Below are 57,671 nucleotides of genomic sequence, written 5' to 3' on the forward strand. Positions count from 1 at the left end.
GGCAAAGTTACCAATAGCCAGGATCCGCTCGTCTCGAACCGCCAGAGCACCGTCGGGGTAGCACACCGCATCCTGTTGCGGTGAATCTGTTTGCTGCGGGAAATGCAGTATCTTCGCACGGAATAGTTGAATCGTATTACTCACTAACTACCCCGGTAACTGCTGAAGCCGAAGGGTGAAATGAGCAGAGGTACATGATAATGACCGCCACTTTCCTGCATGGTAAAAGCAATATCGACAAACGGGTAAAAGCTTTCGCCGTGTTGTTCCGTCAGGTAATCCCGGCAGTGAAACCGTAGTGAGTAAGTCCCCTGAGAGAAATCTGCGTCACCCCAGCTTTTACAGCGACCGTCGCTGTCAGTCATGCCATTAACCTGTTTTCCGTCGGGAAAAGTCAGTGTCAGTGGTAACTGGCTTACGGGTTTACCTGATGTGGTGTCCAGAACATGACTGGATAAAGAAATCATAACCGTTCCTTAACTGTTAATCGCTTTGCTGATACGCAGGCAGGTAATTTTAATCTGCTCTGCTGCGGCATTTTTAAGCTCTTCTTCCGTGCTGTTGTTCAGCCTGTTTTCCAGCGCCTCCAGCATAGTTGTTGCCGGCAGACCTGAGGCACAAATAATAAAAATAAAGCCGTGCCTGGCCAGATACGCTTCGTTTTTTTCTTTCAGTGCAAAAAGTGTGGCATCGTCAGCGTCAGCCGTGCCGCTTTGTTCTCCGGCAGCTAAAGCGCGGGTGCTGGCATATTTGCTGCGTAATGAATTAATGTCACCAATCATGGGGTGGGCGGCAAATGCCTGCAACAAATCGTCCTTTTCCATGGTTTCCCAGACTGCCTTCCCGTGATTTTGTATATCGGCCACATCACAATAAGGGCGTTTGTCCGTCATCATGGATGCCCATTTTTCTGCTGCACAGGTTTGTGAAAACCAGCGCATGGCGTCCTGCCAGGGCAGGGCGTTTAGCGTGTTTACGTTCATGCTGATACGTTATCCTTGTTATCGTTTTCCAGCGTACGGCTTTGTGTGAGGTCAGGTGCAACGGGCGCCGGCCGGCTGTGCAGGCGTTCAATAATCTGAGCGCTGACCGACACAGCAACTTCTATGGGCGTTTTGCCGGGAATAGTCAGGTTACCTACCGGTGACACAAAATGGTTATCTGCAGCTTCGCCAAGTCCGCGATGGGCGAGTTTGGTACGAAAGCGTCTGGCTTTTGTGTCAGAGCCAATCATGCCCACATAAGGAAATTGATTTATCTTTAGCGCTGTTTCTGCCAGTAAATAATCCAACTGATGATCGTGAGTAAGAATAAGCAGCCAGCTTTGGGCCGGAAGAAGGGGGATTTCACCTTCTGGCTGGGGATCGCAGACTATTGTCACGTTTGGCGGCACATCCAGTTCTGCAAAGGCATCCGGGCGGCTGTCTATCCACTTAATATTCAGAGGCAGTTGTGCCAGAACAGGGATCAGCGCCTGAGCGACATGTCCGGCACCGAAAATGGCCAGTGTCTGACAATGGCTGACGTTGATTTCAAACAGCACCTTAACGGCTCCGCCGCAGCATTGCCCTAATTTACTTGAAAGCGGGTAGGATTCGATATGTTGCTGTGACTGGCCGGTGGCTAAAAAAGTACGGGCTTTTTTTACCGCATCAAATTCCAGATGACCACCGCCGATGGTATCGAACTGACGGTCGCCGGTAACCACCATTTTCGCGCCTTGTTCTCTTGGCACAGAACCCGCCACCGTGAGTACAGTGATCAGTACATAGCCCTGCGCATGCCGGTGGCACCAGCTTACGGCATCATACCAGTTACGGGGATGTCTCATGATAATGTCTCCGCTTCAGCCTGCTGCAAAGCAGTAATGGCATTGAGCACATTTTCCGGGGTAGCAGGCACCGGCAGAACAGGGTCAACGGTGTAATCACTGAGTGATGAAATGGCATCTTTCAACGCACACCACACCGATATTGCCAACATAAAGGGGGGCTCGCCCACCGCTTTTGAATGATAAATACTGTCTTCGTCGTTAGGACGGTCGAATAAATCCACGTTCATCACCGGCGGTGTATCACCAATGGCAGGGATTTTGTAGTTCGCCATATTATTCGACAGCAATCTACCTTTTTTATCCCATTTCAGGTCTTCCGATGTCAGCCAGCCCATGCCCTGAATAAAGCCGCCTTCGATCTGGCCTTTGTCGATAGCCGGATTCAGACTGGCGCCCACATCATGAAGAATATCTACGCGGTCCACTTTGTATTCTCCGGTGAGGGTATCAACGGAGACTTCTGATGCGGCAACACCATAAGCAAAATAAAAGAAAGGACGACCGGAACCTGTGGCGCGGTCGTAGAAAATTTTAGGGGTTTTGTAATAGCCCGTTGAAGACAGAGAAACCCGGCCAATGTAAGCCGCCTGAATGAGCTCTGAAAATGCAATACGCTCATCACCCAGTATCAGGTGCCCGTCGGCGAACACTGCCTCTTCTGCTGGCAGGCCCTTTTGTTTTGCCCAAAAGGAAACCAGTCTGGCTTTTAACTCAAGACAAGCGTTTTGTACGGCTTTACCGTTCAAATCGGTGCCCGATGATGCGGCAGTAGGTGAGGTATTCGGCACCTTATCAGTGCGTGTAGCGGTAACTTCAATATCAGCGAGATCGATACCAAATTCATGGGCTGCAATCTGGGCAATTTTGGTGTGAAGTCCCTGGCCCATTTCCGTACCGCCATGATTGACCTGGACGCTGCCATCGGTATAAATATGCACCAGCGCACCGGCCTGATTCAGGTGTTTGGCTGTAAACGAAATACCAAATTTCACCGGCGTCAGAGCCAGTCCTTTTTTTATTACCGGACTGGACTGATTAAAACCGGTGATCGCTTCTCTGCGCTGCCAGTATTCACAAGATGTTTCCAGTTGGCCAATCATTTCCGGTAGCAGATTATCGCCAATATCCATGCCGTAAGGGGTGATATTACCCGACGCTTTGGCATAGAGGTTACGCTTGCGGATAGTGAGCGGGTCTTCTTTTAGGGTTCTGGCGATACCATCTATCATGGCTTCGGCCACAATCATGCCCTGAGGACCGCCAAATCCCCGGTAAGCGGTATGGGATACATAAGAAGTTTTCAGGCGGTGACCAACAACATGACTGTCACCTAAAAAATAGCCGTTATCCACATGAAACATGGCGCGGTCGACAATGGCATCAGACAAATCAGCACTGTAACCGCAGTTGCCGTTAACAGTGATATCTGCGCCCTGAATAATGCCGGCTTCATCAAAACCGGTCTGCCAGCGGTTTTCAAAGGGGTGGCGTTTGCCGGTGACACTCATGTCCTGTGAACGGGGCAGGCGGCATTTCACTGCGCGCTGATTGCGCTGCGCAAGAATAGCGGCGATGCACGCCCATTGTGCGGCCTGGCTTTCTTTACCACCAAAACCGCCACCCATTCTGCGCATATCAACCGTCACCCGGTGAAGCTTTACACCCAGCACTTCTGCCACCAGTTTTTGCACTTCGCTTGGATGCTGGCTGGAGGTGTAAATCATCATGCGATCTTCTTCTTCCGGCACAGCCAGTGAGACCTGACCTTCCAGATACATGTGTTCCTGACCACCAATGTTCAGGCTGCCGGACACTTTGTAAGGTGAAGCGTTGACCGTATGGATGGCGTCCGGGTTACCGAAAGCATGGGTAGGGCGCACAAAGGACTGTTTCTCAAGGGCTTCATCCACTGACAGCACAGCAGATCCCGGCTTCACAGTAATGGTGCCCTTAAGTGCTGCACGCCGGGCAAGCTCTGTGGTTGTGGCTAATACTGCAAAAACAGGCTGGCCGTGAAACAGGATTTGCTTGTCTGCAAGCACAGGGTCGCCGTCAAATACCGGCGCGATATCAGTATGTCCGGGTACATCGCTGACGGTAATGACATCAATAACACCTTCGCTGTCACGGACGGCCTGTAAATCAATATGTTCAATTTCACCGGCAGCGCAGTTGCTTACGCCGATGGCTGCGTACGCGGTATTGGCCGGTTCGGGCATATCGTCCACATACCTTGCCTGACCGCTTACCTGACGTTCTGCACTTTCATGTGCTTTGTTTTTACCTAACGGACTGGATGCCGGTGCCTGACGGGCGTCTGCAACAGCCGGGGTTTGAATGAGTTTACGCATGATGTACCACCCGCGTCGGAATAAGGTTGTCCTGCTGATTCTCCAGCCAGAACCGGTGCCATAAATTGCCCAAGACCTGCTTTCTGTATGCTGCCGTAGCGCGTATATCATCAATAGGATTAAAAGCGTGCGTCAAAAGATTTTTCCCCTCTGACAGTGTTTGTGCGTCGCGCCAGGGCTTACCCACCAGAGACGCCGCTAAAGCGGTACACTCCACAGGTGTGGCTGCCACACCACCGAATCCGCTGGTAACAGAGGTGATCACACCATCGCTGATCCCCACGTTAAATACGGCAAGCACGGCGGAAATATCATCTTCCATCCGCTTCGAGATTTTATACGCAGCCAGATGCTGGTCCGGCTGAGGTAAGGGGATATGAATGGCGCTGATCCATTCATTGCTTTGCAGTGCAGTTTGGCGGTAGCCGGTAAAAAAAGCGTTTGCCGGAATGCTGCGGGTTTCGCTGCCATTATCCGCTACAATATCAGCGTTCAGCGCCAGCAGCAGTGGCGGTGTATCGCCGATGGGGGAAGCGTTAGCAACGTTTCCGCCCATGGTTGCCTGATTACGCACAGGCAGAGAAGCAAAACGGGTGAATAATTCCTCTAATGCCGGATAGTGGCTCACCAGCGTTTTCATTGCCCGGGACAAAGGCACAGCCGCGCCGATAATGATATGCGATTCGGTAACGTCAACCTCCTGCAGGCAACGCATCTGACTTAAACTGATGAGTGTTTTGAAAGACTGATGCTTTTGCGTGATCTCAAGGGCCAGGTCGGTACTGCCGGCAACCAGCGTTGCATCCGGGTTGCCGGCAATGGCTTTTTTCAATGCTTCGCGGCTGTCAGGCATAAGTAACTGACTGTCCTCTGTGACGTCTTCCCGGCTAAGCGCATTTAACCTGGCAAGGGTTGTTGCCTGTTGTGCATCGAACTTGTCTGCGGTTTTATTTGAACAGGCATCAATGGTGGCATCAATAATGGGACGGTAACCTGTACACCGGCAAAGATTTCCGGATAAGGCGTCTATCACATTTTCCCGTTCGGGAGCATTATCAGAATGGTAAAAAGCAAAGGCCGACATCACAAAACCCGGCGTGCAGAAGCCGCACTGGGAACCATTATGTTTCACCATCGCAGTCTGAACAGGATGCTGTGCTTGCAAAGAGGCCAAATCTTCTACGGTGATAAGCTGTTTTCCGTGCAGCGAAGACATCAGCGCTATACAGCTGTTGATGGTGGTGTAGTTAAGGCTGTTACCATCGTCTGAAGGACTGGCAACCACTACCGTACAGGCGCCGCAGTCGCCGGCTGCACAGCCTTCTTTTGTCCCCGTTTTTCGTTGCTGTTCCCTAAGGTAATTCAGCACCGTCATATTCGGGTTGCTCACCTGCAATTCGACAGGTTCATTGTTCAACAGAAAACGGACCATACCGAACTCCATGTAGATTTCAAAATGCTTGAATGCATTACTATATCTGTATTCTAAATTAAAAAGTAGACCATATGGTCAGATTTTTGTGTTAAAAAAAGGCCATTGCGAGTGGCGTGTATTTTTGCGGTGCAATTTGCACGATTTTGTGCACTTTTATGGTGCGCACCAACAAAGTTGGTTGTTCTTTAGTCAGCGTATCGCCAGCGGCTAAAAATCAGGTTCTGTTAACAAACTGCTGTTCAGAAGCTGTTTAAAAAATGAGTACGCAGCATTTAACTCACCCTTACAAAGCCCGTCTGACCTTTGTTTAAAAAATCGCTGCAAGATGTATGCGCAATGTTTTATACGCGCAAGAATATTCTATAAATGAAAAATTTATCACTGATTTAAGCAACTGTGGCACTATGACTGAATAGTCAGGTTTGACCATTTCAAAAGGAACAAAAAGGCGTCATGACTCAAGCATCAAAAGTGGATGCCAGTGTGGGAGCCCGTAACAGGGCGATCATTCTGGCAGCAGCAGAGAAAGCATTTGCTGCTCAGGGATTCAGAGGGACATCTGTTCAGCAGGTAGCAGATAAAGCAGGACTCCCTAAAACCAATGTTTTGTATTACTTCAAGTCCAAGCAGGAACTTTATCTGGCAGTCCTCAAGGAAACCATGTCGTTATGGAATTCCAGTTTCGATAAAGCCACTGCAGATGATGATCCTGCGCAAATGCTGGCAGATTACATTGCCGAAAAAATGGAGTTATCGAGAACACACCCGCTGGCTTCGAAGATTTTTGCCATGGAAATTATCAATGGTGCGCCAAACCTGAATCACTATTTTGATGATGAACACAGCGACTGGATGGCCGGTCGTGTGGCTATTTTGAAAGCCTGGACAGAGCAGGGGAAAATGCAGGCCATTGACCCCCATTATCTGCTTTTCAATATCTGGGCAAGCACCCAGCACTACGCTGACTTTTCAACGCAAATTACCCGTCTTCGCGGCGCGAAAATGAAAAAAGCAGATTTTGAAGAAGCCACCAGACATCTGGTAACCGTTACGTTAACCGGTTGTGGTTTAACGGTACCGGAAAAATACAGGATTGTGACAGCATGAGTGATGTTAGCAACAGTTATCCCCGTGATCTGAAAGGCTATGGTGCCAATCCTCCTGATCCACAGTGGCCGGGTAAAGCCAGAATTGCAGTACAGTTTGTCCTGAATTACGAAGAAGGTGGTGAAAACTGCGTGCTTCACGGTGATGCCCATTCAGAAATTTTTCTGTCAGAAATTGTCGGTGCGCAGCCGTATGCTGACCGCCACATGAGCATGGAATCGCTTTACGAATACGGCAGCCGGGCGGGTTTCTGGCGTTTGCACCGGTTGCTGACAGAAAAAGCGGTACCGGTCACTGTATTTGGCGTAACGATGGCAATGGAGCGTCACCCGGAAGCGGTTGAGGCAATGCTGAATGCCGGCTGGGAAATCGCCAGTCATGCCATGCGCTGGATTCATTTTCAGGATATGGATATCGACACCGAGCGGGCGCAAATTGAAGAAGCGGTAAACCTGCATGAAAAACTCACCGGCAAAAAACCTGCAGGCTGGTATACAGGCCGCACCAGCCCCAACACGTTAAAGCTGATTGCAGAGCGGGATGATATTCTCTACTGCGCAGATTCTTATGCGGATGATTTGCCCTACTACGATACCCAAAACGATGCGCCGCTGCTGATGGTGCCTTACACGCTGGATACCAACGATATGCGGTTTGCCACGCCGCAGGGATTTAACAGGGGTCAGCAGTTCTTTGAATATTTGAAAGATGCTTTTGATGTTCTCTACGAAGAAGGCGCCAGCCAGCCTAAAATGCTGTCCATCGGCTTGCATTGCCGTATCGTGGGTCGTCCGGCCCGTATGGCAGCTTTGAAGCGGTTTATTGAATACGTGCAAAGTCACGACAAGGTATGGCTGGCAACGCGGGAAGAGATTGCAAAACACTGGCAAACACACTTCCCGTATAGCGGAGATTAAAGTGTTTTGACTGCATAACGGCGTCTTACCGGTTCAGCCTGTGACGCCGTTATCTGTTTGATTCAGTCTGACCGGAAAACAAATCACAAATTTGGCTCCCATACCCGGAGAGCTTTCCACTTTTATTGTCCCCTGAAGAGCATTGGTGACAAGATTATAAATAATATGGGCGCCAAGCCCGCTGCCGCCAGCACCCAGTTTGGTGGTGAAGAAAGGCTCAAAGATGCGCTTTAACTGCTCTCCATTCATACCACAGCCGTTATCACAGTAAATCAGCTCAATGGTGCTTCCAATTTGTCTCGCATGCAGTGTAATCATGCCCTTTTCATTGGATGAAAAGGCGTGGGTGAGGGAGTTCATAATGAGATTTGTCAGAATTTGTGCGATGGCACCGGGTCTGGTCTCACTGACAATATTTTCTGCGCAACCGGACACGATTTCATGACCAGACTTTTTGATCTGCGGCTGTAACGAGGTGAGGACTTCATTGAGATACTGGTCAAGTTCAATGGTTCTCACTGAATCCTGATTGTGGTCCATAGAGATGTTTTTGAAGCTTTTTACCAGGTTTGCTGCACGGGATAGATTCAGTGACGTGGCAAGGCTGCCTTCCTGCGCTTCTTTGATAAACCGTTGCATGAAGGTTTTGGTCACCTTGTTGCTGTCAAAACGCTGTTCAAGTTCTGCGAGGAGGTGTTCAACATGACTGATTGCCGTTACCGATATGCCAAGGGGCGTATTAATTTCATGAGATACGCCGGCGACCAGGCTGCCTAACGATGCCATTTTCTCCTGTTCAAGCATCTGTTTTTGTGAAAATTTCAGTTCTGACAGTGTGTCTTCAAGAGACTGATTCGTATTCTCCAGCTCTTTTGTTCTGGCAGATATCTGGGCTTTAGCCTGGCTCAGCCTTCGGTTCGACAAATAGATGTAAAAGATGACAGAGCAGGCCAGTAGAGTGGCAGGCAGCGCCCACATAACAATGGTCAGGGTATCGGTGCCGATCTCAACGTTCACACGCAGCCATTTATTCTTTATCGCTTCCCGTTCCTGCATATCCATGGCGGCAATGGCTTTATTCAGCATGCTGACAAATTCAGGCCAGTCACTTCTTACGCCAATGACTATTTCGTCTGCATAACCAGTGGCTCCAGTTATTGCAAAGCTTTGATTTTCGCTGTCAGCCGCTGCTGCACTGATCACCGCAAGATTGCCCAGTACAGCATCAATCTTACCGGCTGAGAGCGCAGAGAACGCCTGACCAGTTGTTTTAAAGCGTCTGAATGTGAGGTCTGCGTGCTCTTTTTCCAGCTTCTCTGCGAGATGGTTATTCGTAATGCCTACTTCTTTTCCGGCAAGTTGCCACAGATTGTTTACCGGCGGTTGACTGGTGCTGGTGGCTATGACCACAGGAAAAAGCAAGTACGGATCGGTATAAAGGATATCTGTGGCAGGCTGCAGAGGTTTAATCAGAGCCGGCATGATGTCCAGAGACTTTTCTTTCAGACGCTGCTCTGCCGGCACACCGGTTTTAGTTATGGTCAGTTCTGCCGGTATTCCTAATTGGCGGGTAAAATGTCGGATGAAATCTGCACTTAAACCACTGAAGTCTCCGGTTTTGTTAAGGAAGCTTAACGGTCGGGTTTTAAAGTCATCGCCTAACCTTATGGTGTCTTTGGTTTTTAACCAGTCACGCTCTTCTCTTGTCAGGCTGATTTGCTCTACGGCATAAAATGAATCGTTGGAGTTTTCTCTCAGCCATTTATAAATCAGCGCACTGCGCGTACTGGCTGGCATTGTGGCGAGGGCTTTATTCACAACCTGCATAAACGGTGCGGCCTCAGGACCGGCAGCCATATGAAGTTCCGCATGGCCATTTTCAGTCAGAAGACCATTCACTTTAATATTGGAGATAAAATGTTTGTCCAGATACCATGCGACAGATGCATAATTGCTGACTAGCAGATCCGCTTGTCCTGAGGAAACAGCCATAATGGCTGCCTCTAAATCCGGCACTTCGATAATGCGAAGTTCAGGGAACAGGGATACACGGGCCGCAAGGACTTCATCGTCTTCAGGTACTGCCAGTGTGCGGTTTCCGGTATCCTGCAGACGACTTATTTGCGCTGTATTTGGTCTTGAAAAAAAATACTGCGATAAAGACAAATAACTGTCGGACAGCAGCAGACTATCGGGCCGGGTATCTTTTGGATTTATCACCGGCATCACATGGATTTGCCCCTTAGCGGTAGCCTCTTTGAGGTATTCGGCGCTGTCACTGCGGATTATATTAATTTGCGAACCTGTCTGGCTGGCCACATAGCGCAGCAACTCAATGGCAAAACCTGTGCTGTTGTTGCTTTCATCTGTATAATTGAATGGCACATTGTTGGTTTCACCTGCAACGTTTATCACCGGATTTGCCGTTAACCATGCTTTTTCCTGGTCAGTCAGCCGGAGCGGTTCTGAAACGGCATCTGTGTTCAGGATCTCGCTGATGGTAAAATCGTGGCTGATCAGGCGCGGGTTTCTGATCAGTGAGCGACTGTCAAAATGAATACCGTCCGGTTGCAGTTGAAAAAAGGGCAGGTAACGGGTGAGATCATCCGGTGTCGCTGTAATCATTAAAGAATCAAATTCAATTCTCTGGCTGTCAAAATCCACTCCATTAAGATAATCATGCAACATCACCACTGCCCAGGCGCCATCCATAAAGTGACCACCTATACTGACCACTATCTGGCCTGATTCGAGATAGTCAGCCGTTGGTGTATCCCAGTCGACACCGCCGACTGCCGGCGGGTCAGCGATCCCCATTTCAGCTATTTTATCCGCCACGCCTTTTGCCATAAGATCACTGGCACACCAAACTTCCGTAATATTAGGGTCATTCAGCCACGCTTCTTCAAATATCCGGCCTGCTTCTTCGTCACTCCAGTAAGCATATTCTTTTTGGACGCGGGTGATTTCTGAATGTCTGGCAACGTATGCATCTAATCCACTCAGGCGGCGGGAGGACGATGCATCAACAGGGTCACCACCAATGGCGAGTATCCGGTGGGTATCGCGTTTGCGATGGAGGTGTGTATGCCGGGTAAGAGCACTTGTTAATCGCTCGCCAATGGAATAGTCGTCGGCCGTAATACTGCCAATCCAATACCGGAACTGCTTGCGGGGCTTAAGGGTTGTATCCTGCATGCGGTTATTAATTAAAATTGAAGGTACTTTGTGTGCTTCAGCCAGAGTTAACACGTCTTTTTCGGCACCAGTCCACACTTGAAATATCAGACCGTCTACATTGCTGTTGAGGGCTTTCTCAGCTTGCTCACGCATTTTATCAGCCGACAGAGCGTAGGGATAAATGGCAAGCTCAATTCCCAGATCAGTAGCGGCCCGCCTGCTTATACTGGCAACTCTGTTCCAGAACGGGGTGCTGTCAGGGATGAGTAAAGCGATTCTCAGAGGGGCGAGGTCGATGTTGTTTGCAGAAGGCGCAATCTTTGCATCCTGTGCCGGTGCAAAGAATGGTAAACAGATCAGAAATAATAAAAAAGACGGAATAAAAAACGGTATGTATTCACATTTGATGAATGTACCTGCTCCCGGATTTTTGCACTGCACGATTAATCCTGTCTGTTTGACTTGTATCCCTGTTGTTAACTTTTAAACATAGTTCTACTTATCAAAAATTAAAAGTTTATTTAGATAAGGTTTAATTAAAAGCTGACAGTACTTCTATTTCATCAAGGACAAATGTATGTTTAAAACTCGCAGTCTGGTCACCTTACTTCTCACTCTTCCTCTGGTAACCAGTTCCATGGCAGCGGGTATTACCCGTTTTGCCTCTGCATCGCCGGATGCGCCTTTCTCTGTTGCCACTCAGGTGGGCAACACCGTGTATCTGTCCGGTCAGCTCCCTTTGGATAAACAAGGAAAAATGGCCGATAACATGACGGCGCAGGCCCACCAGGTCATGGATAATGTTAAGTCGGCGGCAGCGGTTGCCGGCCTGACGATGAATGATATTTTTAAATGCACGGTAATGATTGACGACATCAATCAATGGGGAGACTTTAACAAGGTATACGTCACCTACTTTGAAAAAGGCAAGTTACCTGCGCGCAGCGCTTTCGGCGCTGACGGTCTGGCGATGGGAGCTATGCTGGAAGTGGAATGTATGGGCTACAAGCACATGGAATAAACGCGTTGCCCGCTACGGTGGGCTGAGAACACAAAGGAGTCCGCAGAGGGACTCCTTTTTCTTTTATTTCAAATCAAAGATGTATCTGAGCAGGAAAACCAGCGCGAGAATATAGGTTATTTTACTCACTTCTTTGTATCTGCCACTGCCGGCCATGGTGACCACATAGGTAATGAATCCCAATGCAATACCTTCTGAAATACTGAATGTTAGCGGCATTGCCAGCAAGGCTACGGAAGCGGTTGCCAAAGCGCCGAGATCATCGAAATCAAGCTGGCGGATGGAATCCATCATCAGGATCCCCACCATGATGAGTGCCGGTGTCGTTGCCATGAGAGGGATGACTTTCATCAGCGGAGTCAGGAATAACGCTAACAGAAAACACAGTGCAGTAACGATGGCAGTTAAACCTGTCCGGCCTCCTGCGGAAACACCCGCAGCCGACTCCACATAACTGGTGACCGGTGATGTACCCAGTGCTGCACCGGCTACACTGGCGGTCGCATCAGCGGTCATCGCACTGCCAATTTTAGGCAATTTGCCTTTTTCATCCAGCAGATTTGCACGTCGGGACACGCCGATGAGGGTGCCGATAGTGTCGAACATGTTTACAAACATTAATGCAAAAATCAGGTCCCAGGTTTCACCAAAATGTTCGATGGGATACCAGATATCCATAGCAAAGAAAGTATCGTCAATAGGATCCGGCATGCCAAAGAAAGCATCGGGATGGTTGGTGAGATAACCGTCACCGGACGGGATGAACGCACCGGCAACGGAAAGAATAATGATAGAGAGCAGAATGCCCCCTGTAACATTACGCATTACTACCACGATGGTCAGAAGAATACCGGCAAAAGCAAGCAGTACAGCAGGATCGGATAAATCTCCTAAGCTGACGAACGTCGCAGGATTATCCACCACCAGACCGGCATTTTTTAATCCGATAAAAGCGATAAACAGACCGATACCGCACTGCACGCCGACTTTCAGTGAGGGCGGCACAGCCTCTGCAACCTTCGTCCGGACGCCGGTCAAGGTGAGCAGAAGGAACAAGATGCCGTTCCAGAATACGATACCCAACGCCGCTTCCCAGGGGACATCACGACCCATACAAATGGTAAAAGTAAAAAACGCATTCAAGCCCATGCCGGGAGCCAGTGCCACCGGGTAATTTGTCATGGCAGCCATCAGCAAACTACCCACGCACGCGGCGAGGGCGGTAACAGTAATAAGGCCTTCTACGGGCATACCGCTCAGCCCCAGAATGCCCGGGTTTACGACCAGAATATAAGACATCGCAGCAAAGGTTGTTAAACCGGCGATGACTTCGGTTTTAACATTTGTACCATGTGCCTGCAGCTTAAACAGGCGTTCTAATAAAGCGTGTGACATGGGGTCTCCCCGGATTATTCTATTTATGCGTATTATCTGAAGCCGGATAAAGCAAAATCCTGACCACTTAGTCAGAAATGGTTCGTTTTGTGCTTGCTTTTCAGCTTGATACAGTAGTGCAGTCCGGCCAGTGATTGATTTGCCGGAAGTTTATGGAAGGCGGTGCCGGAAAGGAGCAGGCATTTCATAAACTTAAGGGGCGGGATTGTAGCAAATTTTCAGTTGTTACAGATACAATACTGTCACGACAAAAGGTGAAGTTGCACCACGAGTGCAATAGTGTGTTATTTTGGTGCAAACCGCTAAGAAAAAATACTCCGTGCATTGCCGTTATGCCAACGGAGAGGAAAATCCATTATGTCGCTAAAAACGTTAATCCGTGCACTGCCTAAAGCAGAACTGCATTTACATATCGAAGGTACATTGTCACCGTCTCTGATGTGGGAGCTGGCACAATGCCATGGCGTAGAATTGCCGTATCAGTCTGTTGCGGATATCGAAGCTGCTTATCAGTTTTCAGACTTACAGAGCTTTCTTGACTTGTATTACGCCGGTGCGGATGTGCTGCGTACTGAGGACGATTTCTATCAACTGATGATGGCATACCTGCTGAAATGTAAGGAAGAAAACATTGTTCACGCTGAGATCATGTTTGATCCGCAAACTCACACGGAACGTCATGTATCTTACCGGACATTTATGACGGGTTTCCTGAAAGCCATCAGGGAGGCGCAGGAAGGCTGGGGAATGAGTGTGAAACTTATCCTCTCATTTTTACGCCATCTGAGTGAAGAGTCGGCCATTCAGACATTGCAGGATGCCGAGCCCTGGTACGACAATATTGATGCTGTGGGTCTGGACAGTTCGGAACTGGGACATCCTCCTGAAAAATTTGAACGGGTTTTCAGTCAGGCCCGCTCCCTTGGTTTTAAAGTCGTTGCCCACGCCGGTGAAGAAGGGCCGCCTGAGTATATCTGGCAAGCTATCAATCTGCTCAATATCGACAGGATTGATCACGGTGTGCGGTGCAGCGAAGATGACGAGCTGCTGGCGCTCATCAAACACAGGCAAATCCCCCTGACAGTTTGTCCGCTGAGTAACCTGAAACTGTGTGTCATAGATGATATGGCGAAGCACAATATTCTGTCGTTACTGGAAGAAGGACTGCTGGTAACAGTGAATTCTGATGACCCTACGTATTTCGGTGGTTTCATGAATGAGAACTTTGATGCACTGGAATCTGCACTGGGGATGAATGAAGAGCAGTTACGTAAGCTGGTGAAAAACAGTTTTACGGCCAGTTTCCTGTCTGAGGAAGAAAAACTTCACTGGCATAATGCAGTGGATGCAGTGCAGTAGCACGACAGCGGGATCAACAATCAAAAACGGCGCAGTAATGACTGCGCCGTTTTTCATTTTATTGCCTGACGTTCAGGTTTAGCGGGCCGTTTATTCTCCCGGGATGTGTTTCTGATATTTATCCCAGTTTTCAACCAACTCATTTATCACTGTACTGCCAGCAAGATAGGCCGCTTCCAGCGACGGTACCATTGCCGCATAGCCGCCGTTTTCACGTTCCATCGCCAGGTTCTCTGCGGCGGTCAGTCCTTCCGGCTGCATAGTGAAGTTACTTGCCGTGCGCAACACCATAAAACGGTTCTTGTCGGCTTTACCCGCACGGTCCAGATAAATCATCGACTGGTAACTGCCAGTATCTTCCATACCGGAAGTCATGAAGTTGCCTTCACCACGGGTCCATAATGATACCCAGTCGTTAGCCCAGTCATTCAGCAGTTTACCATGCCAGAAAGTGGAAGCCGCCAGATGATCACCGATCATGACTTTTGGCGTGGTCCGCGCGTTGGGATAGTTTTTATAACGTGCACGCAATTCAGCCATGGCTTCAGTGTCCATGAGTTTCAACGATTTCGTCATATTGAATGCCCATTCACTTAAACCGGTATTCAGCTTGTGCATTTCGCCGTTAACAGCCGGGCGGCCTGCATCGGTTTGCGGGCCGTTAGCGAATAAGGGAAAATAGCCTGAAGGCCAGTCAGCAGATATTTCTCTGGCATCAATTTCATGGGCAAGATCACCATCCACCAGATGGCGTGTCCAGACTGCGGATCCGATTGTACCGTCCTGCGGATCCATACCGGCAATACCGGCAACCAGCCAGTAGGCTTCGGTTAAGTCAAAACGGGGGTCCAGCCCCAGTGCCATAATGGCTGCAGAAGCACGTGCTGTGCCCATACCTGTTACGATGGCAAGCACACCTTTATCTTCATTGGCGTAGATGTCGTGGAAAGACTGGGGGAAAGGAAAACGGGTATCCAGGCCATAACGTTCTTTCCACATTTGAAATTCACCGGCTTTGTCACCTTCGTCTTCACCGATTTCAAACATCGTAACGACCACGGCTTTTACCTTTAGCGGGGCAGCAGCGTGGCTGAGGGTGGTAAGACTGAGCAGGCAGAAACCAAGGATGGCTGACACAGTATTTTTCACAAATAACTCCTTGTTGATGCAGCAATCGCCTCAGAATAAATTGAAGGTACTGCACATATTAAAACGGCATGCGAATGCATGCCGTTGCGGTACGTGTCAGTTTGATCAGAACTTATAACCAAACTTCACGTTGAAGTGACGAGGCAGTTCAGGCAAGACGATTTGGCTGCCGAACAGGTCAGGGAAGTTCGCGCGGAAGTAGCGCTCATCCGTTAAGTTTTTAACAGTGAAGTTAATATCCCACTGCTCTGTCTGGTATGACAGACCTGCGTTCACCAGCGTGTAGGCTGGCAACATCACTGAACCTGAGAAACCGGAAGGTGCTTCATCTGCATCAATGATGCTGACACTGCTGGCAAAACCATTCTGGAAGTCATAGGTGGCTGTCAGTGTGTAGATGTTATCCGGAATACCGGCTTTCTTGGCTTTCGGGTTGCTTGTACCTTCACCAACCAGGTTCAGGCCGATAACGTTACCACCCAGTACCAGTGAAGGATCTTCCAGACCGGTGAGATCTTCCAGGCCCAGGAAGCCAAACTGGCTGCCATTTTCACGGGCAGTCAGGTTGATAACTTCAACATTGGTGTAACCGGCAGAAACAACCAGGTTTTCATTGACTACCCAGCGTAGTTCTAACTCGACACCTTCGTTGTGAGTTGTCGCATTTGTTACGATGGCCTGGCTGTTGTAGTCAGTACGTTCCTGCTCATATACAGATAATGCAAAATACAGGCTGTCGTCCAGGAATGAACCTTTAATACCGTATTCGAACAGATCTGACGTGTCAAATGCACCACTGCCATCAGCATTGTTGAGCTGGCCCACGGTAATTTCAGCACCCTGACCGGCAACCAGTGTCGCCTGTTCAGCCACAGTAATGTACGGGATCAGGCCCCATGGGGTAGTGTATGAGATACTGGTGTTCCAGGATACGCCATCAACGGTTTCTTCCTCATACACCGGTGTGCCTTCGTTTCCTTCAAGGCGGGCGCCCGGCAGTAACAGATCCTGTCGTGAAGTAGATTCAATATCGATGGTATCGTAACGCAGACCCAATACGATGTTCAGACCGAAGTCCCAGGTCAGGTCTGTCATTGCTGCAAAACCTAAGTCCAGGTAGTTACCTTCGTCATAGTTGTCGTAGTTCATGCCACTGCGGGTTGCCAGTAAACGGCGGTCCAGTGCAGAAGACGGCATGGTCAGATCGCGACGGTTGAAATATTCATAAGTGAAATCATCACCGTGCAGGAAGTCGGTATAGCGGATTGAAGGCGATACCTGGAACTGTGCAAGCAGTGAGTTGGTTTCATATTCCGTAGAGAATACTACTTTGTCTTCAATTACCCAGCTGTCGTGGAATTGAGAGAAACCGTAGGCATTTTCGTTGATGTTGTCATAGCCGTCGTAGAAAAACTGGTTCTTAATTTCCCAGCTGTCAGCGTAATAGATAACATCGAAATAGAAGGTGTTGGCTTCATTGACCAGCTGGTCGTCAGGCGCTACCAGCGTTTGTGAACCACTTAGTGTGGTAGTACCCACGTTTTCCAGCGCCATCAACTCTGTGGCTTCTGAATCAGTGAAAGAAGCTGCCGGTACATAGAAGAAGCTGTTACCCGCCAGATTCACTGCGCCGTATTCTTCATGGGAGATAGAACCGTCACCGTCTGTATCCAGAGGTTGAGCAGTACCGGTAATATAAGTACCGTTGTCTACCAGTTCCTGAGTCAGGCGGTTCCAGCCTGCTACCTGGTTACCATCGTACTTATGGTACATGCCACCGAATTCAACACGCAGATTATCAGTTAAATCAATGTTGAATGAAGCCTGCAGGATAGATTGATCAGTGGCTGAATTTTCGTAATAACTTCCTGAATTCTCAACTTCACCATATACGTAATAACCCATTTCTTTGCCTGCGATAGAAGCCGGACCGCCAACTTCAGCAGTTACAATGCTTTTATCCCATGTTCCGTGGGTATACGACATAGCGCCGGTAGGTGCATCCAGATACTGACCGGATGATGCACGGGCTGATTTAGGGTTAAAGTTCAGGTAACCACCAATTTTAGACGGGCCGTAGATAGGAGAAGCAGGACCACGAACAATATCGATACGGCTTGATGCACCGATAGGAGTCGGATAGTTACCCGGGTTATCAAGACGCTTCATGCCACGGAAATAAGCTTCACCCGGGTTACCACGCACATCCAGTGAACCTGCAACACCGAAGAATGACTGGGTGAATGTACCCGGTGCGAAGGCCACAAGTTCATCAATGTCTGACACATTGAAACGCTCCATTTGCTCAGAGCTGATGGTTGAAGCCGAACGCGGTGTCTCTAAAATTGATTTACCGAAACCGAATACGGCTTCAACGTCCTGGCCAGGTAAGCTGCCCAGTGAACCGGTCACTTCAATTTTTTCAACTTCTTCATCGGAGGGGGTATTTGCTTCCTGAGCAAATACCGACGCCGGGGCTAAAACCAGGCCAAATGCAATGGCTTTAGCAAGCGGAGATACCGCAAAAAGAGTGTGTTTCATGTTTTTCCTCTGTTTTAGTAATCAGCCTCTACGGGCGGCTTAAACGTTGCCAGACCAGCAGAAGCACATTAAGTGCCAATAAGTTGTCCGATTGGTCAAGAAGATTTTTAAGTTTAAATTATTGATTTTTATATTTATTTTATGGTTATTATTATTTTGGCAGAAAATTTATCGTGCAAATTGATTTCAGATGCGCTAATTTGCACCCTCATGGTGCGAAAGGCGCGTATTTTGCACCAGATCGGGACCTAATTTCTTTTGTTCTTTTGGTGAATTGTCAAAAACGTGTTTTTTTGGTAAAGGTTTGCCAGTTTCCGGCAAAATCACATCTAGAAATACCGCAGTGATCCCCGCCATGGTGACCGGTGAGGCAACGATGTTTGCCAGCCATTCCGGAAAACCATTCGTCATCGCCGGTACCATCATCACTCCCATACCCATTCCCAGCGCCGACGCTGTTATCAAGCTGGTTCGTCTGTCCAGGGTTTGCTGCATCAGAATTTTCAGACCGCCCACTGCCACCATAGCGAACATGACCAGAGTGGCGCCGCCAAGCACGGCTTTAGGAATCGCCTGAAGAATACCGCCGATAACGGGAAAGATGCCGGACAGCAGATAGAAAATGCCGATAGCTATGCCGACGCGTCGGCTGGCAATTCCGGTTAACTGAATCACACCGTTATTCTGACCGAAAGTGGTATTAGGAAATGTGTTGAAGCAGGCTGCCAGCACTGAGTTTATGCCATCACCCAATATGCCGCCCTGAATACGTTTGATATAGACCGGGCCTTTAATAGGTTGGTTACAAAATACGCTGTTAGCCGTGAGATCGCCGGCGGTTTCCAGCGCACTGAACAGGTATATTAATGCAACGGGCAGGAACAGGCTGAAGTCGAAAGCAATACCGTATTGAAAGGGAGCCGGAAACGCCAGAACGGGCAGGTCTGACAAATGAGCAAATGAGACATTGCCAAAGCTCCACGCACACAAAGTGCCCAGCGCCATGCCGATAAAAATGGCACTTAGCCGCAGCCATAAGTTTGATGATGCATTAAGGAAAATGATGATGAACAGCACGGATAAACCAAGACCAACATGGTTGAGCTGACCGAAATCAGTTGCACCGAAACCGCCGGCAAGGTCTGTCATGCCTACTTTAATCAGCGACAAGCCGATAGATGTAATCACAATGCCGGTGATGACCGGGCTCAGCAGACGTTTAAGACGGTGTATAAAAAAGCTTAAGCCCACCTCTACCAGCGCGCCGGCCATAGAAATGCCCATCAGCATAGCCATTACATCATCGTCGCTGCCCCCGCGGCTGCGCACTGTTGTGCCGGCCAGTATAAGCGCACTGACAAAAGCAAAACTGGTGCCCTGAACGGCAACCAGTCCGCTGCCGATGCAGCCAATTCGTTTGGTCTGGATCACCGTTCCCAGGCCAGAGACAAACAACGCCATACTGACCAGAAACGGGAAGTGTGATTCTAAACCCAGTGCAGCGGCGATAATCAGTGTGGGCGTAATAACCCCTACAAAGCTCGCCAGCACATGCTGAAATGCTGCCGTGGAGGTTTTCAGCAGGTTAGGGCGGTCTTCAAGACCATACAACAATTCAGGGTTTGCTGACACTGTCCTCTCCTTGAGGTGACGTGCATATTTGTGGTTCAAATTTACAAATGAACTGGCGGGGGGCGGCATAGACGGGCAGAGCTTGCTGACTGATGACTTTTTTCTCAAATGCATCCAGATGCTCGTTTAGACGGCTAAGCAGAGGTGTCTTTTCTTCATCTGTCAGGAAACTGAACTGAACAGAGTTATTTACCAGAACACGCAGTTCCTGCCATGAAAGGTTAAACTGAGACACGGCGACATAGAATTCATCGGTGAGCGTTGAATCCCACATACCACGGTCATCCGTTGATAAGGCAACCGGAATACCGGTGCGGAGATATTCGGCGAAGGGGTGCTCGCTGTACTGGCTTACATATTCAAGTAAAAAATTCGAAATCAGATTAATTTCAATCAGGTAAGGACCGTGGCGCATCAATAGCAGGGTGTCCGGATCGGTAATGGTATTTAAACCGTGGCCAATTCTGTCAGCGCCCAGTAAGAGCGTATCGCGGACATGGCGGTTAGGTTCATCCACTTCACCGGCATGAATTGAGAGGGGGATAGCAGGATACTGTTGGCGCAGTGCCCGGAAGACAGTCAGGAAACGCAGGGGGTAGCCTTTGTCGTTGTCTTCACGGCCGACAAGGTTAATGCCTCTGTAGATATCCCGGTGAGCGTCGACAAATGCGTAAAGCGACTTCAGGGTGTCTTCAGCGTCGGGCAGAAAGCGCAGCAGCGCATACTGGAATTTCACTGTCACGCCGGTTTTGACAGCCCGTTCACTGCTAAGGGCTGCCTGCATAATGGCTAAAGCCTCTTCGGCAGAATAGCCGGTCCCGTCGGGTTTGAGCATGCCGTGCACGCCGGCCTGCGTTTCCAGATACTGCACATTTTCTCTGGCATAGGCTTCCATGTTCAGCAGCAATAATTCACTGATCAGAACAGGATTGCGGGTCAGATCATTTAACCGTTGCCAGTGGGTCTGAAAGAACTCATCACGGCCTTCACCATCTTTATCCAGTCGCAGGCTGTCGAGGAAAGCTTCTTTCTGACTGGCGGTTAATGCAGCAAGGGGCGTATAACCTTTCTTTTCGCATTCACTGAGGGATGCGAAAGTTGATGCCTGTATGGTTTTAAACAGCAGGTAAGGGGATGCCGGCGAAAAGGCATTGGCGTCGAAGCCATCACATAATGTCAGACGGGTGCGGGTGAAGTACTCATAGCCACCGTTACGCTCAGTATCAGTCGCCAGTTCCCACCACCACTCACTAAAAGCAGCGCCGGTGAGATGATGATGTAAATCGCCGCCCTTGGGCATGGCATGAAGAAAGCGGTAAAGTTCTGCGGGCGTAGCGGTTTGTTTAAAATTTCGGAACCAGTTGTTCATGTCCGCAGGGGACGATTGCGCAAAAGACAGGTTTGCCTGCAGAAGAATAATCAGACAAAAAACAATGTGATAAGAACGACGAAACACAGTAGCAAATTCTCGGGTAATTGAGCGTTAATTTGCATGACAGGATTGCAATAAACTGACCAAGTGGTCATGTTGTGGTGTAAGTTTTTATCTCATTGAAAAATATAAGTAAATTTTTTATTTAATAAGTCAATTCAGGTAAAGGGGGAAATGCATAGAAAACGTGTGCACTTGTTTGGTGAATTTGCTCTTCTTTGGGGAGTTTGCTCTACTTTGGACATGTAAAGGCGTTGCAGGGCGGAAATAATAAAGCCCCGGCTCGATTTCACTTCTTTGCGCGGGGCCCGGCGATTAATAATCCGTTGATCAGAATGTCACATGATCCGGCAGGGTGACAAAAATAGAATGGCGTACTTCGTTGTACATAGCGCGGCTGCAATGGCCTTCACCTTCTGTATCTTCCAGCAGCAGTACATCGCCTGCACCGAAAACATGCCGCTCACCGTTGGAGACTTTAAATTCTGCGCGACCTTTGATGATAAACAGCAGTTGCCGCGCAGGGGCAGGGTGCCATTTAAAATCGTAATCGGCGGGGGTTTCCCTGAAAATCACAGTACCGGCGTCAAAACGTTCAGATAAAAGGCCAATGGGGCCACCGTCTGACAATGGTATTTCCACTTCTCCAAAGTGACTTTTCCCTTCTTCATCATTATAGATACGTTTAATAATCATCGTCACTCCAACGTGGTTTACGGTCAAAAAATCTTAGTTTGCTAAATGCTTAATGGTTGCATGTAACGCTGCAAGCGCCACTGCCACATCCTCTGTTAAAATGGACTCCCCGGGATGATGGCTTATCCCTTTTTCGCAGCGTAAAAACATCATGGCAACAGGACACATAAGGGCCATTGCCATGGCATCGTGTCCGGCACCGGATGGCAGAGAAAAGGGGGGGATCCCGCATTCACCGATGGCCGTTTTTAAAATGGACTGCAACCGGTGATCGCAATGCACGGCGCCGGCACTATGGGTTTGCTCGACATGCAGAGTCAGTTTTCTGCGGGCAGCAATCTGATTAAATTGCTGCATGATTTGTTCCAGCACAGCATCACGGTGGCTGTCGTCTTCACTGCGGATATCCAGTGAAAAACGGGTATTCCCTGATATCACGTTTACGCCATTCGGGCGGTTTTCAATTTTTCCTACCGTCGCAACGACGCCGTGAATCCTGGCCTGATTTTCAACGGCCAGAATCATTTCACTGGTTGCTGCCAGCGCGTCCAGCCGCATGTTCATAGGCACGGTACCGGCATGTCCCGCCATACCGGCAACATCAATGTTGAATCTGCGGGCACCGGATATAGCGGTTACCACACCTACCGGCAGATTGGCACTTTCCAGCACCGGCCCCTGTTCAATGTGCAGCTCCAGATAACCCAGCGGACGGCTGGCCGTAATGTCTGCCTGCTTCACATTGTCGAAATCCAGTCCGAAAGACCGGAGAGCATCCGGCAGGCTCAGGCCATTTTCGTCTTTAAGTTTCGACCAGGAGTCCGGCCATTGTCCTGTGAGTGCCCTGCTACCCAGTAATGTAGAGCCGAAACGGGTGCCTTCCTCATCGCCGAAACCGACAATGTCGAGGTGAAACGGAAGCGGGAATTGTGTGCCCTGAAGCATTTGCACAATGGCAACAGGCGCAATGACGCCCAGCATGCCATCGTATTTGCCGCCATTTGGAACCGTATCCAGATGACTGCCGATAATAAACCGGGGTGCATCGGGGACTGAACTTTCCAGTCGTCCCCACAAATTGCCGGCGGCATCCTGCCAGGTAATCATGCCGGCTTCACTCATCCAGGTGGCAACAAGCCGGTTTGCCTGCTGGTGTTCGGCTGTCAGATAGCGTCTGTCCAGGTAGTCAGGTGACTGGCTGATTTGCCCGAGTTCGTCCAGTCTGGCCATCACAAGTTGTGCAAGACTCTGATATTCAGACATGTTGCTGACCTGCATAAACGTCCATGGCTGCGTCTACCGCGGCGCCCGGCTGCAGGGCAAATCCGGCACGGCGAAGTACGGTTTCTAAAGACTGAAGAGTGTGATAGACCGCATCTTCGCGGGCGTTATAGCCCATTGTACCGATACGCCATATTTTGCCTTTCAGAGGGCCGAAACTGGTGCCAATCTCAATATTAAAGGTGTTAAGCAACGTGTGTCTTATCCCTTCGCCATCCACGTTGTCAGGAATGGTCACGCCGACGACATTGGTCATTTTGTTTTTCAAATCACCAAAAGGCTTCAGAGACATTGCCAGTACGCCGGCCAGCATGGCGTTACCCGCCAGTTGATGGCGTTTAAGCACCTGATCCTGTCCTTCTTCCAGCAAATTCACAGCGCATTCGCGGGCACAAAAGAGCATTGATGCTGCTTCAGTATGGTGATTCAGGCGTTCTTCCCCCCAATAATCCATGATCATAGGCAGGTCGAAATAGTTAGAACGGATCCTGGAGCCGCTGGCCGCCTGGTGATGACTGTCCCGTATTCCGGCTTCAACGTGGTGACGCTTGCGCACGCAGGCTACGTATTTTTCACTCAGAGTCACAGGAGCACTGCCACTCGGGCCGCCTAAACATTTTTGCAGTCCCACTGATACCGCATCTAAGCCCCAGGCGTCAGTCTCGAAAGGGTTGCCGCCAATCGATGCTGTGGCGTCACTGTAGAACAGTACATCGTATTTCCGGCAAATTTCACCTAAATGCTCCAGAGGCTGTAACATCGTTGTGGATGTATCGCCTTGCACTATTGCCAGTACTTTCGGGCGGACTTCACGAATCGCTGCTTCAATTTGTTCAGGTTCAAACACCGTGCCCCAGGGCGTTTCGATAGTATGAACTTCCGCGCCGGCCCGCTCTGCAATTTCAGCCAGTAAGTGGCCGAAGCGGCCAAATACCGGCACCAGCACCTTATCACCGGGTTCGATACAGGACACCAGAACAGCCTCAATACCGGCCCGTGACGTACCGTCAACTAACAGCGTTTGTTTATTTCGGGTATCAAACACCTGCCGGTACAAGGCCATCACTTCGTTCATGTAGCCTGTCATCACAGGGTCATACTGACCCACCAGTTGGGTAGACATGGCCTGCAATACACGCGGATAGCAGTTTATTGGGCCCGGGCCCATGAGTAAGCGGGGAGGGAGAGACAACGGTTTCATAGGAATTCCTGGATGAGCGTCTGCGCGAGCATGCGCACGCCGGTGATGATAAGAACAAGGGCAAAGACTTTTTTAAGCATTGCAGGATTGAGTTTGTTCGCGATGCTTGCGCCAACAGGTGCAAACAGCACGGTAAGGGGAACAATACAGACGAAGCCCAGAAGGTTTACCAGCCCGAAAGTGGCAAACGGTGCGTCAGCAGGGCGTTCACCCACAATCAACATGGTTAACGCTGCGGGGAGAGAAATGATCAGTCCCACTGCTGCGGCTGTTCCTACCGCACGGTGGGCGGGATAGTTACAAAAGGTCAGAGTGGGAACAGTTAACGTGCCGCCCCCGATGCCAACCATGCTGCTGAAAAAGCCGATACAGGTAGCCATAATACTTTGACCGCCCTTACCGGGCAGCGATTGTGCGATGGCATTTTTCTTACCAATCAGCATGTTCAGCGCCGACAGGGTAGCGATGATACCGAACATCATGGCAAGCCATTTTCCGTCGGTTTTTGTCACCAGATAGCTGCCGGCCAGTACACCAAGTAATATGAAAATTGCCCAGTGTTTAAGTAACTCAAAGTCGACATTGCCTTTCCTGTTATGGGCCATAATTGAACTGACCGATGTAGGAACAATGGTGGCCAGTGATGTGGCCGTTGCCACAATCATGGCAGTATCAGCGCTTATTCCCAGGGCCTGATAAAGAAAAAACAACACCGGTACGATGACAATGCCCCCTCCGACACCCAGTAACCCGGCCAGTAGTCCGGCGAAAACACCGGTGCCCATCATGGCCAAAATAATGGTTAAATTTTCACTGATAAATGCCATTTTTATATTTCTCCCTGACCGGCGGATGCCGCTGAAACAGATGACGCCGTAGCAAAGGCTTTACCATCACTGCGGGGATCGGTGGCTGCTTGTGTACTGCCGTCAGGATGTCTGACTACTGCGCCGGCATGGCCCATCAGTTCGTTACAGGCTTCAACAACAACCATGTCATGTCCCCTGGACCGTAATGCTTCGCCCACATAGTCGTTGACGTCACGTTCAACTTTCAGATTATGGCTCACATCACCCCAGGTCCGGCCGAGCAGCCAGCGACCCAGTGCAATGGATTTATCCAGCGGTTGATTGTGATAAACGTGACGGGCAAACAGCGCTGCCTGGGTTTGTGGTTGCCCTTCGCCTCCCATGGTGCCGTAACTGATGCGCCGGCCATCGTTGAGCTCTGCATAGGCAGGGTTCAGCGTATGGAAAGGGGTCAGTCCCGGTTGCAGATACTGGTGACTGGAGGCATCCAGAGAAAATGACGTCCCGCGGTTATTCCACACTATTCCTGTCGACGGACTGACTACACCGCTTCCGAATTCCCAGTAAAGGGACTGAATGTAACTTACCATCCGGCCCTCGCTGTCACATGCGCCCATCCAGATTGTGTCGCCGGGAATGGCCGGATGTGGCCAGGCCTGTGCACTTTCCAGATGTATATGCTGTTGCATATCTTGCAATGATTCCGGCGAAAGCAAACTTTGCAAATCAACGCTGAGACGGCTTGGATCGGTGACATAGCGGTTTCGTTTGATGAAAGCTTGTTTGGTACATTCAATCAGTAAATGCACCATGTCGGCATCATCAGAACCTTGCTGCCAAACCCTGTCGTACAACGCCAGAATGAGTAACGAAGCAATACCCTGTGTAGGCGCTGGCAGGTTGTATAAAGTCCCTTTAGAGGTGGTGACACTCAGGGGCTCAACCAGCCTGGCTTCATAGCTGTGAAAGTCTTCAAGGGTGACCGGAGAACCTGCAGCCTGCAAATCGGCAGCCAGTTTTTCTGCGGTTTCACCCCGGTAGAAATCGTCGAGACCGGCTTCAGCCAGATGCTTTAAGGTTTCGGCCAGTTTAGGCAATTTAACTATCTTGCCTTTCTTAAGGGCCTTCCCCTTAATCAGAAACTGGTCGAAAGCCGGATCGCCGGCGAGTGTGTCAAAGGTTTTGAAGCTGGCATCACTCAGACTTTGAGTGACTTCAATGCCCCAGCTTGCCTGATTGACAGCTGTGTCTAACAGGGTGCCCAGTGGTAAAGGCGTTTGCCAGTGTGCGCTGATTTCAAGCGCTTTCTGCCAGCCTGATACAGCGCCTGCCATAGTCAGTGCCGCTTTTCCTCCACGTTCAGGGATGGCGTTCAGCCCTTTATAAAACGCCGGCGTTGCATGCTTTGCCGCAATGCCTGCTGCATCAATGCCTACCGGCGCTTTGCCGGGTTCGCTGATCAACCAGAAACCATCACCGCCTAAGCCGTTCATATGAGGGTATTCAACGGCAACAGAGGCGGCAGCCGCTACCATAGCTTCAATCGCTGTGCCTCCTTTTTCAAGGATGGCATTCCCCACCTGCGCTGCAGCATAGTGAGGGGCAGTGAATCCGCTCATTGTATTTTTAGTCATTATTGTTGTTTTCCTGATAATAGGGTACGGGCAATCTTAAGCAGTTGCCTGTCACTTCCCCGCGGGCCCAGAAGAGAAAGGCCACAGGGAGCATTGTGTAAACTGAACAGAGGCAGGTGTAACTGGGGACATCCGCTTAAACCTGCCAGGGATGTCAGTGAGAGTAGCTGGTTTCTGTATCCGGCTAATGATTCCGCCGGTGTAGATATTAGCGGACTGATGCCGGGGGTTGTCGGCATCACCAGAATGCGGTTTGAAACCACCTCTGAAAACCAGGCATTGAACGCCTCTCTGCGCTGTTTCGCTTCATCAACTTCATGGCTGGTTAACGCAGCACAACTATTCAGACGCAATTGAATGTCCGATGCGATGTCCGGCCGGTTATTACTCAGCCAGTGTCCGTGTTGTTGCCAGATTTCATGGCCCTGGATGACTCTGAATGTTTCACCGGTCTGCCAGACTTCTGTGGTCAGTTCGCACGGCGGCATAAACAATTCAGCATGCAGTGAAGCCTGTGTTTCATACCACTGCAGAATGGCTTCTTTATGCCCGCAACGGTCCGTCAGGTTGGTTACCAGACTTAGTGGTAGTGTCTCAGTGTCCTGGAGGTGGGGGAGCAACACCGCAACGGTGTTTTCAAGGGTTGTCAGATCCCTGGTCATCACACCTACGGTGTCAAAGGATGGCGCCAGCGCCACCATGTGGTCAGTGCTTATTTCACCGTGTGTAGGACGTAATCCAAATAAACCCTGATAGCTGGCCGGAACGCGAATGGAGCCGCCGGTGTCAGTACCGAGCCCGATATCTGCAAGATACAGGCTGACTGCTGTGGCTGAACCGGAACTGGAACCACCGGGCAGCCGGTCCGGAGCCGCCGGGTTCTCCGGTGTACCATAATGCTTATTTTGTCCGTTCAGACTGTAAGCCAGCTCGTCTGTAAGCGTTTTGCCCACAAACCTGGCACCATGCTGAATTAAGTCAGTTACCACCGGCGACGTTGCTAAAGGAAGAGGGTGGCTGCTCAGCCAGTCCGGATTGCCTGCAGATGTGGGAAGCCCTGCCATATGGAAAAGATCCTTAACGGCAAGTCGATAGCTGGCAAGAGGCACAGCGGTATTATTCTGTATGCACAGTGGTGCACCTGACTTTTGCGGTAAAGTCATAAACGGGTTTGTTGTGGTATGCATGACTGGAACGGTCGGATTGCGTTATTCTATGAAACAATCGTTTCACCAATCTGTCAATAGAAACAAATGCTTTTTTCCACATGTTTTCAAATTGATGGCGAATATTTTTGTTATGAATTTGTAAAATTATGCTGCGCTGCAGTATGTTTGACACTTATGTTCACACTGGAGTGGCATAGGAATTACAAATGATCCGTCCGTTTATACGGTTTCATTCAGGAGTGAAGCACATGGCATTAAAAAAAGGTTTTAAGTCGTTACTGGAAGACGCCTCAGCGCGCATCGGAACCATAAGCCCTGCGCAGGCAAATGAAACTGTGTACAAAGCGGACGTTGTACTGGTGGATATTCGTGACGTCAGAGAACTTGAGCGGGAAGGGCAGATCCCGGGAGCCATTCACGCTCCCCGCGGTATGCTGGAGTTTTGGGTCGACCCGGACAGTCCATATTACAAACCGGTATTCGGTGGTGGTAAGCGCTTTGTTTTGTATTGTCAGTCGGGATGGCGTTCTACACTGGCAACAGCAACTTTGATGGATATGGGGTTTGAAGATGTCGTCCACATTGAAGGCGGCTTCGATGCATGGAAAGTGGCCGGTTTACCGGTGGAACCTTATACCCGTTAAAGGGAAGCCGGATACAGCAGAATGAAATCTGTTGTATCCGGATTGCGTTACGTCAGGCTTCGATAAAGTGCTGGCTAAGAAATGCTTTTTCTTCTTTGGTCGATTTGCGCTTCAGCGCTTTATTGCGTTGCGGATAGCGGCCAAATTTCAGCAATAAATCCCGGTGTTCCTGCTCGTATTCAAATTCCAGCTCCAGACCGTCTATATTGAACAGTTCCATGGCCATGTCATGAATAGCCAGTGATTCGGAATGCATAAAGGGCATGAATAAAAAGGTTTTCTGAGCCACGGTAAGTGCTTTATCCGCTTCTACTCTCAACGCTTCCTGGGACAGGGCCAGCGCCATACTGTCGCAAGCGAAAGCGCGGGCATCGTTACGGTAGATGTTACGTGAGAACTGATCCAGTACAATAATTTCGGCCAGTCTGCCTGACGGTGTTGCACGCCAGGGCCATAATTCACTGTTTGCGGCTGCGTTGTGAACTTTCCCGAACCTGGACCGGATTAAATTATCTAAGCCTTCATCTGCACGGAACCACTGTTCTGATTCCAGCTCGTTGAACCAGAAAGCGAGAACACTGGAAGCTTCTTCCAAAGGGATAATTGATGTTTGCATGTTACTCCTGTTTATCACGTCCGTTGTGCGCAGGTAATTGCCAGTTGTCCTTACACTGTTCAAATGCGGCCGGCACCGCCTTATCAGACCAGTAATTTGTATACTGTCATAAAGGTCAAAAAATAATCAATTTAAAATGACGATTTTTTTACGTATTTAGTCGCATTTTAGTTCGACTACTGAAAACGCATTAAGGTTCAAGCTCGTCGAGATTATCGTACATACTGGCAATGCGGGCGGCGCGTTTTACAGCTTTATCACCCAACCTTTCAAATACTCTGTTAGCGAGAAATGAGATCAGGCTCATAGGTGCTGCATAGCTGTCGAAGGCATGTTGCTGGCCGGGATGGCAAACCAGCAGATGAGACACTTTCTGGTTATACACCTGGCCCGTGGGGTCGGTGATCAAAACGGTGGTGTGGGCATTCAGCGCGTCTACAATCCGGGAAAATAGTCGGGTGCGTCTGCGGAATCCTAACAAGATCACCACTTCATTTTCCGGAATATCAATAAGATCTTCACCCAGCGACTGGCCGGGTTGAGGCAAAAGCCTTACTGTGCTGCGTACCTGTTTCAGTTGCTGTCTGAAATGCAGCGCCAGCGGGTAAGCGTTCCTGTAACCTATCAGCGTGATTCGTTCAGAATCAGCCAGCAACGACACTACCTGATCCACCGTGTCCGGTTTCAGTCCGTCGAAGGTCATGGCTAAATTGCGGATTTCCTGTTGATAATGATCCGGCTGATTTTCGTCCAGCGGTAATGGCAGGCCTTTTTCACGCATCGACAGCATGGCGTCTTTCACGTCCTGGTGAGACTCAAACCCTAGCTGACGGAAAAAACGGCTGACGGTAGCTTTGGATGTGCCGCTGAGTCTGGCGATTTCAGCAGTACTTTTACTCACCAGTGCGATGGGATGTTGCTGAACGTAGGCAGCAATCTGCCTGGCTGAAGGCGACAGAGAAGGGTATTGCTGCTCAATCAGGCCTAATAAATCTTTTGGCGATGCCATTTAACCCGCTCTTTTCTAATCATTACCGGGACAAAGGTAATGCAAAATTGCTTCAGAGCCAACCTTTTAGCAATTCAATCCTTTTCAGCAAAGGGAGCTGCCGGCAATGATAGTGTGAATGCCACCAGGCCTCTTTCGCTTCTGCTGTCTTTTTTTATACCAATTATTGATAAATAAACGCTGATTTTTTCACCATGACGGGACGAATAGCATTATAATGTCACGGTATTGTCATATTAATTTGTTAAGGGCTTTTCAGATGCGTTTGTGGGCGGAAATGATTGCGCTGTTCTTTATGTTACCGCTGGCAATTGCCTATTGGGTTAATCAGGTCGCCGGATACCTTATGCCTTTGTTGGGGCTCACCGGTGTTGCCTGCCTTGCTGTTCTGCTCGCGGATAAACAGTTCAAGCGTTTCAGATTGTGGCACTGGCAGGATTTTTTCACTCACCTTCGTACTACATTAAAATTGTTCATTCCCTGGGCCTGCCTGCTGGGCGCACTGGTTTATCTGATAAAGCCGGAACTGTTTCTGCAATGGCCACTAAACGAACCTGAATTATGGATGCTGACATTACTGATCTATCCCATCGTTTCGGTGATCCCTCAGGAAATAATTTTCCGCACGTATTTTTTCCATCGTTATAAGACAATTTTGCCGTCAAAAATGATGCGTTGGGGGATCAGTACCTTCGTTTTCGGACTGGTGCATCTGGTTTATGGTAACTGGATTGCCATGATACTTTCGTGGTTCGGTGGTGCGCTGTTTGGTTACCGGTATATGCAGACGCGTTCTACACCGGTTGTCGTTGTTGAACATGCGATTTGGGGCAGCTTTATTTTCACTATCGGCCTGGGATCTTATCTGGTGATTTCGCCTCCCTGATGACGTGTAAAGAAGTCGCACTGTCGAGGGCATAAGCTGTTAAGATAGCTGGAAATTATTGTCTGGCAGTCTGTGATTTTGCTGCCGGCATCGTCAGATTATCCGGAAAACCCATGGCACTGAAAGCGACTATCTTCAAAGCAGAACTATCCATAACGGATATGGACCGCAATTATTATAACGACCACAACCTGACCATTGCCCGTCATCCCTCTGAGAATGATGAACGAATGATGCTGCGTATCATCACATTTATCGCCAATGCCCATGAACGGCTGCAATTTACCAAAGGCTTATCTGATGATGAACCTGATTTGTGGCAAAAAAGCCTGAGTGATGAAATTGAACTGTGGATTGAACTGGGCCAGCCCTCAGAACAACGGATTAAAAAAGGCTGTAATCAGAGCCGGCAAATGCTTATTTACGCCTGCGCCGATAACAGTTTCGAAGTGTGGTGGAAAAAAGAGCAAAACAAACTTCAGAGCCGGAAAAATTTATCTGTTTTCACCTTGCCTGAATCAGTGGTGACCAGGCTTGCAAACGCAGTTCAGCGTTCAATGCAAATTCAGGTTACCGTTCAGGATGGCCAGATGTGGCTTAATATTGAAGGTGGCGGTGTAACAGAAAGTGTTGAAGTATTAACAGAACAGCGGATGTAAAGGCAGGGCAGCCCCGTTTCTGCCATTAGTTTTTCGACGTTCAGGCTTGACTGATTTGGCTGACCCGATATGTTAGACGATACGCTTCGCCGTTTTATGGGCTTTTCATAAGGAAGTGCATTTGCAAATATTCAGGTCAATTTTCTTTACCATGTTACTCACGCCCTTTGCTGTGATGCCGGCAGAAGAAACTGCAGACAACGATGTGACGGCTTGCGGCTTCAGCCCGCAGGCCATTGCTCTGGCAAAACTCATACAGCAGGACCCGTTACAGCAGCGCGCTTCCATTCAATGTCATCCGCTGCTTGCCCAGGCCGCCGATGATAAAGCCCGGGTCATGGCTGAGGTTGGCATGGTCATGCACAATGTGGGAGGCAGTCCTAACAGCCGCTTACGGGAAATCGGTTTTCCGCTGCCACGCTATTATAGCGGTGTTATGGGTAATCAGGTGGAAGCTATTGCCGGCGGCTATACAACACCGGATTCAGTTTGGCGTGCTTTTAAAGACTCAAAGTCTCACCGCCAACACCTGCTCGGTGAGCTTGATTTTTATCGGGAGCAGCAGTTTATCGGCGTAGGATTTTATTCCGACCGTCATGCGCCTCACGTGGAATACTGGGTTGTTTATGTCACGAAGGCGGCGGACAATCTGCCGGTGCCTGACTTTGAATTTATACCCGACAAAGGCATTTTTGTTGTACAGCAGGTTAAGCCTGAAATTAACTTATCTTCGCCACAGTGACTGATGGACACTTATTCCCTGTAACATTACCCGGCCTGTGGCGATAAATTACAACGTCCCAGGAAGTGCTGCCACAATCCGATATGTTCTGCCATCACCTCACGGTATTGCCGGAACTCCAGTTCACGCTCAGTTAAATAGTCTTTGAATGCCTCAGACAAATAAGGGGATGTCTGAAGCGCATTCAGTGCCGGCTGCAGTTTATACATGTACTGATTCAACTGGCTGCCGGCAGGTTGTATGCGTTCAATGAAGAACAGATAAAAAACATTTCTGAGTATTTCTGCCTGTTCAGAGGCTTTACCGTTATCACAGTTAATGTCTGCCAGAAAAGCGGGGAGCAAGCGGTTCAGAGCAGATAAATGTGCCGAAAAGACTTTTTGAGATTTCCAGACTTTGGCCGGAATGCGGGATGATTCGAGAATTTTAAGTTGCCCGTTAATTTGTTCTGATGTGACGCTGCCGGTATCAGGCAGGGTTGTTAACCAGGCCAGAGCATTAATACCGCTTTCGGCATCGCGGTTATTACCGGCGGTTATCAATTCCTTGCTCTGAGAGAACGCCTGGCGGGTTTCGGTACTGGTTTGGATCAGGTTCGCCCACACTTTCTGCAGTTGTGTTGCTTTCATTGCCCGAAGTTCATCCAGCCGGTTGGCAAGTGACGGGTTTTCATCAGTTTGTTTTAGTTTTCTGACACAATTTTCCAGCGCCGTTACCAGCGTAGATTCATATACCCAGCTCGCAGCGGCATCCTGTTGTTTTCCAAGCGTGGTGTTCCTTTCTGCTACCAGCGTACCTAATTCACAGGACTGAATAGAATAAAAATCGGGTAAGGTTATCTCAGTCTCTTCAAGGGGATTAAACAACGTTTGCCGTGAAGGATAGGGTAGCATTGTGTCAGATCCCACATCAGGGAAGCTGCTATCGAGCACCCGTGCCAGGCGTGAGGCGTATTCTTCAAGGTCTTTCGTCAGCGGGGGCGCCAGTCCGCAGCCATTCAAAATCAGGATGACGATAACAGACAGCTGTATTTTCAGGAATGTCAGGAGTATCTTTGGCATTACTCAACAGGTTGCCGGATAGCGGAAATTTGTTCTTTGCACGATTGTATATAGTGTCCGCCAAAAAGTAACGCATGATTGAGCAAATGATAGAGATTATAGATGTGCTTTCTGTTCCGGTAACCTTTATCCAGTGGCCATGTCTGGTTATATCCGGCGTAAAATTCCTGTGGAAACGCGCCGAAAAGCTCTGTCATGGCAATATCTGCTTCACGGTCGCCATAGTAAACCGCCGGATCGTAAATGACCGGGCCGAACTTACAAAAACCGGCATTGCCACTCCATAAATCGCCGTGCAGTAAAGACGCACGTGGATAATGCTCTTTTAACAGCGTATGGATTTGTGTCACCAGTACATCAATATTGGTGAGGCGAATCCCGTGACGGGCACAATCTTCCATCATCAGGCCAATCCGGGTTTCGGCAAAAAAGCGAGACCAGCTTTTGTTGAGCGTATTGTGTTGCCGGGTCTGACCAATGTAATTGTCTTCGTGCCAGCCAAACTGTTGGGCGAGGGCTGTACGGTGGAGCGTGGCCAGCCGCTCGCCGAACACAGACCATTCGCCTTTGCCGGGCTGGCGCAACTTGAGATGTTGCAGCACCAGATATTCAAAATGCTGGTCATCTTCGTCGATTTGTCCGTGACACACTGCGGCGGGTACATACAGCGCGCCGGACCGGGATAAAGCCTTCAGTCCGTCCATTTCGTAACGCAGCTTATGGCCATTCAACAGCGGGTTGATTTTTACAAAGTACCGGTGGGTTTCATCATTGATAACAAAGGCAGAGTGGGTATCACCGCCGCTGATCGTTGCACGTTTTGTGTAACTGAAAAATGTCTGTGTTGCATCGCTTATATGTTCGCAGATGAAATGCCACATAGGAATAAACGTCATTGATCGCCAGGTGAACCATGGAGAAATTATGGCAAACATTACTGTGAATGCCAGCAACGAAAACTGCTGTATTCACAATTAAAGTAATGTGTCATTGCGCACAGCATTTAAGCCGTTATAATTCGGTCTCTTTTGTCAGATGCAGGTAGGCATCTGAATACTTTTTCATTGCGTTATTTTGACGCTGTACACCACAAATTAATGCAAGTGGCGCAGAGTAGGCGTCACCACTGTAAAGGATATAACATGCCTGTAATTACACTTCCTGACGGAAGCCAGCGCGCTTTCGATTCTGCTGTTTCGGTAATGGATGTTGCTGCTGACATCGGCCCCGGTCTCGCCAAGGCGACTATTGCCGGCCGTGTTAACGGTGACCGTGTAGACGCCTGCGACCTGATTGAGTCTGACGCAGCGCTGCAAATCATCACCGCAAAAGACGAAGATGGTCTTGAAATCATCCGTCACAGCTGCGCGCACTTAATCGGCCACGCTATTAAACAGTTATGGCCTGATGCAAAGATGGCAATCGGTCCGACTATCGACAACGGCTTTTACTACGATGTTGATATGGAACACAGCCTGACGCAGGAAGATTTGCAGAAGCTTGAAAAGCGTATGCTGGAGCTGGCTAAAACTAACTACGACGTAGTGAAGAAAAACGTAAGCTGGCAGGAAGCGCGGGATACTTTTGAAGCCCGCGGCGAAACCTATAAAATGGAAATTCTCGACGAGAACATTCCAAAGGATTCTTTCCCGGGTTTGTATCACCACGAAGAATACATCGATATGTGTCGTGGACCTCACGTACCGAACATGAAGTTCTGTCAACATTTCAAACTGATGAAAGTGGCGGGTGCCTACTGGCGCGGTAACAGCGACAACAAAATGTTGCAGCGTATTTACGGTACAGCCTGGGCAGACAAGAAACAGTTGAAAGCCTATCTGCAACGTCTGGAAGAAGCAGAAAAGCGTGATCACCGTAAAATCGGTAAAACCCTGGATCTGTTCCACTGGCAGGAAGAAGCGCCGGGCATGGTGTTCTGGCACAACGACGGCTGGTCTATTTACACCGAGCTTGAGCAGTTCGTGCGTAAAATGCTGCGAAGCTATTCCTACGACGAAGTAAAAGGGCCGTTGATGATGGACCGCGTATTGTGGGAAAAATCCGGCCACTGGGATAAATACGCTGAAAACATGTTCACCACGGAATCGGAAAAGCGTGAATACGCGATTAAGCCGATGAACTGCCCGGGTCACGTGCAAATCTTTAATCAGGGTCTGAAATCCTACCGCGACCTGCCGTTGCGTATGGCAGAGTTCGGTTGTTGTCACCGCAATGAACCTTCTGGTGCACTGCATGGTCTGATGCGTGTACGTGGTTTCACCCAGGACGATGCCCACATCTTCTGTACTGAAGAACAAATCCTCAGTGAAGTGGGTCTGTGTATCGACATGATTTACGACGCTTACAAAGCGTTCGGCTTCGAAAAAATCGAAGTTAAGTTGTCTACCCGCCCTGAAAAGCGTGTAGGCAGTGATGAAATCTGGGACAAAGCAGAAAAAGCACTGGCGGAAGCGCTGGACAGCAAAGGCATTGAATTCAGCTGGTTGCCTGGTGAAGGTGCCTTCTACGGCCCTAAAATTGAATTCACCCTGTACGATTGTCTGGACCGTGCATGGCAGTGTGGTACCGTACAGCTCGACTTCTCTATGCCTGGCCGCTTAGGTTCAACTTATGTTGCTGAAGATGGCGAGCGTCGTGTTCCGGTTATGATTCACCGTGCGGTGTTAGGTTCTCTTGAACGTTTCATCGGTATTCTTACTGAAGAATTTGCCGGATTCTTCCCGCTCTGGTTAGCACCTCAGCAGATGGTGGTGATGAATATTACCGACAATCAGGCTGAATATGTGCAAAAAACTGTACAAAAACTGCAGAATGCAGGATTTAGAGTAAAGTCTGACTTGAGAAATGAGAAGATAGGCTTTAAAATCCGCGAGCACACTTTAAAGCGCGTTCCTTATATGTTGGTCTGTGGTGACAAAGAAGTCGAAGCAGGGCACATCGCCGTTCGTTCCCGTAAAGGTGATGATTTAGGTTCAATGTCTGTTGATGCCTTCATCGAACTGGCACAAAAGGAAGTTGCGGAGAAAACCATTAAGTAATGGTGAGTGTATAAGATTCAGCCCGCTGGCATGAGAAACTGGCGGGCATCAGTTTTTAATTTTTGGAGGATTAGCACATTAAAGGCGCTAATAATAAGGCTCAGGGCGATAAAGCCCGCATTAACGACGAAATCCGTGCTCGCGAAGTACGATTAATCGGTAAAGATGGCGAACAGATTGGAGTAGTGTCTCTCGCAGAAGCGATGCAGACAGCTGAAGAAGCAACTCTTGATCTTGTGGAAATCAGTCCAAATGCTGAGCCGCCAGTCTGTAAAGTTATGGACTATGGCAAATTCCTCTTCGAGAAAAGTAAAGCTCAGAAAGAGCAAAAGAAAAAACAGAAGCAAATTCAGGTCAAGGAGATTAAATTTCGCCCTGGCACTGATGAAGGCGATTACCAGGTAAAACTGCGCAACCTGCGTCGCTTTCTGGAAAGTGGGGATAAGGCTAAAGTCACGATTCGCTTCCGCGGACGTGAAATGGCCCACCAGGAGATCGGCATTGAGCAACTGAACCGTGTTAAAACGGATTTAGAAGACATTGCTACTTGCGAGTCTTTTCCACGTCGTGTGGAAGGCCGCCAGATGATCATGGTGCTTGCCCCAATTAAGAGGTAGTAGTGGTCTAAAGTTTTCAGAGAATCTGCACCTTTGAAACACCCTGCTGCAAACATTAGCCGGCAATAAGTGACTGCACACTGAAAGCCGATATTAAACAATGCGGAGTTTTAGCAATGCCTAAAATGAAAACTGTAAGCGGTGCCGCCAAACGTTTCAAGAAAACGGGTTCTGGCCGCTTTAAAAGCAAACAGTCTCACTTACGTCACATTCTGACTAAGAAGAGCTCTAAGCGTAAACGTCACCTGCGTGGCAAAAAACTGGTTCATGACTCTGATACTAAATTAGTTCAGCGCATGCTGCCTTACGTATAAGACTTAGGAGACTGATTAATGGCTAGAGTAAAACGCGGCACTATCGCACGTGCTCGTCACAAAAAAGTCCTCAAGCAGGCAAAAGGTTATTACGGTGCACGTTCACGTGTTTATCGCGTAGCAGTACAGGCCGTAACTAAAGCTGGTCAATATGCATATCGTGACCGTCGTCAGCGTAAGCGTCAATTCCGTCAACTGTGGATTGCGCGTATCAACGCTGCGGCTCGTCAAAATGGTATCTCTTACAGCCGTTTCATCAACGGTCTGAAGAAAGCGTCTGTTGAAATCGATCGTAAGATCCTTGCCGACATCGCGGTACATGACAAGGTAGCATTCAGCGCATTAGTCGAAGCGGCTAAAGGCGCATTAGCTTAATTTTTTAACAAATTAAGTTTAAGTTCTTTCGGGAAACGGCGAGCAGGATGCTCGCCGTTTTTCGTTTCAGCGCAAAAATTTTTTCATTCTTTCGCCACCTCTGGCAATAAGCGCTCAAATCGCAAATTAATCCTGTAAATGTTGGAATATTCAGCCTCTTAGGGTAGCCGTATTCTTTGTCTGTCGTGTAAACTACGGGTTTAGAATTTTTGGTTAAGCAGCAACGCTGTTTTTCCACCACTACCATGCCAAATTGAGGATAACATGGAGCTTGAAGCGATCATCAGTCAGGCACAAAGCCAGATTGACGCTGCCGAAGATGCAGCCACGCTCGATAATGTGCGCGTCGAGTTTATGGGTAAGAAAGGCAAGTTGACTGACCTGTTAAAAGGGTTAGGCAAACTGTCTAACGAAGAACGTCCTGCAGCCGGACAAAAAATTAATCAGGCCAAACAGCAAATTCAGCAGGCTATCAGTGTTAAGGGCGAAGCGTTACGTGCCGCTGAACTGAATGCAAAGCTGTCTGAAGAAGCTGTGGACGTGTCAGCGCCCGGTCGTCAGGAAGTGCCGGGGAACATACACCCTGTCAGCCGCACGATTGAACGAATCGAAGGTTTTTTTGGTCAGCTAGGGTTCGCTGTTAAAACCGGACCGGAAGTGGAAGACAGCTTTCACAACTTTGATGCACTGAATATTCCTGCCAATCACCCTGCACGGGCTGATCACGATACTTTTTATTTTAATCCTGATGTGATGCTGCGTACCCAGACTTCCGGTGTGCAAATTCGTACCATGGAAACGGAAAAGCCACCACTGCGTATTATTTCGCCGGGCCGTGTTTACCGTAATGATTACGACCAGACACACACACCGATGTTTCATCAGGTGGAGGGTCTCATGGTTGACCGCAATGTGAGCTTTGCTGAATTGAAAGGCATTCTTCATGACTTCCTGGAACACTTCTTCGAAGAGTCACTGGAAGTGCGTTTCCGTCCTTCTTATTTCCCGTTTACAGAGCCTTCTGCCGAAGTAGACGTGCGTCGTAAAGGCGGTAAATGGCTGGAAGTACTGGGCTGCGGTATGGTGCACCCGAATGTACTGAAAGCGGTACACATTGATCCTGAAGAATTCACCGGCTTTGCTTTTGGTATGGGCGTTGAACGTCTGACCATGCTGCGCTATGGCGTTAACGACCTGCGCGCATTTTTCGAAAACGATCTTCGTTTCCTGAAGCAGTTCAATTAAGGCAAAGCAATCATGAAATTTAGTGAACAGTGGTTAAGAGAGTGGGTTAACCCACAGGTTTCTACCGGTGCCTTATCTGAGCAGCTTAGCATGGCTGGTCTGGAAGTGGATGGCGTTGAGCCCGTTGCAGCGGAATTTTCCGGTGTGGTAGTGGGTAAGGTAGTTGAGTGTGGTCAGCATCCGAATGCAGACAAACTCAGAGTGACAAAAATTAATGTCGGTGAAGAGGAATTACTGGACATCGTATGCGGTGCGCCTAACTGTCGCGAAGGATTGAAAGTTGCAGTAGCGAAAGTCGGAGCAGTACTTCCCGGTGATTTCAAAATTAAGAAAGCCAAACTTCGTGGCGAGCCTTCTCACGGTATGCTTTGCAGCTTTTCTGAGCTTGGCATGGGAGAGGATCATAGCGGTATCATTGAGCTTCCTGCAGACGCAGAGCTTGGCATGGACATTCGCGATTATCTGAATCTCGATGACAATATCATTGAAGTCGATTTAACACCTAACCGCGCGGACTGTCTGGGTATTCGTGGTCTGGCCCGTGAAGTGGGCGTTCTGAACAGCACTGATGTGACAGAGCCGGCTATCGAAGACGTGGAAGCCTCTATTGATGACAAACTGGCGATTACCTTAAGCGCCCCTGAAGCGTGTCCACGTTATCTGGGCCGTGTTATCTGCAACGTTGACGTAAAAGCAGCGTCACCGCTGTGGCTGAAAGAAAAGCTGCGTCGTTGCGGTATCCGTTCTATAGATCCTATCGTAGACGTTACTAACTTCGTTCTGCTGGAGCTGGGTCAGCCGTTACATGCATTTAACCTGGATGCCATTGACGGCAATATCAACGTTCGTCTTGCGCATGCCGGTGAACAACTTACTCTGCTTGATGAGAACACCGTTGAGCTGAAAGACAACACTCTGGTTATCGCCGATGACAGCAAAGCACTGGCCATGGCCGGTATTTTCGGTGGTCTGCACTCGGGTGTGAACGAAGAAACGAAGCACATTCTTCTGGAAAGTGCGTTCTTCAGCCGTGATGCCATTGCCGGTCGTGCACGTCAGTATGGTTTGCATACCGATGCATCTCACCGCTATGAGCGTGGTGTGGATCCGTTGCTGCAACGTAAAGCGATGGAAAGAGCCACGGCACTTATTCTGGATATTTGTGGCGGTCAGCCGGGTCCGGTTGTAGAAGCCGTAAATGAGGCATCACTGCCAGTGTCTTCTGATGTGGTATTACGTCGCGCACGTTTGAGCCGTGTGCTGGGTATTGATATTGCTGACGATAAAGTGACCGATATTCTTACCCGTCTGGGCCTGGATGTCACGGTAACGGAATCAGGCTGGGAAGCGAAAGCGCCAAGCTACCGTTTTGACATTGCCATTGAAGAAGATCTGATTGAAGAAGTGGCCCGTGTTTACGGTTATAACAATATTCCTGACCAGGCACCGAAAGGCAGCCTGAAGTTGCTGAACAGCAGCGAGTCAGCGATTCCGGTTTCCCGTTTTAAATCTGAACTTACTGCACGGGGTTACGTCGAAGCCATTACGTATTCGTTTGTTGACCCCAAAGTACAAAGTGGCTTATTCCCGTCCCGGGAAGGCATGGTATTACCACATCCTATCTCGGCGGATATGTCGGTTATGCGCTTAAGCCTGTGGCCAGGATTGCTGGGGGCTACGGCTTACAACCAGAAACGTCAGCAAGCGCGGGTCAGATTGTTCGAAACTGGTTTACGTTTTATTCCTGACAGCGATGCGCCGCAGGGTGTGCGCCAGGAGCCGGTGATTGCCGGTGTAATTGCCGGTCGCCGTTATGACGAAAGCTGGTTGAGCGACGACAGTGCGGTTGACTTCTTTGATGCTAAAGGAGATGTGGAAGCGTTACTGGCACTCAAAGCCGGCGGGCAGTCAGTCACCTTTGTAAAAGGCGAACACAGCGCATTGCATCCGGGTATGACTGCAGAAGTGCTTTTAAATGGCAAATCAATCGGTTATGTTGGTGCAATTCACCCACAGTTTACTAAACTGTTAGGTGTAAATGGTCGCGTTTTCGTCTTTGAGCTTGATCTTAAAGCAATTTCTGAGCGTAACTTGCCACAGGCAAAAGCAATTTCCAGGTTCCCGGCGAACCGTCGTGATATTGCAATTACGGTCAAAGATGAAATTACCGTTGGAGCGATTCTTTCTTTCGTAGAAAAAATTGGCGTAAATCAACTAGTTGGCCTAAACTTGTTCGATGTGTATAAAGGGAAGGGTGTCGAGCCCGGCTATAAGAGCCTCGCACTGTCTCTTGTACTACAGGATCCTGATAAAACTTTGGAAGAAGCTGAAATACAACAAGCAGTGGACACCGTAGTTAAAGGGCTGGAATCAGAGTTTGGGGCAGCGTTAAGAGAGTAGATTATGGCATTGACCAAAGCCGAAATGGCTGAACACTTATTCGAAAAACTGGGTATTAATAAAAAAGACGCTAAGGATTTGGTGGAAGCCTTCTTTGAGGAAATCAAGGAAGCGTTAGAATCTGGTGAACAAGTGAAACTGTCAGGTTTTGGTAATTTTGACCTGCGTGATAAGAACGAGCGTCCCGGAAGAAACCCGAAAACCGGTGAAGATATTCCGATCAAAGCCAGACGGGTGGTTACATTCCGTCCCGGCCAGAAGCTCAAAAGCCGGGTTGAAAACTCAAAGCCACCGACAGAGTAACGTCGTTACGGCATCTGTAAGCGGTGCCTCATCTGTCAGGTATTGATGTTCTTTGTTAGGGCAATACGCGCTGCGTATTGCCTTTTTCGTTTTTAAAATTGCATTTAGCAGGAGTTGCAATGAAAAAAGCAGGATTCCTCGCAGCATTGATTCTTGTTGCTGTGGCGGGGTATTTCATTTATCTGTCCGATTCTTCTTCAGAACAGGCCCCGGTACCGGTAATTACGGTGATGGATATTCTTCATGCTTCTGATTTGGAAGCCGGAATAAAGCAGGCAGTTGCTGATGGTGACAGTGAAGCGCTTGAAAAATGGATGAACCGGGCGCAGGAAGTGGCGGAACAGGCCGGTCTGAGTTCAACTGACATGCAGTATCTTGCGTCATCTCAGGCGGTTGAATACGTAAAGTTCAATGCCAAACGCAGCTTGTTTAATGATGAGTTTGAAGAACGTTACTATGCCCTTGAAGACATCGGCAGTCTGAAGGTGAAGTACCCGGAAGCGAAAGATTTGTTCCCGCAAGTGGAGGCATTAATCACTAAGCGGGATCAGATCATTGAGCAGATTGCTGTCACGTTGTCGTCAGGACAGGCACCCGGTGAGAAAGAACGTGAGGCAGCCAGAGAAATGTGGCAGTCACGCTATGCCGGAGCAAACAACGGGGAGCGGGATGCTATCCGGCCGGGTACCGGCGAATAATCAGCATGGTTTCACCCGTTATCTTCGCTGCTGACGGTCAGCGGGTGAAATGTTGCAGCGGTCAGTGCACTTAAATCAGACGGTTTCAAACCGACCTCAAGCCCTCTGCGGCCGGCACTGACGTGCATTTTCTCCAGGTTCTGCGCTGAATGGTGAATTAACACCGGTAGTCTTTTCTTTTGTCCCAGCGGACTTACCCCACCCAAAATATAGCCGGTGGTCCGCTCGACGTCTGCAGGGGCTGCCATGGCTGCTTTTTTCGCGCCGGCAGCTTTCGCTACAGCTTTCATGCTCAACTTATCTTCCACGGGTATGATGCAGACAACCCATTGCTGCTTATCTGTTTCTGCTACCAGTGTTTTAAAAACCGTTACAGGATCGAGGTGCAGTTTTTCGCAGGCTTCCAGTCCGTATGAAGGCGCAGCGGGATCATGTTCGTATTTTAATACCTGATGTGTCACTTTCTTCTTTTTCAGAAGATTAATCGCCGGCGTCATAGGGCCTCAACTTAGGAAGATAAAAAGAGTTTTGTGCGTTTTGATTTTTGCATCAATGCCGGTTTTTATGATATCAATATCAACGCGCTAACTTAATCAAATAATAAAAATAAACCGGATTAAGACTCAATTGCGAAAACGCCTGCCATCAGTTTCTTTCACCACGTAGTCGGTGCATCACGCGCCCGGAAATGTATGTATGCAAGTTAAATCACGCTTTATTGCCTTGTCAGTACTGGCAAGTCTGAGTATTTTTGTCATTATGATGAGTAATGACTTCGGCCAGATCATGAGTTTAACGGCCGGTCTTACTATTCTTATCGCTATGCTCTGGATGACCGAAGCATTACCTATTCCCGTCACGTCTCTTATTCCGTTTTTTGCCTTTCCCATGGCGGGAGTGATGACCTATCAGGAAGCCTCATCGGCGCTGGGAAGCCACGTTATCTTGTTGTTGATGGGCGGCTTTATGTTGTCCAAGTCGCTGGAAAAATCCGGCGTACACCGCAGGCTGGCAGTTTATATGCTGAAGCTTACCGGGGCCTCAAATGCTAAGCGGCTGGTGCTCGGTTTTATGCTTACCTCTGCGGTTCTCAGTATGTGGATATCGAATACGGCCACTACGCTGATGCTGCTGCCCATTGCACTGGCAATAATCAGCTCTGTGGATTCTCCCCGTCTGGCATCAGCCATTTTACTGGGGATTGCCTACGCTGCCAGTATCGGTGGGGTAGGTACACCAATTGGTACGCCGCCGAATATCATTTTTATGAGTGTGTATCAGCAAACTACCGGCACTGAGCTGAGCTTTCTGGACTGGATGAAAACCGGTATTCCGGTAGTCATACTGGCTATTCCGGTGATGGCGCTGTGGCTTACACGTCATCTTGGTCAGATCCCCACGGTGGTATTACCGGACACCGGTGACTGGAAACCGGCTGAGCGCCGGGTGCTGATTTCATTTTTAATTATTGCGCTGGCATGGGTTTTCCGGCCGTTCTGGACACAGTGGCTGGGCATGACGAATGTGAGTGACAGTACTATCGCCATGGCTGGTGTGGTAATGATGTGCCTTATTCCGGACGGCAATAAGGAAAAGCCGGGACAAATCCTCGACTGGGATACTGCCGCTCAGATCCCCTGGGGTCTGCTGATGGTTTACGCCGGCGGTATTTGTCTGGCTAAAGCTTTCACTGTATCAGGCTTAAGTGTGGTGCTGGGGGAAGCACTGACCAGTTTATCGGTATTACCGGTCATGCTGCTGATCCTGGTGTTGTGTCTTGCAGTGAGCTTTGTGACTGAAGTGACGTCCAATACAGCCACAGCTACGTTGTTGATGCCAATTCTGGCCAGTGCCGCTATTGCCCTCGACCTCGACCCTGTGGTGTTAATGATGCCTGCTGCTATCAGTGCCAGTTGCGCGTTTATGATGCCGGTTGCCACGCCGACAAATACGATTGTATATGGCAGTGGTCATATTAATATGCAGACAATGATAAGAGAGGGCACCATTCTGAATATACTGGTGGCATTTGTGGTCACCGGCGTGGTCATTGTCACACGCCTTTAGCTGCCGGTGAAAGACATCAGCTATTGCTGATGTCTTCTGATTTGCACGATCATGCCAAACATGGGGTGGTCAAAGTAGTGGATTTGTTTACTGATCACCCGGCGTACCTGATGAAAAGGCACCGCCTGCAATTCAAATTCAGGCTGCCCGTTTTCGCTCTCTCCCGTCGTTACCGGCTGACGGTACTGCATCTCACTGTCGATGTGCAGATAAGGTACCCGGTTAATATATTTCAGATACACTTTCAGAAAACCATCTAATTGCCAGATGGCAGGAGTAAGGCCTTCGTTAGCCTGTGCGACAGTCGTATTTTGTGCTGTATCCGTCTGCATGATTTGTTCAGGTTCCGCTGCCATCATGTCGTCAAAACTCACCGTGCCGGCACGGTTCAGACGTGAAGATAACTGCGTAAAGAAATCATCCTGTGTCAGCGTTAAATTTTCTTGTGCCTCTGCCTGTTCGGCAGATTGCGGTAATGCCGGTTTAATGGCTTCACCGTTCATTGTGAAGCTGTCCGCATAATTGTCGCCGGCGATGATCCGCATGGCTGCAGCTTTTTGTTCACCGAACTTCACCGGCTGACGCCAGGCAATATGAAGCATACGGTTCAAGCCCCGGGTTTGCCGGATCTGCCGTGAAAGTTTAGTCAGTTCCAAACTGTCATAAGGCAGTAAGTGTGCAAACCGGGCGAATTCTGTATCCCGGCCATCAAGAAACTCCGGCACAACATCCGGTGCGGGAAGAGAATTATCCGGTTTGTAAGTCTGCCATTTACCATTTTGCCAGCTTAACCAGTCCCGCGGCGGTTCACAGTAGCTGAAACGGGGAACCGTGACGGGTGTAACCGTATTGATCCCGGAAAAAGCAATCCAGTACTCAGCGATTTCTGAATCTGTGACAGGGTCAAAAGCCGGCATATCCGGTTCTTCGTCTGTAATAGCCATTTCGCCGGATGAAAACCCGTCATTGCCGGTTTCTACGCTGAACGTTTCTGCCAGCGCATCTTTGCGGTTCTGCTGAGGCTGTTCTGTTTCATCAGATAAGTCCGTTGCCGCATCAAAATCAGATGCGCCGATGTTTGACAACCCGGTGTTATCAGCGCTTGTACCGGTATTCTCTGATAACAGTGACTGCGAGGCTTTCCAGCGTGCATAGTCAGCCTGAATGTCTTCCAGTGACGGCGTATCCATCCACAAAGGGGAGGAGGGCACACCACAGGTGGCGAGACCTTGCTTAATGTAACTGATATCAGGACGAAGATAGTTATCAATCAGATTTAACTCAGCCACAGACTGAGCCAGTGGTGTTTCAGCAAATTGCTCATTGAGCTCACTGATGCTGATGTTACGATCGAAAATGATCACTTCCACATCAAACCACCAGTCATCCGCAGCAAATACTGGTGAAGCGGTATTTAAAAGAAGTCCTGCTGCTAAAGCGACTACCCGTTTCATGCTTACTTTGTCTCCATGGCAAAGTCGTTCAGTACATTTTCAATCAGGGATAACCGTTCTTCTGCTGTTTCGGTTTTCTTCACCAGACGCAACTTCTGGCTGCCTTCAAAACGGAACGTATCAGAACGGGTTTGTACCAGTTGTATGATATACCCCGGATCCACCGGCGTATTTTCTCTGAATTCAATGGTGCCGCCAATGCTGGTCAGGTCGATTTTTGTTATACCCAACCGTTTTGCGATGAGTTTGAGTTCAGCGACTTTGATAAGTTGTTTAGCCGGCAACGGCAGTAAGCCAAATCTGTCTATACACTCAACCTGGAATTCATCAATGGCATCTTTACTCTGACAACTTGCCAGTTGCTTATAGAGTGAAAGACGCTGATTAACATCTGCAATATAGTCATCGGGCAACAGCGCAGGAATACGCAGCTCAATTTCCGTCTGATTGGCTGAAGCATCTTCCAGACTGGGCTCGCGACCTTCCTTCAATGCTGTCACAGCCTGGTCCAGCATATCCATGTACAGCGTAAAACCGATAGAGGCTATCTGCCCCGATTGATCATCGCCGAGCAATTCACCGGCACCACGAATTTCAAGGTCATGGGTAGCCAGTGCGAAGCCTGCGCCCAGATCTTCCAGGCTGGCGATGGCTTCCAGACGCTTGGCCGCATCTTTCGTCATCCGCTTCGGATGAGGGGTAAGCAGGTATGCGTATGCCTGGTGGTGAGAACGGCCCACACGTCCGCGCAACTGGTGAAGCTGCGCCAGACCGAGGTGGTCGGCTCTGTCCATAATGATAGTGTTAGCGGTAGGAACATCAATACCTGTCTCAATGATAGTGGTACACACCAGCACGTTATAGCGCTGGTGATAGAAATCACTCATCACGGTTTCCAGTTCCCGCTCACGCATTTGTCCGTGACCGGTGGCAATACGCGCTTCAGGGACAATTTCGGCAATTTCTTTCGCGGTTTTTTCGATGGTATCCACTTCATTGTGGAGGAAGTAAACCTGACCACCACGAAGAATTTCACGCATAACCGCTTCACGGATCACCGACGTATTGCGTTGCTGCACAAAAGTCTTTATCGATAAGCGGCGTGCCGGCGGCGTAGCGATGATGGATAAATCACGCATACCGGACAATGCCATGTTCAGCGTTCTCGGTATGGGGGTAGCGGTAAGGGTCAGAATATCTACATCTGCACGCAGGGATTTGAATTTTTCCTTCTGACGCACGCCAAAGCGGTGTTCTTCGTCAATGATCACAAGGCCAAGATCGTTAAATTCAATGTCGCTGCTGAGCAGTTTGTGGGTGCCCACCACGATGTCCACCTGGCCCTCTTTGATGCCGTCGACAACGGTTTTCTGCGCTTTACCGCTGACAAAACGGCTCATTACCTGAATATTAAACGGCCAGTTTGCAAAGCGGTCTTTGAAATTTTCAAAATGCTGTTGTGCCAGCAGGGTGGTTGGCACAAGTATGGCCACCTGTTTACCGTGATTGGCAGCCAGAAAAGCTGCCCGCATGGCTACTTCTGTTTTACCGAAGCCCACGTCACCACAAACCAGTCTGTCCATGGCCTGCGGAGAACCCATATCCTGAATAACGGCATTGATGGCCTGAATTTGATCCGGTGTTTCTTCAAAAGGAAAGCTGTCGGCAAAGCTCTGGTAATCTTCCCAGTTGATGTCGTAGGCGTACCCCGGTTTTGCTGCCCGTTTGGCATAGACATTCAACAGTTCCGCAGCCACGTCGCGGACCTTCTCGGCTGCTTTTTGTTTCGCTTTTGTCCACGCATCTGAGCCCAGTGAGTTCAGTGGCGCATGATCCACATCGCCGCCGGTATAGCGTGAAATCAGATGCAGAGAAGACACCGGCACGTAGAGCTTTGACTGCTTTGCATATTCAATGCACACATACTCGGTCATCACGCCGCCGGCATCCAGGGTTTGCAAACCCGTATACCTGCCCACGCCGTGATCAAAGTGAACCACCGGTTGTCCAACAGACAGTTCAGCGAGGTTGCGGATAATGGCACTTTCATCCGTTGCCTGCCGTTTGTCACGTAAGCGGCGCTGACTGACCTTATGGCCCAGCAGTTCTGTTTCAGTAATAAACAGAATATTGCCCTGTTCACGCTGCCACTCGAAGCTGTTTTCTACCAGACCAACACAAATGCCTGCAGCAACATCACTGTCGATGAAGTCACTGAGTTGCTGAACGGCTTCAGGGCGGATCCCTGCTTTATTCAGCAGAGTCAGCAGGTTTTCCCGCCGTCCCTGAGATTCAGCACAGAAAAGCACACGGCTGCCGGCATTCCGGGCGGCTTTCATTTTTTCCGTCAGCGCCTGAGCCGGCTGTTTCTTCTGTGGATTAAACGCGATGTCTTTAAGGCTTTCGCATCCGAGGTTGGATTTTCCTGCTTTTTCTTCTAAAGCGTCTGCGTGCAGCGTAATCCGCGGCCAGTTTTTGACCTGTTCGAAAAGTTGGTTAACTGGCAGAAACAGTGCTTCAGGGCTGAGCAGGGGGCGTGATAAGTCGTATCTGCGCTGTTCGTAACGCTCAGCCACATCTGCCCAGAAAAACTCGCTGGCGTCCATGACATCGCCATGCAGCATCAGGACGGCATTATCGTGGAGATAGTCAAACAGGGTAGCAGTATGGTCAAAAAACAGCGGCAGATAGTATTCGATACCGCCGGGCATGGTGCCTTTAGATACCTGACTTAATACCGATTCCTGCGAACTGTTGCTGTCGAAGGTTTCCAGGTAACGGGCTCTGAAGGCTGAAAGTGCAGCTTTGTCGGTGGGAAATTCTCTTGCCGGTAACAACCGGATTTCATCAACGGCATCCGCAGAGCGCTGGTTTTCTGTTTCAAAATAGCGGATAGAATCAATTTCATCATCGAATAAATCAATGCGGAATGGTCTGTCACTGCCCATGGGAAACAGGTCGATAATGGAACCGCGAATGGAAAATTCGCTGTGGCTCATTACCTGGTTTACATGCAGATAGCCGGCCTGTTCGAGATTGCGCCGGAACTGTTCACGGTCGAGGGTATCGCCTTTATGAACCATCAGCAGATATTTATTCAAATAATCTACCGGTGCCAGCCGTTGCATCAGCGTGTTTACGGGAACGATGAAGATACCGCTGGGCTCGTTCGCCATCCGGTACAAAGTTTCCATCCGCTGGGAAACAATATCCTGATGGGGCGAAAACATATCATAAGGCAGAGTTTCCCAATCAGGGAACAAGGTGGTAACACTACGGTCGTTATCTAAAAACCATGCAAGTTCCCGCTGGAGCTTCATGGCTGACGGTGTGTCAGCGGTGATAACAACCACCGGTCCTTTATGCTGCTTGTATGCCTGGCTGACGGCCAGAGCGCGGCTACTGCCTTTTAACTGACCCCATTGCTGGTGATCACCTGTGCTGCCGGCCTTTTTTGCCTTCGGCAGTGGTAAAGAAAAAATTGTGGCTGTCATGTCACCTTGAAAACTATTGGCTGGTTATCATGGAGTTGCGTGAGAGCGAACTATTCCTGTTTGTCCTGAGCGCGTTTGCGCAGCTGCTGGGTTTGCAAATGCAAACTGGCGCGCACCAGCAATTCCTGATCCTGTTCGCGGATGCTGCGGAAAATGAAGGATATATGGTAATCATCTCCGTGCTGCTGGCAAGCAATAACTTCACCGAAACAATAAACAGCCGCCGCTTCCTGATTGAGAAACAGCTTCAGTTCAGCCAGCGTACCGGTTTCGTAAGGCGATGCGGTACTGACGATTATACCGCCGCCGCCAAACTTAACGGTTTGATAGCGACAGGTCTCATCGTCCTGCTGGTGTAGTATATAAGACATCATCAGGTCGATTTTTCTGGCCTGATGGTTCAGATAATCAGTCAGCGCTGCAGCGTGGTCTCCGAGATTACGCAGCGGTCTTAATGCCTGTGCCTCGATGGCAGCCATTTCCCCGGCAATTCTGAATGCATAGGGCATGACGGATTCAAGATCGTCACTGGCAGGAACGGGTTTACCCGCTTCCAGCGGCACTACGTTTACCGGCAGTTCACTGGTAATCATGAAGAACTCGTCGAATTGTGCCTGTTTATCTGCCAGTGTCTCGTTGCTCATTTAAATCCTGCTACATCAATCTTGTACGTAGTAAAGCTTACACGTAGACTAACAACTTTACTAATACGGTTGCCGTATTACGCCATTTACTTTTTCCGACGCCGGGTTTTCATGTTTCAACCAGTCTCTGCCTTTCTGGCGCTGCGCTATTCTACTGCGAATAAACAAAATAGCTTTGTTTCGTTCATTAACTTTTTTTCAGTCGCCGGAATTGCACTGGGTTTGATGGCGCTGATCATTGTGTTATCGGTGATGAACGGGTTTGAAGGGCAATTAAAGCAGCGCATTCTGGGTATTCTGCCTCATGTGGTTGTACATGCGGAACCATCTGCGGCTCCCTTTGAAAGCATTGCCGGTGTAGACCATGTCATGCCGTTTATCGAAACAGAAGGGGTTTTACAGGCAAGAAGCGGGCTGAGAGGTGTGCAAATTCAGGGCGTTGTGCCGGAAGATATGCAGGACTCTGTGGTGGCAGAAAACATGGTGGCCGGTAAGTTCACCGGTCTGGAAAGCGGCAGTTTTAATGTGATTGCCGGTCAGGCGCTGGCTGTTCAACTCGATCTCAGACCGGGGGATACAATGCGTCTTCTTGTGGCTGGAGCGAGTGTATACACCCCGCTGGGACGCATGCCGGCTCAGCGTATTGTAAAAGTAGCAGGGTTGTATGGGGTTAATTCTCAGATGGATGACAAGGTCATCTTTATGCATCTGGACGATCTGAAAAGGTTATTAAGGAAACCGCAGGATGCGTCCTCAGATACCCGCCTTTTCCTTAACGACGCCTTTAATTACAGTGCGGTCATAAACACATTAGACGGGCAGGGCTTTTCATCCGATAACTGGCGGGAACGTCAGGGGCCCCTGTTCGATGCTGTGAAAATGGAAAAAAACATGATGTTTATGATGCTGCTGCTCATCATTGCAGTAGCGGCATTTAACATTGTTTCTGCGCTGGTGATGGTAGTCACTGAAAAGCAGGGTGACATTGCCATTTTACAAACTCAGGGAATGGAAGCCGGTCAGATACGGACAGTCTTTTTACTTAACGGCCTGTTTAACGGTGTGAAGGGCGCTATACTTGGCCTGGTACTGGGTGTTGTAGTAGTGTTGCAACTGAATAATTTGCTGGCACTGCTGGATATTCAGCTGGCATTGTCTGCCGACGGGCAGGGGATCCCTGTGGATTTACGTTGGCATCAGGTCATTATGGTGACACTATTTTCACTGGTATTGTGTTTGCTGGCCAGTGTTTACCCTGCTGTGAGAGCGATGAAAGTGCATCCTGCTACGGCGCTGCAGAACGAATAAACTGGCTTGTACCATGTTGACCATGTGGTTAATTTTGCGTGCAAATAACCTTAATTTTCACTATACTTCCCGCCTTTCAAATCTGGCCGGATAAATGCTATGAACAAAAACTTTATTACCTCCCAATCTCTTCTGGAAGACTCGTTCCGTTTAGCGGCTATGGTATATGAAGATGGCTTCCGGCCGGACTTCATTATCGGTATCTGGCGTGGTGGTGCGCCTATTGGTATCGCTGTTCAGGAATTTTTTGAATTCAAAAATACCCCAACTGACCACATCGCAGTGAGAACATCGTCTTACTACGGTATCAACAAACAGTCGAAAGAAATCCGTGTTCACGGTCTGCATTATCTGGTCGAGAATGCTAATGCTGACGACAAACTGCTGATTGTTGATGATGTATTTGATTCCGGCCGCAGTGTGGATGCGCTTATCAAACAGGTGCGTAAACTGATGCGTCTGAATATGCCGAAAGATATCCGTATTGCCTGCCCCTGGTACAAGCCACAGAACAACAAGACGGAAATTGTTCCTGACTATTATGTAAATCAGAGCGATGAGTGGCTGGTATTTCCTCACGAAATCGCTGGTTTGAGTGAGGAAGAAGTGCGGGAAGGTAAAACCGAACTGGCCGGTGTGATGGATATTCTTTACAAGAAAGACTAGTAGATCCTGCTGTTAAATGTGTCTGCGCTATATGCGCAGACAGCTGTCGTCCCACCGGTATTCCATTTGTCTGGCTGTTGCTTCAGCATCAGCTTTCTTCGTAATATCAGCTACCAGCGTTAACGCCATGTCGATGCCGGCTGATATACCGCCACTGCTGTAAAGCGCGCCCTCATTCACTACCCGGCAATGTTCATGCACAGTGAGTGACGGATAAAGCCTGCGTAAATCAGCAATGTCCTCCCAATGTGTTGTCATATTATGGCTATCCACAATCCCTGCTTCAGCAAGCAAGAATGAACCTGTACACACTGATGCCACTATCTTTGCACTGGCAGATGCCTGTTTGATCCATGCCAGCAACACAGGATTGTTCAATTCGCGGGTATGATCGCCGCCAACCACCACGAGGATGTCCGGTTTCTCTGCATCTGCAAATGTAGTGTGGCTCTGTACCATAAAACCCGCACGGGCTTTAATCATGGCAGTTTCGGCTACCAGTTGTACCTGCCAGTTAAACTGGTGGACCCGCACAGCCGTGGTAAAGACTTCGTAGGGCCCGGCGAAATCAAGCACCTCCGCGTCAGGGTATATCACAATGGCAAAGCGTAATGGCTGTCGGTTATTTTCCGTCGATATAGAATTTGTCATGGAAGGTGTAGACCAGTTCAGGTTTATAGACGATGAGCAATGTCATAGTCATACCATTTAACAGTCCTTCGGGGAAGAGCAGTAAGGGGATAAGAATAAGGTAGTTATCTCTTACGGTTTGCCAGTCATATAAACCGTCAGCCAGGTAATATCCCCCCAGCAAACCCATTTTCAAAGCTATGACTATGGCGCCCGGGAAAAATGCACAGGCAAATATGTAGACGAACAGATTACGGGGGATTTTGTGAAATGCGGTCATAAAGATGACGTAGCTGACACACACAGGCATGACAACGCCAAGCAGACCATTTACGCCGATCATGTGCCATTGTTCAGTACCGGTTAATGTTATACCGGTAAGGGCCACGGCTCCGGCGATCAGCGCCTTTCTGAATCCGAGTGTCAGCGTTAGTGCACTCAGCCATAAAAAATGAACATCCAGCCCCTGATAAATCCCGGCACGGAAAATCCACAAAAAAAACAGCAGCGCGGTATAACCGAATAACACATGCTGCTGTCTCTTATCTTTTAACAAAGCCTGCCAGGACAGATTCCTGATTATCACAATCATCAGTCCGGTGAACAGAATAAGTGCGAATGTTTGCAGGCTTGTCAATGATGACCTCGTTAGTTAAATATCATACACCGTCCAGATAGGAGCATGATCAGACGGCTTTTCAATGCCGCGCAATTCGTAATCAATACCGGTTTCCTGAAGTCCTTCATGTACTGGCTTTGTTGCCAGGATATGGTCAATGCGCAGACCCCGGTTGTCGTTAAATCCTTTTGAGCGGTAATCGAACCAGCTGAACTGGTCGCTTACTTCCGGATTTTGTGCTCTGAAGCTGTCGGTCACGCCCCAGTCGTAGAGTGTGTTAATCCACTCCCGTTCTTCCGGTAAAAAAGAGCATTTGCCGGTTTTCAGCCAGCGTTTACGGTTATCCTCGCCAATGCCGATATCATTGTCTGCCGGCGAAATGTTCAGATCACCCATAATGATGACGTTGTCATCCTGACTATGGTGGTCACTGAGATACCCCATTAAATCGGCATAGAATTTACGCTTCGCCGGGTACTTGGTTTCATGCTTTTCATTCTCGCCCTGAGGGAAATAGCCATTCAGTACCCGTACCGGCTGACCATTTTTACCTGCTAACGTCACCATTATCATGCGGCGCTGAGCGTCTTCTTCATCAGTGGGAAAACCGTATTGCACATTCAGCGGCTTCTCTTTTGTGAGCATAGCCACACCGTAGTGACTCTTCTGTCCGTGGAAGAAAACGTGGTAACCCATCGCTTCCACATCAGCAACAGGAAACTGCTCGTTATGCACTTTGATTTCCTGCAAACCGATGACATCCGGCTGGTGTTTTTCAATCAGTGCAGACAGCTGATGCAACCGCGCACGAATCCCGTTAATATTAAAAGATACTACTTTCATGAAATTCACTGTTAATTAATTTATTGCAATCATAGCAAAACCGCTGTGCTGCCTGAAGACAGGCACAGGCTATTTTGCAGCTTTTGAGTTAAGCAGGTTCACTGTAGTGTGAGGCAGTATTAATGATACTTTCAAAAACCTGTCTGGCAGCGTCTCCCGCATCATCATCGTTGATATTATTGGCCCGGGCCCAGTCAGTAGCGCCTGCTTTAAACGTTTCCCAGTTTGCGCCGGTTTCTGCCATGGCACGGTAGTATTGCTGCGGCAAACCGGGATGACGTGACTGCAGCCAGCGACTGATGATACTGCCGCCCATGGACGATCCCATCCACACATAACTGAATGCCAGCAGGCTGGTTGGTGACTGAGATGATAATGCAGATTTGAACTCAGGCTGTTCTTCCAGCACCCCTAAAATTTGCAGGTCCAGGTTAAGTGCATCAATGACATCATCGACTATTATCAGGTGACGTATTTCATCAGGTAAGCGGGCCACGAAAGGCGCGGCATAAACGTGAAAAGCCCTTAGTACAGACAAGGCTCTGCCATAATGCAGCGGACTGAACGCTTCACTGCGCATCTGGTAACAAAACGGGTAGGTGGCTTCTAACTGCTTGTGAGGTTCTGACGATGATTCTCTGAGTGTTAAAAATAGTTTATTTATATTCATCAATAAGTTGATCTGATATTCTGAAAATGTTGTAAGACATTAAGCCGTAAAATATTCTAAAAGTCATAAGCACGGTTCAAAGACATGGATAACGCCACTTCATCAGACTTCACTGTCGATCTGACTAATTGCGACAGGGAACCCATTCATCTGCCGGGCAGCATACAATCTTTTGGTTGTCTGATTGCCGTGCGCGCCGACTGGCTGATTGCGTTTTGCTCAGCCAATACTGAACATTATCTGGGTGTACCTGTGGATGACGTTGCCGGAGAACCGCTGAAAAACTGGTTTGACAAAACGACGTTACACCATATTCGTTCTTCCTTACAGTCTTCCATGATTACCGGCAGAAATGAACGGTTGTTTGCACAAAAAGTTGTGGCTACCGGACTGACTGTTGATATCTCTGTTCATCATAATGGTCTTTATACGCTGATAGAGCTGGAAGAAGTGCACAGTGAACGTAAAGCTGATGAGCAGTTTGTGCGATCTCTGCTGACGCAATTTTACCGTGCCGCCGACAGTAAAGAACTCATTGATCAGGTTGCCCAGCAAATACAGCTTATCACCGGATATGACAGAGTGATGGTGTATAAGTTCCTGCCGGACGGGGCAGGAGAAGTGGTGGCTGAAAGTAAGCAATTTAAGTTGGAACCTTTTCTTGGCTTGCGTTACCCCGCCTCTGATATCCCTAAGCAGGCCCGTGCCTTGTATGTGAAAAACCTGCTGAGGGTGATTGCTGATGTGGATGACACAACGGTGCCGGTGTTACCTGTTGTGAAGGGGACTGACAGTCAAATTGATATGTCATTTTCCACTCTGCGTGCGGTCTCTCCCATCCATATCGAGTATTTGAAGAACATGGGGGTGAAAGCCTCCCTGTCTGTTTCCATTGTCATTAACGGTAAGTTGTGGGGTTTGTTTGCCTGCCACCACTACAGCCCTAAAGTACCGTCGTATTATCAACGGACGGAACTGGAGCTTTTTGCTGAGGTATTTTCCCTGGAGTTGTCGTCGCGGTTAATGACGGAGCAAAGTGTCGAACGGGACAGAGTGCGGCATGTTCATAATCGAATTATGTCGACCATTCCGACCTCCGGTTCGCTGGCACAGGGTATTGCTGATCAGTTTCCTGTCATGCGCGACCTGATAAAATGTGACGGTATTTGCGTCATCGTAGACGGTGAAGTACGCAGCGAAGGGCATGTTCTGGAACCGGATAACCTCAAGAGGTTGTGCCGTCAGTTGAACGCACTGGCAGCCAGCGAAATTGCCGCCATTGACACTCTGGCGGATTTTATGAGTGGTTATCAGACCGATGTTCACGGCATTGCCGGTGTGCTGGCGGTCCCTGTATCAAAAAGTCCCAGAGATTATTTGCTGTTTTACCGTCAGGCACAGACCAAAACCGTAAGCTGGGCAGGTAATCCGGAAAAACCGGTGGTGGCCGGGCCGAATGGCGCCAGACTCATGCCAAGGAGCAGTTTCGACGTTTGGCAGCAAACTCACAGTGACAGTTGTCACGAGTGGCTTGAGCAGGAACTTAATGACGCAGATTCTTTGCGGGTGACCCTTCTTGAAGTAATGATAAGACACATTCAGGAAAGGGACAGTATTCGCCTGCAGGCTGCACGAAAACATGAAATTCTGATATCGGAACTGAATCACCGGGTACGGAACATTCTGAATCTGGTCAACGCCATTGTGATGCAAACTGAGCAAGCTGGCAGAACACTGGAAGAATTTATTCAGGTTCTCAGTGGCCGTCTGGTTGCTCTGGCATCCGCTCATGATCAGCTTACTGCGTCAGACTGGACTGATATTTCATTCCGTAAGTTACTGGAAACTGAAATTCAGGCCTATGTGAATTTATCTAACAGTATTGAGCTCCATGGCGAGGATGTGTTGATAGCGCCTTATGCAGCCACGCCTCTGGTGCTGGTGATGCATGAAATGTTTACCAATGCAGCAAAATATGGCGCGCTTTCGAACTCAGGTGAAAAGGGCACGGTGTCTGTCCACTGGTCTGTATCGAAAAAATCTGAGTTAATCATCCGTTGGGAAGAAACTGGCGGTCCTCCTGTGTCGCTGCCTGGTAAAGACAGTTTTGGTATGACAATGATACGGAATGTCATTCCCCATGAGCTTGAAGGCGAAGTGGACATTGAGTTTTCTCCGGGTGGCGTAAAAGCGACACTGGTGATCCCCCATCGTTATCTTGTCGTTAAAGACACCTCTGCGGACAGTGAAAATGTAGCAACGATTGAAGAACCCGATACGTCTTTAAGCATGCCGGAATATGCTCTGGTAGTCGAAGATAGTCTGGTGATTGCCCTTGATATGCAAAAAAAGCTGAAGGCGCTTGGTGTTCAGAATGTCGCTGTAGCAGGTACGCTTGCCGCAGCGCGCCGTTCTGTTGAAGGGCGCGAACCCGGCCTGGCCGTTTTTGACGTGCATCTGGGTAATGAAACCAGTTTTGACCTTATCAGACAGCTTTCGGTCAAA

50 protein-coding genes (2 of these 50 running past the window's edge) are annotated in these 57,671 nt (G+C 49.1%); 20 read left to right on the forward strand and 30 right to left on the reverse strand.

The features are described from left to right. The 6 genes in view from guaD to xdhA are tightly spaced (at most 11 nt apart) and all read right to left on the reverse strand, a layout consistent with a single transcriptional unit that may run on beyond the window. Positions 1 to 132 carry the 5' portion of a guanine deaminase gene (guaD, locus tag ACXAGR_RS16120; protein WP_474844531.1) on the reverse strand. It extends 1,161 nt beyond the left edge of the window, so the window shows 132 of its 1,293 coding nt (coding positions 1-132); it begins with the start codon at positions 130 to 132; the stop codon falls past the left edge of the window. 11 nt (positions 133 to 143) lie between these two features. Continuing rightward, complete coding sequence (gene uraH / locus ACXAGR_RS16125; RefSeq protein WP_474844409.1) at positions 144 to 467, reverse strand: hydroxyisourate hydrolase; 324 nt, start codon at positions 465 to 467, stop codon at positions 144 to 146. Between the two features lie 9 nt (positions 468 to 476). After that, entirely contained in the window at positions 477 to 983 is a 507-nt protein-coding gene (gene uraD / locus ACXAGR_RS16130; protein ID WP_474851265.1) for a 2-oxo-4-hydroxy-4-carboxy-5-ureidoimidazoline decarboxylase, read from the reverse strand. Further along, on the reverse strand, positions 980 to 1,831 hold the full coding sequence (gene xdhC / locus ACXAGR_RS16135) for a xanthine dehydrogenase accessory protein XdhC (protein WP_474851267.1): 852 nt from the start codon (positions 1,829 to 1,831) through the stop codon (positions 980 to 982). The genes uraD and xdhC overlap by 4 nt, the downstream gene beginning before the upstream one ends. After that, positions 1,828 to 4,185 carry a xanthine dehydrogenase molybdopterin binding subunit gene (xdhB, locus tag ACXAGR_RS16140; RefSeq protein WP_474851269.1) on the reverse strand — a complete coding sequence of 786 codons (2,358 nt, stop codon included), beginning with the start codon at positions 4,183 to 4,185 and terminating at the stop codon, positions 1,828 to 1,830. The genes xdhC and xdhB overlap by 4 nt, the downstream gene beginning before the upstream one ends. Further along, positions 4,178 to 5,617, reverse strand: coding sequence for a xanthine dehydrogenase small subunit (xdhA, locus tag ACXAGR_RS16145; protein WP_474844405.1), 1,440 nt, complete (start codon positions 5,615 to 5,617; stop codon positions 4,178 to 4,180). Before xdhA ends, xdhB begins: the two co-directional genes overlap by 8 nt. Positions 5,618 to 6,073: 456 nt before the next feature. Here xdhA and ACXAGR_RS16150 point away from each other — a divergent pair, with 456 nt between their 5' ends. Further along, the gene (locus ACXAGR_RS16150; RefSeq protein WP_119501618.1) at positions 6,074 to 6,727 is read left to right on the forward strand and encodes a TetR family transcriptional regulator C-terminal domain-containing protein; all 654 of its coding nucleotides are present in this window, start codon (positions 6,074 to 6,076) and stop codon (positions 6,725 to 6,727) included. Then, complete coding sequence (gene puuE / locus ACXAGR_RS16155) at positions 6,724 to 7,644, forward strand: allantoinase PuuE (RefSeq protein WP_474851271.1); 921 nt, start codon at positions 6,724 to 6,726, stop codon at positions 7,642 to 7,644. The genes ACXAGR_RS16150 and puuE overlap by 4 nt, the downstream gene beginning before the upstream one ends. Before the next feature lie 33 nt (positions 7,645 to 7,677). On the opposite strand, the gene ACXAGR_RS16160 is transcribed toward puuE, so the two are convergent. Beyond that, positions 7,678 to 11,265 (reverse strand): transporter substrate-binding domain-containing protein, encoded by a 3,588-nt coding sequence (locus tag ACXAGR_RS16160; protein ID WP_474851273.1) that lies wholly within the window; start codon positions 11,263 to 11,265, stop codon positions 7,678 to 7,680. A 136-nt stretch (positions 11,266 to 11,401) separates the two neighbouring features. Here ACXAGR_RS16160 and ACXAGR_RS16165 point away from each other — a divergent pair, with 136 nt between their 5' ends. Then, positions 11,402 to 11,845, forward strand: coding sequence for a RidA family protein (locus ACXAGR_RS16165; protein WP_474844402.1), 444 nt, complete (start codon positions 11,402 to 11,404; stop codon positions 11,843 to 11,845). 63 nt (positions 11,846 to 11,908) lie between these two features. On the opposite strand, the gene ACXAGR_RS16170 is transcribed toward ACXAGR_RS16165, so the two are convergent. Beyond that, on the reverse strand, positions 11,909 to 13,240 hold the full coding sequence (locus tag ACXAGR_RS16170) for an NCS2 family permease (RefSeq protein ID WP_474844401.1): 1,332 nt from the start codon (positions 13,238 to 13,240) through the stop codon (positions 11,909 to 11,911). 357 nt (positions 13,241 to 13,597) lie between these two features. Here ACXAGR_RS16170 and ACXAGR_RS16175 point away from each other — a divergent pair, with 357 nt between their 5' ends. Next, positions 13,598 to 14,599, forward strand: a complete 1,002-nt coding sequence (locus tag ACXAGR_RS16175) for an adenosine deaminase (protein WP_474851274.1) — start codon at positions 13,598 to 13,600, stop codon at positions 14,597 to 14,599. Positions 14,600 to 14,689: 90 nt separating this feature from the next. Here ACXAGR_RS16175 and ACXAGR_RS16180 read toward each other — a convergent pair whose 3' ends face one another. From ACXAGR_RS16180 to ACXAGR_RS16225, 10 genes are all read right to left on the reverse strand, one after another. Then, a complete protein-coding gene (locus ACXAGR_RS16180) occupies positions 14,690 to 15,748 on the reverse strand; it encodes a purine nucleoside permease (RefSeq protein WP_474851276.1) in 1,059 nt (352 codons plus the stop codon). Positions 15,749 to 15,853: 105 nt separating this feature from the next. Further along, positions 15,854 to 18,289, reverse strand: coding sequence for a TonB-dependent siderophore receptor (locus ACXAGR_RS16185; RefSeq protein WP_474844398.1), 2,436 nt, complete (start codon positions 18,287 to 18,289; stop codon positions 15,854 to 15,856). Between the two features lie 195 nt (positions 18,290 to 18,484). Then, positions 18,485 to 19,921, reverse strand: coding sequence for a uracil-xanthine permease family protein (locus ACXAGR_RS16190; RefSeq protein ID WP_474844397.1), 1,437 nt, complete (start codon positions 19,919 to 19,921; stop codon positions 18,485 to 18,487). Further along, positions 19,905 to 21,377 carry an adenosine deaminase family protein gene (locus ACXAGR_RS16195; RefSeq protein WP_474851278.1) on the reverse strand — a complete coding sequence of 491 codons (1,473 nt, stop codon included), beginning with the start codon at positions 21,375 to 21,377 and terminating at the stop codon, positions 19,905 to 19,907. Before ACXAGR_RS16195 ends, ACXAGR_RS16190 begins: the two co-directional genes overlap by 17 nt. A gap of 306 nt (positions 21,378 to 21,683) precedes the next feature. Further along, a complete protein-coding gene (locus ACXAGR_RS16200; protein ID WP_119501609.1) occupies positions 21,684 to 22,049 on the reverse strand; it encodes an AraC family ligand binding domain-containing protein in 366 nt (121 codons plus the stop codon). A gap of 33 nt (positions 22,050 to 22,082) precedes the next feature. After that, positions 22,083 to 23,312: an allantoate amidohydrolase gene (locus ACXAGR_RS16205; protein WP_474851280.1), complete on the reverse strand. Its 1,230-nt coding sequence runs from the start codon at positions 23,310 to 23,312 to the stop codon at positions 22,083 to 22,085. After that, positions 23,305 to 24,531: a pyridoxal-phosphate-dependent aminotransferase family protein gene (locus ACXAGR_RS16210; protein WP_474851282.1), complete on the reverse strand. Its 1,227-nt coding sequence runs from the start codon at positions 24,529 to 24,531 to the stop codon at positions 23,305 to 23,307. The genes ACXAGR_RS16205 and ACXAGR_RS16210 overlap by 8 nt, the downstream gene beginning before the upstream one ends. Continuing rightward, positions 24,528 to 25,358, reverse strand: coding sequence for a sulfite exporter TauE/SafE family protein (locus ACXAGR_RS16215; RefSeq protein WP_474851284.1), 831 nt, complete (start codon positions 25,356 to 25,358; stop codon positions 24,528 to 24,530). The genes ACXAGR_RS16210 and ACXAGR_RS16215 overlap by 4 nt, the downstream gene beginning before the upstream one ends. Before the next feature lie 2 nt (positions 25,359 to 25,360). Further along, a complete protein-coding gene (locus ACXAGR_RS16220; RefSeq protein ID WP_474851286.1) occupies positions 25,361 to 26,974 on the reverse strand; it encodes a gamma-glutamyltransferase family protein in 1,614 nt (537 codons plus the stop codon). After that, positions 26,974 to 28,161 (reverse strand): amidase, encoded by a 1,188-nt coding sequence (locus ACXAGR_RS16225; RefSeq protein ID WP_474844391.1) that lies wholly within the window; start codon positions 28,159 to 28,161, stop codon positions 26,974 to 26,976. The genes ACXAGR_RS16220 and ACXAGR_RS16225 overlap by 1 nt, the downstream gene beginning before the upstream one ends. A gap of 230 nt (positions 28,162 to 28,391) precedes the next feature. On the opposite strand from ACXAGR_RS16225, the gene ACXAGR_RS16230 reads away from it, so the two are divergent. Then, on the forward strand, positions 28,392 to 28,787 hold the full coding sequence (locus ACXAGR_RS16230; protein ID WP_474844390.1) for a rhodanese-like domain-containing protein: 396 nt from the start codon (positions 28,392 to 28,394) through the stop codon (positions 28,785 to 28,787). Positions 28,788 to 28,839: 52 nt separating this feature from the next. Here ACXAGR_RS16230 and ACXAGR_RS16235 read toward each other — a convergent pair whose 3' ends face one another. Next, the gene (locus ACXAGR_RS16235) at positions 28,840 to 29,403 is read right to left on the reverse strand and encodes a DUF924 family protein (RefSeq protein WP_119501602.1); all 564 of its coding nucleotides are present in this window, start codon (positions 29,401 to 29,403) and stop codon (positions 28,840 to 28,842) included. Positions 29,404 to 29,593: 190 nt separating this feature from the next. Beyond that, on the reverse strand, positions 29,594 to 30,412 hold the full coding sequence (locus tag ACXAGR_RS16240) for a MurR/RpiR family transcriptional regulator (protein WP_474844389.1): 819 nt from the start codon (positions 30,410 to 30,412) through the stop codon (positions 29,594 to 29,596). Positions 30,413 to 30,671: 259 nt separating this feature from the next. Here ACXAGR_RS16240 and ACXAGR_RS16245 point away from each other — a divergent pair, with 259 nt between their 5' ends. From ACXAGR_RS16245 to ACXAGR_RS16255, 3 genes are all read left to right on the forward strand, one after another. Continuing rightward, a complete protein-coding gene (locus ACXAGR_RS16245; RefSeq protein WP_119501600.1) occupies positions 30,672 to 31,298 on the forward strand; it encodes a CPBP family intramembrane glutamic endopeptidase in 627 nt (208 codons plus the stop codon). A 113-nt stretch (positions 31,299 to 31,411) separates the two neighbouring features. Then, complete coding sequence (locus tag ACXAGR_RS16250; RefSeq protein ID WP_474851288.1) at positions 31,412 to 31,957, forward strand: YaeQ family protein; 546 nt, start codon at positions 31,412 to 31,414, stop codon at positions 31,955 to 31,957. Positions 31,958 to 32,078: 121 nt separating this feature from the next. Further along, positions 32,079 to 32,699 carry a CAP domain-containing protein gene (locus ACXAGR_RS16255; RefSeq protein WP_474844387.1) on the forward strand — a complete coding sequence of 207 codons (621 nt, stop codon included), beginning with the start codon at positions 32,079 to 32,081 and terminating at the stop codon, positions 32,697 to 32,699. Positions 32,700 to 32,725: 26 nt separating this feature from the next. Here ACXAGR_RS16255 and ACXAGR_RS16260 read toward each other — a convergent pair whose 3' ends face one another. Together ACXAGR_RS16260 and ACXAGR_RS16265 are read right to left on the reverse strand one after the other, a co-directional pair. Next, positions 32,726 to 33,760, reverse strand: coding sequence for a DUF3080 family protein (locus ACXAGR_RS16260; RefSeq protein ID WP_474851290.1), 1,035 nt, complete (start codon positions 33,758 to 33,760; stop codon positions 32,726 to 32,728). Next, positions 33,760 to 34,695 (reverse strand): fructosamine kinase family protein, encoded by a 936-nt coding sequence (locus ACXAGR_RS16265; protein ID WP_474851292.1) that lies wholly within the window; start codon positions 34,693 to 34,695, stop codon positions 33,760 to 33,762. The genes ACXAGR_RS16260 and ACXAGR_RS16265 overlap by 1 nt, the downstream gene beginning before the upstream one ends. A gap of 207 nt (positions 34,696 to 34,902) precedes the next feature. Here ACXAGR_RS16265 and thrS point away from each other — a divergent pair, with 207 nt between their 5' ends. From thrS to ACXAGR_RS16305, 8 genes are all read left to right on the forward strand, one after another. Next, on the forward strand, positions 34,903 to 36,819 hold the full coding sequence (gene thrS / locus ACXAGR_RS16270) for a threonine--tRNA ligase (RefSeq protein ID WP_474851294.1): 1,917 nt from the start codon (positions 34,903 to 34,905) through the stop codon (positions 36,817 to 36,819). 77 nt (positions 36,820 to 36,896) lie between these two features. After that, on the forward strand, positions 36,897 to 37,436 hold the full coding sequence (gene infC / locus ACXAGR_RS16275) for a translation initiation factor IF-3 (protein WP_119501596.1): 540 nt from the start codon (positions 36,897 to 36,899) through the stop codon (positions 37,434 to 37,436). 116 nt (positions 37,437 to 37,552) lie between these two features. Continuing rightward, positions 37,553 to 37,750, forward strand: a complete 198-nt coding sequence (rpmI, locus tag ACXAGR_RS16280) for a 50S ribosomal protein L35 (protein ID WP_012518091.1) — start codon at positions 37,553 to 37,555, stop codon at positions 37,748 to 37,750. Positions 37,751 to 37,768: 18 nt separating this feature from the next. Continuing rightward, the gene (gene rplT / locus ACXAGR_RS16285) at positions 37,769 to 38,125 is read left to right on the forward strand and encodes a 50S ribosomal protein L20 (protein ID WP_070123306.1); all 357 of its coding nucleotides are present in this window, start codon (positions 37,769 to 37,771) and stop codon (positions 38,123 to 38,125) included. A 264-nt stretch (positions 38,126 to 38,389) separates the two neighbouring features. Then, positions 38,390 to 39,370 (forward strand): phenylalanine--tRNA ligase subunit alpha, encoded by a 981-nt coding sequence (gene pheS, locus ACXAGR_RS16290; RefSeq protein ID WP_119501595.1) that lies wholly within the window; start codon positions 38,390 to 38,392, stop codon positions 39,368 to 39,370. Between the two features lie 12 nt (positions 39,371 to 39,382). After that, the gene (gene pheT, locus ACXAGR_RS16295) at positions 39,383 to 41,770 is read left to right on the forward strand and encodes a phenylalanine--tRNA ligase subunit beta (protein WP_474851296.1); all 2,388 of its coding nucleotides are present in this window, start codon (positions 39,383 to 39,385) and stop codon (positions 41,768 to 41,770) included. Positions 41,771 to 41,773: 3 nt separating this feature from the next. After that, positions 41,774 to 42,073, forward strand: coding sequence for an integration host factor subunit alpha (gene ihfA / locus ACXAGR_RS16300; RefSeq protein WP_070123303.1), 300 nt, complete (start codon positions 41,774 to 41,776; stop codon positions 42,071 to 42,073). Positions 42,074 to 42,192: 119 nt separating this feature from the next. After that, positions 42,193 to 42,771 (forward strand): hypothetical protein, encoded by a 579-nt coding sequence (locus ACXAGR_RS16305; RefSeq protein WP_474844381.1) that lies wholly within the window; start codon positions 42,193 to 42,195, stop codon positions 42,769 to 42,771. Positions 42,772 to 42,782: 11 nt separating this feature from the next. Here ACXAGR_RS16305 and ybaK read toward each other — a convergent pair whose 3' ends face one another. Further along, a complete protein-coding gene (gene ybaK, locus ACXAGR_RS16310; RefSeq protein WP_474851297.1) occupies positions 42,783 to 43,268 on the reverse strand; it encodes a Cys-tRNA(Pro) deacylase in 486 nt (161 codons plus the stop codon). Positions 43,269 to 43,467: 199 nt separating this feature from the next. On the opposite strand from ybaK, the gene ACXAGR_RS16315 reads away from it, so the two are divergent. Beyond that, complete coding sequence (locus ACXAGR_RS16315) at positions 43,468 to 44,838, forward strand: SLC13 family permease (RefSeq protein ID WP_474851299.1); 1,371 nt, start codon at positions 43,468 to 43,470, stop codon at positions 44,836 to 44,838. Positions 44,839 to 44,858: 20 nt separating this feature from the next. On the opposite strand, the gene ACXAGR_RS16320 is transcribed toward ACXAGR_RS16315, so the two are convergent. From ACXAGR_RS16320 to ACXAGR_RS16330, 3 genes are read right to left on the reverse strand one after another with little or no spacing between them, the layout of a single operon-like run. Beyond that, positions 44,859 to 46,292, reverse strand: a complete 1,434-nt coding sequence (locus ACXAGR_RS16320; protein ID WP_474851301.1) for a CsiV family protein — start codon at positions 46,290 to 46,292, stop codon at positions 44,859 to 44,861. Between the two features lie 2 nt (positions 46,293 to 46,294). Next, positions 46,295 to 49,786 carry a transcription-repair coupling factor gene (gene mfd / locus ACXAGR_RS16325; protein ID WP_474851303.1) on the reverse strand — a complete coding sequence of 1,164 codons (3,492 nt, stop codon included), beginning with the start codon at positions 49,784 to 49,786 and terminating at the stop codon, positions 46,295 to 46,297. 50 nt (positions 49,787 to 49,836) lie between these two features. After that, positions 49,837 to 50,430, reverse strand: coding sequence for a PilZ domain-containing protein (locus ACXAGR_RS16330; protein WP_303573996.1), 594 nt, complete (start codon positions 50,428 to 50,430; stop codon positions 49,837 to 49,839). Positions 50,431 to 50,541: 111 nt separating this feature from the next. On the opposite strand from ACXAGR_RS16330, the gene ACXAGR_RS16335 reads away from it, so the two are divergent. Together ACXAGR_RS16335 and ACXAGR_RS16340 are read left to right on the forward strand one after the other, a co-directional pair. Then, positions 50,542 to 51,738 (forward strand): lipoprotein-releasing ABC transporter permease subunit, encoded by a 1,197-nt coding sequence (locus tag ACXAGR_RS16335; RefSeq protein ID WP_474851305.1) that lies wholly within the window; start codon positions 50,542 to 50,544, stop codon positions 51,736 to 51,738. Positions 51,739 to 51,837: 99 nt separating this feature from the next. Further along, the gene (locus ACXAGR_RS16340; RefSeq protein ID WP_474844375.1) at positions 51,838 to 52,404 is read left to right on the forward strand and encodes a phosphoribosyltransferase; all 567 of its coding nucleotides are present in this window, start codon (positions 51,838 to 51,840) and stop codon (positions 52,402 to 52,404) included. A 27-nt stretch (positions 52,405 to 52,431) separates the two neighbouring features. Here the strand turns inward: ACXAGR_RS16340 and ACXAGR_RS16345 are convergent, their stop codons facing one another. The 4 genes from ACXAGR_RS16345 to ACXAGR_RS16360 all read right to left on the reverse strand — a co-directional run bounded on the left by ACXAGR_RS16345 (position 52,432) and on the right by ACXAGR_RS16360 (position 55,166). After that, positions 52,432 to 53,055 carry a DJ-1/PfpI family protein gene (locus tag ACXAGR_RS16345; protein WP_474851307.1) on the reverse strand — a complete coding sequence of 208 codons (624 nt, stop codon included), beginning with the start codon at positions 53,053 to 53,055 and terminating at the stop codon, positions 52,432 to 52,434. After that, positions 53,027 to 53,671, reverse strand: coding sequence for an energy-coupling factor ABC transporter permease (locus ACXAGR_RS16350; protein WP_303573992.1), 645 nt, complete (start codon positions 53,669 to 53,671; stop codon positions 53,027 to 53,029). The genes ACXAGR_RS16345 and ACXAGR_RS16350 overlap by 29 nt, the downstream gene beginning before the upstream one ends. A 15-nt stretch (positions 53,672 to 53,686) precedes the next feature. Further along, on the reverse strand, positions 53,687 to 54,496 hold the full coding sequence (gene xthA / locus ACXAGR_RS16355) for an exodeoxyribonuclease III (RefSeq protein ID WP_474844373.1): 810 nt from the start codon (positions 54,494 to 54,496) through the stop codon (positions 53,687 to 53,689). An 88-nt stretch (positions 54,497 to 54,584) separates the two neighbouring features. Next, entirely contained in the window at positions 54,585 to 55,166 is a 582-nt protein-coding gene (locus tag ACXAGR_RS16360) for a heme oxygenase-like domain-containing protein (RefSeq protein ID WP_474851308.1), read from the reverse strand. Positions 55,167 to 55,250: 84 nt separating this feature from the next. On the opposite strand from ACXAGR_RS16360, the gene ACXAGR_RS16365 reads away from it, so the two are divergent. Next, positions 55,251 to 57,671, forward strand: the 5' portion of a protein-coding gene (locus ACXAGR_RS16365; RefSeq protein WP_474851310.1) for an HWE histidine kinase domain-containing protein. The gene runs 132 nt beyond the window's last position; 2,421 of the gene's 2,553 nt are visible here — the first part of the coding sequence; its start codon is at positions 55,251 to 55,253; its stop codon lies beyond the right edge, outside the window.

Source organism: Alteromonas sp. ABH4_457 (assembly GCF_056160625.1).

Coding starts and splice junctions, on each gene's coding strand:
- ACXAGR_RS16335 (WP_474851305.1), top strand. CDS start 50,542: ATGTTTCAACCAGTCTCTGCCTTTCTGGCGCTGCGCTATTCTACTGCG.
- xdhB (WP_474851269.1), bottom strand. CDS start 4,185: ATGCGTAAACTCATTCAAACCCCGGCTGTTGCAGACGCCCGTCAGGCA.
- ACXAGR_RS16345 (WP_474851307.1), bottom strand. CDS start 53,055: ATGACAAATTCTATATCGACGGAAAATAACCGACAGCCATTACGCTTT.
- ACXAGR_RS16185 (WP_474844398.1), bottom strand. CDS start 18,289: ATGAAACACACTCTTTTTGCGGTATCTCCGCTTGCTAAAGCCATTGCA.
- ACXAGR_RS16245 (WP_119501600.1), top strand. CDS start 30,672: ATGCGTTTGTGGGCGGAAATGATTGCGCTGTTCTTTATGTTACCGCTG.
- ACXAGR_RS16240 (WP_474844389.1), bottom strand. CDS start 30,412: ATGGCATCGCCAAAAGATTTATTAGGCCTGATTGAGCAGCAATACCCT.
- uraH (WP_474844409.1), bottom strand. CDS start 467: ATGATTTCTTTATCCAGTCATGTTCTGGACACCACATCAGGTAAACCC.
- ACXAGR_RS16175 (WP_474851274.1), top strand. CDS start 13,598: ATGTCGCTAAAAACGTTAATCCGTGCACTGCCTAAAGCAGAACTGCAT.
- ACXAGR_RS16170 (WP_474844401.1), bottom strand. CDS start 13,240: ATGTCACACGCTTTATTAGAACGCCTGTTTAAGCTGCAGGCACATGGT.
- ACXAGR_RS16315 (WP_474851299.1), top strand. CDS start 43,468: ATGCAAGTTAAATCACGCTTTATTGCCTTGTCAGTACTGGCAAGTCTG.
- ACXAGR_RS16230 (WP_474844390.1), top strand. CDS start 28,392: ATGGCATTAAAAAAAGGTTTTAAGTCGTTACTGGAAGACGCCTCAGCG.
- ACXAGR_RS16205 (WP_474851280.1), bottom strand. CDS start 23,312: ATGTCTGAATATCAGAGTCTTGCACAACTTGTGATGGCCAGACTGGAC.
- ACXAGR_RS16210 (WP_474851282.1), bottom strand. CDS start 24,531: ATGAAACCGTTGTCTCTCCCTCCCCGCTTACTCATGGGCCCGGGCCCA.
- thrS (WP_474851294.1), top strand. CDS start 34,903: ATGCCTGTAATTACACTTCCTGACGGAAGCCAGCGCGCTTTCGATTCT.
- ACXAGR_RS16250 (WP_474851288.1), top strand. CDS start 31,412: ATGGCACTGAAAGCGACTATCTTCAAAGCAGAACTATCCATAACGGAT.
- ACXAGR_RS16265 (WP_474851292.1), bottom strand. CDS start 34,695: ATGTTTGCCATAATTTCTCCATGGTTCACCTGGCGATCAATGACGTTT.
- uraD (WP_474851265.1), bottom strand. CDS start 983: ATGAACGTAAACACGCTAAACGCCCTGCCCTGGCAGGACGCCATGCGC.
- rplT (WP_070123306.1), top strand. CDS start 37,769: ATGGCTAGAGTAAAACGCGGCACTATCGCACGTGCTCGTCACAAAAAA.
- ACXAGR_RS16215 (WP_474851284.1), bottom strand. CDS start 25,358: ATGGCATTTATCAGTGAAAATTTAACCATTATTTTGGCCATGATGGGC.
- ACXAGR_RS16165 (WP_474844402.1), top strand. CDS start 11,402: ATGTTTAAAACTCGCAGTCTGGTCACCTTACTTCTCACTCTTCCTCTG.
- ihfA (WP_070123303.1), top strand. CDS start 41,774: ATGGCATTGACCAAAGCCGAAATGGCTGAACACTTATTCGAAAAACTG.
- ACXAGR_RS16340 (WP_474844375.1), top strand. CDS start 51,838: ATGAACAAAAACTTTATTACCTCCCAATCTCTTCTGGAAGACTCGTTC.
- puuE (WP_474851271.1), top strand. CDS start 6,724: ATGAGTGATGTTAGCAACAGTTATCCCCGTGATCTGAAAGGCTATGGT.
- ACXAGR_RS16305 (WP_474844381.1), top strand. CDS start 42,193: ATGAAAAAAGCAGGATTCCTCGCAGCATTGATTCTTGTTGCTGTGGCG.
- ACXAGR_RS16150 (WP_119501618.1), top strand. CDS start 6,074: ATGACTCAAGCATCAAAAGTGGATGCCAGTGTGGGAGCCCGTAACAGG.
- xthA (WP_474844373.1), bottom strand. CDS start 54,496: ATGAAAGTAGTATCTTTTAATATTAACGGGATTCGTGCGCGGTTGCAT.
- ACXAGR_RS16260 (WP_474851290.1), bottom strand. CDS start 33,760: ATGCCAAAGATACTCCTGACATTCCTGAAAATACAGCTGTCTGTTATC.
- pheT (WP_474851296.1), top strand. CDS start 39,383: ATGAAATTTAGTGAACAGTGGTTAAGAGAGTGGGTTAACCCACAGGTT.
- ACXAGR_RS16330 (WP_303573996.1), bottom strand. CDS start 50,430: ATGAGCAACGAGACACTGGCAGATAAACAGGCACAATTCGACGAGTTC.
- ACXAGR_RS16220 (WP_474851286.1), bottom strand. CDS start 26,974: ATGACTAAAAATACAATGAGCGGATTCACTGCCCCTCACTATGCTGCA.
- pheS (WP_119501595.1), top strand. CDS start 38,390: ATGGAGCTTGAAGCGATCATCAGTCAGGCACAAAGCCAGATTGACGCT.
- mfd (WP_474851303.1), bottom strand. CDS start 49,786: ATGACAGCCACAATTTTTTCTTTACCACTGCCGAAGGCAAAAAAGGCC.
- ACXAGR_RS16225 (WP_474844391.1), bottom strand. CDS start 28,161: ATGCATACCACAACAAACCCGTTTATGACTTTACCGCAAAAGTCAGGT.
- ACXAGR_RS16320 (WP_474851301.1), bottom strand. CDS start 46,292: ATGAAACGGGTAGTCGCTTTAGCAGCAGGACTTCTTTTAAATACCGCT.
- rpmI (WP_012518091.1), top strand. CDS start 37,553: ATGCCTAAAATGAAAACTGTAAGCGGTGCCGCCAAACGTTTCAAGAAA.
- xdhA (WP_474844405.1), bottom strand. CDS start 5,617: ATGGTCCGTTTTCTGTTGAACAATGAACCTGTCGAATTGCAGGTGAGC.
- ACXAGR_RS16235 (WP_119501602.1), bottom strand. CDS start 29,403: ATGCAAACATCAATTATCCCTTTGGAAGAAGCTTCCAGTGTTCTCGCT.
- ACXAGR_RS16360 (WP_474851308.1), bottom strand. CDS start 55,166: ATGAATATAAATAAACTATTTTTAACACTCAGAGAATCATCGTCAGAA.
- ACXAGR_RS16200 (WP_119501609.1), bottom strand. CDS start 22,049: ATGATTATTAAACGTATCTATAATGATGAAGAAGGGAAAAGTCACTTT.
- ybaK (WP_474851297.1), bottom strand. CDS start 43,268: ATGACGCCGGCGATTAATCTTCTGAAAAAGAAGAAAGTGACACATCAG.
- xdhC (WP_474851267.1), bottom strand. CDS start 1,831: ATGAGACATCCCCGTAACTGGTATGATGCCGTAAGCTGGTGCCACCGG.